Genomic DNA, 57,257 nt, shown 5'->3' on the forward strand with positions numbered 1-57,257 from the left:
GACACCAAGCTGTTACCAGACCGTAAGCTTGCATGGGCAAGTTGGAACTATATGTTAGATGGCAACAGCCAACGACCAGCTTGTGTTACCTATAACATGAACATTCTGCAAGGCATTGAAGACGAAACCACCTTCTGCGTCACCCTCAACCAGAGTGAAGCCATCAACCCGGATAAGATCATTCGTCAGTTTATTTATCATCACCCAGTACTCAACTCCAACACCGTTCAGGCACAACAGCAGCGTGAAACCATGTGCGGGCACAATCGCACTCACTTTGCTGGTGCTTATTGGTATAACGGATTCCATGAGGATGGCGTGCGCAGCGCTCTCGACGTCACCAAGCGCTTTGGATTAGGGCTATGAGTACGGCAACTCGCCATTTCGATGAAAACACAGAGCGCAGTGGTATCTACTGGGGCAATGTAAGGCACCGCCGTTTTGGTGCCATTACCCACGAGTTTAGTTATCAGCTCTATATGATGGGCCTCGATTTGGACGAGGTCGAGCAAACAACCGCGCGCAGCTTTGTATTCGGGACTCGTTGGTTCAACCCAATCCGATTTGTTGAGTCAGATTATGTGCCCGAAAAAACCTTCGACGGAGATAAGACATCAAATACTTATGAATCGCAAAACAGCGACCAAACGTTAAACCGTAGTGAACCAAAATCTCTAAAGCAGCGTATAGCACTCAAAGTGAAATTACTGGGCGGGCATTGGAGCGAATCTAACCGCGTCACTATGCTCGCACAGTGCCGTTGTTTCGGAATTTATTTCAGCCCAATCAACTGCTTCTTTTGCTTTGATGAAAACTTGGAGTGCCGTTACATGCTTGCAGAGGTTAGCAACACGCCTTGGCGCAAACGACACTACTATTTGATCGATATGCAGCAAGAATTGAAGGCAAAGAAAGATTTCCATGTGTCACCGTTTATGGATTTAGACATGACTTATCACTGGAAGATTAAGCCTCCATCTCGCCGCACTTTAGTCCATATTGAGAATCACAGGGACGAACAATACCCCGGAGACAAAAAGGTGTTTGACGCAACACTGGCATTAGAGAAACAACCGATGACTGTCAGTGGTATCCGACAAACGCTAATGCGAACTCCGGCTATGACCGTTAAGGTTGTGCTAGGCATTTATTACCAAGCTTTGAAACTGTTCATCAAAAAGGTGCCCTTTATCTCGCACCCAGACTCAGTCTCTAAGCCACCACAATACAAGAATTAACTAAGACGAGAATTTTCTCAGCGAGGTCTACATGGAACAGCTTGCCAAACAAAATCACAACATCAAGCAGCAGCCTCAAACCGCAGTGCTGAACAAAAACTGTAAGTATCGAAGCCTTGTTTTTACCATCTTAGAACGCTTACAGGGAGCTCAACTCGAAGTCATCGAAGGGGATGAGCATTCAATATTTGGTGACAGAGAAGCGACGCTTCACGCCGAAATCGTTATTCATGATTCTAGTTTCTTCAAAGACGTTGTTCTTAACGGCAGCATCGGTGCTTCAGAAGCGTATATCGATGGAAAATGGACAAGCCCACACCTAACTCGTGTTATTCAGATTATGGCTCGCAACCAGCAACAACTCGATGAACTCGACGACAAGACACAATGGCTTTCTAAAATTAAAAACTTATTCCTAAGAAAGCAGAATGCCAACACAGAGCAAGGTTCAAAGCGCAACATCTTAGCCCATTACGATATTGGTAATGAGCTGTACGAGCGCTTCCTAGATCCATCAATGCAATACTCCTCTGCTATCTACAGCGAGCAAGCGAGCCAACTGGCAGACGCTCAACAAAACAAGATGCGTACCATCTGTGAACGTTTGGAGCTTACCGAGCAAGACAGCGTGGTAGAGATAGGCACAGGATGGGGCGGACTCGCAATCTTCATGGTGCAAAACTACGGCTGTCACGTCACAACCACGACCATTTCTGATGCTCAGCACGAGCTTGCTAAGCAGCGTATTGAAGCTCTCGGTCTGAGTAACAAAATCACCCTACTCAAAGAAGATTACCGTAATCTATCCGGTCAATATGACAAGCTAGTCTCTATCGAGATGATTGAAGCCGTTGGTCATGAGTATCTGCAAACCTTCTTTACCACCTGCTCTCAACTTCTTAAACCTACTGGAAAAATGTTGATACAAGCGATCACCATCGCAGACAGCCGCTACGAGAAGTATCGCAAAGGGGTCGATTTCATCCAGAAGTACATCTTCCCAGGAGGCTGTTTACCATCTGTAGCCGTCATGACTGGGCACCTCGCTCAAAGCACTGACCTTGTTGTCCAAGAAATTGATGACATCGGCTTGCACTACGCTCGTACTCTAAATGATTGGAATGTCGCGTTTGAGCAGAGCTGGGATGACCTACAAAGCTTAGGGTACTCAGAAGAGTTCAAGCGATTATGGACCTTCTACTTCTGCTATTGCGAGGGCGCATTCCTTGAACGCGTGATCAGCACTCACCACATTGTGGCGCGTAAGCCTCGCTACTTTGGAGCAAAAGATGAAACGGTTCTGGATTATTAACCTTGTTCTGTTTCAAGCCACCTGGGTAAGCAGTGCCTTTTTTACTGAGCAAGCCGTCTTTATAGCGCCGCTGTTGGTGGCGCTCCATTTCTTTCTCTCACCCACTCGTCGCGACGACTTCCGTGTTTTACTGCTGCTGCCCATCGGCCTACTTCTTGATAGTTTGATGATCGGTCTTGGCACCTTTTCCGCCCATCCAAACATTGCGAATCAAACTTGGTTTCCAGTGTGGCTCGCTTGTTTATGGGTGATGTTCTTAATCAGTTTCAACCACAGTCTTAATTGGATAATGAAATGTCCGAAAGTGATCCTCTTTCTCCTTGGCTTCGTAGGAGGTACTAGTAGCTACTGGGGCGGCATCAAGGCTGGTGCGCTTCAGGCCACATGGCCAGATGTTTGGGTGTTATCCACCCTTGCGGTCAGTTGGGGTTTGGTGATCCCACTGCTAGTGGCCGGCTACTCGTATCTAAACAAGCCTAATATGGCGGAGACAACGAGGTGACTTATGGCTTATTCATCACAGGGTCGTGCTAAAGCTCAGCGCCACCCTCATTATTCTCAATGGAAGCGCTACGTACTGTCGGTGCTTGCAACACTGTTTGCGTTCAGCGCCCTCGTATTCCACAACACCGCTAACGCCTCGCCAGTCGGTGACTTAAATAAGCAAGGCGAAGGTGAGATGACCTATCTTTTTTGGACGCTCTACAACGCCGAGCTGTACACCACCCCCACTCGCACAGAACAAGCACTGAAAATTGAATATTATCGTGATATCGACAGCAAAGACCTCGTCGATGCCACCCAAGACCAGTGGGAAAAACTCGGCTATTCAGACAGCAAAATAAAGAGTTGGATAGCCCCACTTTACGACATGTGGCCTAACGTCAAACAAGGCAGTACTCTGACGATTCGCGTATCAGAAAATCAACAAAGCCAATTCTATTTTGATGAGCAACCGATCGGCACCATTACTGATACCCAATTCGGCCCAGCCTTTCTCTCTATTTGGTTATCGGAAAACACGTCCGAACCAGAACTCCGTCAGCAGCTCCTCGGGCTCAACAAATAAAACAGGACACGATGAATGAAAACAGGATGGTTACTTCTACTTTGCTCTCTTTTAATTGGGTGTGGCTCTGCCAACTTATCCGAACATACGGGCACCACACCTGAGCTCAAACTCGAAGAATTCTTTGACGGCGACCTTATCGCCTATGGAATGGTACTTGACCGCTCTGGCAACCTGCTGCGCCGTTTTGAAGCAGATTTAGTCGCAGAATGGCAAGGTGATCAAGGCGAAATCAAAGAGTGGTTCCGCTTTGCCGATGGTGAGCGTTCCACACGAATTTGGAAGCTGACCAAAACTGGAGACAATACCTACACTGGCACCGCGGGAGATGTGATAGGCGAAGCCTATGGTGAAACCCAAGGCTCGGCACTCTACTGGCAATACACTCTAGAGATAGAAGTGGACGGTTCGATGTATGAAGTAACGCTCGATGACTGGATGTTCTTAATGGACGACAAACGCCTGTTCAACAAGACTGAGATGTCCAAATTCGGCTTCAAGGTCGGCGAAGTCATACTGTTTATTGAAAAGCGCTAACTACAGCTAGCGCCCAGACACAAATATCAGTTAAACACGCACAGCAGCGCATCAAACAAGCCTCGACTCACTCTTTGAGTCGAGGCTTGTTGTTTTCACCACCTCAAATCGGCTGTCCTATCACTAGTTTTCCTTTCAATAGCTTTTGCCTTTCATACTTGATAGCTATCTCCTATCAGAACAATAGAAACGTCCGAATTTACCCTCTGAGCCTCTCGAGGCAATATATCTCCATCGACGCAAGGCAGCGTCAAAACAACAAATTAAAGAGAGTAAAATCATGATCAACACAGAAATAAAACCATTCAACGCAACAGCATTCAAAAACGGCGAGTTCGTAGAAATCACAGAGCAAGACGTGAAAGGTAAGTGGGCAGTATTCTTCTTCTACCCAGCAGATTTTACTTTCGTATGTCCTACTGAACTTGTAGACCTACAAGAGAAATACGCAGAGCTTCAGTCTCGNGAAATCACAGAGCAAGACGTGAAAGGTAAGTGGGCAGTATTCTTCTTCTACCCAGCAGATTTTACTTTCGTATGTCCTACTGAACTTGTAGACCTACAAGAGAAATACGCAGAGCTTCAGTCTCGCGGCGTTGAAGTTTACTCAGTATCTACAGACACACACTTCTCTCACAAAGCATGGCACGATACGTCTGACAAAATCGGTACTATCGAGTACTTCATGGTAGGCGACCAAACAGGCACTATCACAAACAACTTCAACGTAATGCGTGAAGGTCAAGGCCTAGCAGACCGTGCTACGTTCCTAATCGACCCAGAAGGTGTTATCCAAGCAATGGAAATCACTGCTGAAGGCATCGGTCGTGACGCTGAAGACCTACTACGTAAAGTGAAAGCAGCTCAGTACGTTGCAAACAACCCAGGTGAAGTTTGCCCAGCAAAATGGAAAGAAGGCGAAGAGACACTAGCACCATCTCTAGACCTAGTAGGTAAGATCTAAGCATCTGCTCACCGATTCTACAGGCGCACCTCAGCCTGCCTCCTAAAGGGCTTTGGCGCGCCGCTTTAATACTCAAAACCACATCCACACGATGTGGTTTTTTTGTTTTTATTCAAAATGTTAGAAGAAATTTTTCGAGTCGATTAGTTTCACCGATTATTGATAGGTTTTACCTACCAAACTAATAGAAACGTCCGAATTTACCAATTGTGATGGTCAAGGCAATATAGCTCCATCAGCGCAAAAGAGCGCCCCCGAACAGAAAAGAAAAGTAGGCATATCATGTTAGACCAAGCAATGAAGCAACAACTGCAAACATACTTAGAATTCCTAAAAAATGACGTTAAGCTCGTTCTTAGCCTGGATGAAAGCGAAACAGCAAGCAAACTAGAGAAGCTGGCAAATGACATCTCAGAACTATCGAGCAAAGTTGTGGTTATCCGTGACGATAGTGCAAGTGATCGCAAGCCAATCATGCAAGTTCTAAACACAGAAAAAGGCACGAGCATCGGTTTCGCTGGTCTACCTATGGGTCACGAGTTCACGTCATTGGTATTGGCACTTCTACATAGCGGTGGTCACCCAATCAAGCTTGACGATGAAGTGATTGAGCAGGTCAAAAACCTTGGTCAACCGCTGAATGTTGAAATCTTCATTTCGCTGTCTTGCCAAAACTGTCCAGAGGTTGTGCAGGCGTTCAACATGATGTCTGCAATCAACCCGCTAATCAAAACAACCATGATTGATGGTGCAGCCTTCCAAGACGAAGTGAAATCTCGCGACATCATGGCGGTACCTAGCGTATTCATTAACGGCGAACTGTTCGGTCAAGGTCGCATGTCACTGGCAGAGATCCTAAACAAAGTCGATTCAGGCGCAGCAGAGAAAAAAGCACAAGCATTAAGCAAGACTGCTCCTTTTGATGTACTCGTTGTCGGTGGTGGTCCAGCAGGTTCTTCAGCAGCAATCTACGCAGCACGTAAAGGCATCCGCACTGGTGTAGTTGCAGACCGCTTTGGTGGCCAAGTAATGGACACAATGGCAATTGAAAACTTCATCTCAGTGAAAGCAACAACAGGTCCTAAACTGGTTGCAAGCCTAGAAGAGCACGTAAAAGAATACGGTGTTGAAGTGATGACTGAGCAACGCGCAGCTAACATCATCGACGCTGAAGACACAGAAGACGGTTACATCCACGTTGAGCTAGAGAGCGGTGCAACACTTCGCGCTCGCACTGTAATCACAAGTACAGGTGCACGCTGGCGTGAAATGAATGTTCCTGGTGAGCAAGAGTACCGCAACAAAGGCGTAGCATACTGCCCACACTGTGACGGCCCACTGTTCAAAGGCAAGAAAACAGCGGTAATCGGTGGTGGTAACTCAGGCATCGAAGCCGCAATCGACCTAGCGGGTATTGTTGAACATGTAACGGTTCTTGAGTTTGCAGACACACTGCGTGCTGACCAAGTACTTATCGACAAAGCAAACGCAACACCGAACATCGAAATCATCAAGATGGCACAAACAACACAAGTGCTTGGCGATGGCAACCGAGTAACAGGCCTTGAGTACAAAGACCGCAACACTGATGAGCTAAAACAGATTGAGTTGGCAGGTATCTTTGTTCAAATCGGTCTAATGCCAAACAGCGAATGGTTGAAAGGCACTAAGGTTGAGCTATCACCACGTGGTGAAATCGAAATTGACGCACACGGTGCAACATCAATGAAGGGTGTGTTTGCTGCAGGTGACGTAACAACCGTTCCTTACAAGCAGATCATCATCGCGATGGGTGAAGGTGCAAAAGCAAGCCTAGGTGCATTTGACCACCTAATCCGCAACCCAGCACCAGTCGCTAAAAAAGTAGCAGAAATGGCTTAATCAAACCGCGCGCTAAGCCTACCAAAATAGCAAACCACCACTGAATTCAGTGGTGGTTTTTTGTTTTGCACAACAGATAGCTATGCTGATTAGGTTCAATCTTGATAAGACTGAGAAGCCAGACGAATAAAGGCGTTGGTTTCCCCGTATTTTTTATACTCGCCTACACGCTGCACCACTTCAAAGAACAAGCCATTCACTTCCTTAGTATAAAAGTGGAAAAACGCACCCGTGTCATCTTCGGTGTAAAGAATGTTGTTTTGCTGCAGCTGTTCAATCGACTCATCTTCCAAATCGAACTGTGCCTGAATATCTAGATAGTAGTTATTCGGGATCTTCAATTGATAGATAGGCGATAGGTTAGCCGCTGCTTTGAAGATGTCTCGGCACTCGATCGCAATCTGATTGATGCTCGCCCCATTAGAGTCATTTAGGAATCGCTGAGCCGAAGTGCGCTTAGCACTGGTGCTGTTAAGGGCGATCTTAATGTTCTCGTTCGGGCTTTTGATGGTGCGACTGGTTATCAGGCCGTTGATGTCTGGCAGATCGAAGCTCTCTTCCGGCACAAAACCGAAAATGGATTTGTAGAAGAACAGATTTGATAGCAAGGTTTCAGGTGGCACGACTTGACCAATATGGTCAACGCGAATCAAATTATCATTTAGCGCAGATGTTTGCTCGACGGGCTTAAAGTCAACATCGTAGAACTTGTCTGCTTGGTTCTCATCTAACAGATGAATCATTAAGTTGCTTGAACTCTTGAGCGTTGGAATATCCAGCTCATTTTCTTGGCGAGCTTGGAAAATCGCAGGGCTATTGTAGCGTTTTGCCAGTTCAACCAAACGGTCTGAATCTTTGGTTAATACGCCTAACGCACACACAGATTCACCATGACCTTCTAAGTAAGCCTGAGCGTTGCTGTTTTTCTCGTAGTTAAAGACGAAGTTAATATCACCTACTTGGTAAAGGTCGACGTTCTTGCTCTTGTGGCAATGTGTTTTGCTAAAGCCTAATGACTCAATTACATCAGTAAATGGGTTATCTTCACGCTCTTTTACCGCAAATTCAATGAAGCTCAAATCAGACACGCTCGGCATCTCGAACAAATTGTTGGTCTGATCTTCTAGCCATTTCAGTGAGCGCACGCCATCAACTGCTTTCTCTTTCGGAGAAGAGGCTCGGAACTCATCGTTAAACACTTCATGAGAGAGGTAATCATCGTAACCTTTATCTTTGAGTGTTTTCACAAAGTCGATAACTGGGAAATCGCCTTGCCCCGGGAAGCAACGGTAGTGGCGGCTGTATTGCAAAATATCCATCTGCATTTTTGGCGCATCAGCGACCTGCACTAAGGCAATCTTTTCCACTGGAATATCTTCACGCAGCGTATCCAGTGTGTTGCCACGAGCAAACATGTGGAAGGTGTCCAATACCACACCAAGATTCGGATGATCGACCATCTTCACCAAATTCCAAGCATCATCGTAGTCGGCAATATGACGACCCCATGCCAGCGCTTCGTAACCCAGTTCCATGTCTTCACGCTTGGCCAGTTCTGCCAAGGCATGCAGATCTTCAGCGCAGCGGTCAAGATTATTGGTCGAGAGTGGATTGACGTTACTGCACATCATTAGGCGTTTGGTGCCCAGTTGATGCGCCAGATCCATCTTACGCTCCATCATCTTGTATTTCTTTTGACGAAGACCATCAGGCATCCCCTCCATGTCTCGGAAAGGTTGTAAAACCAAGATCTCAAGCCCCATGCTGTCAGCGATACGTTTAACATCGGCTGCAGAACCACGGTACTGAGTTAAATCATTTTCAAAAATTTCGATTGCATGAAAACCGGCTTTTGCCGCTGCATGCATCTTCTGTTCAAGAGTGCCAGATAGACAAACGGTCGCGATTGAATACTTCATCCTAAACTCCCTTAATTAACTAGTGCAGTAACATCTTGAACCGGAACGTATTGCTCCGTTTCTGTCGCTTTGATGATGGCGTCGATCACCAACAGATTTTGCAGGCCATCGTAAATGCTGACTTTTGGTGCCTGTTCTTCGCCACGAATTAGGGCGCAGAAATGCTCAAGTTGACGCTTAAGTGGATCTTCACGCGTTACTGGCTCTTGGCGCTCTTCCATCGCATTCCACCAAGAAGGCGTCACACCCTCTTTAAACGACTTAATCTGCATTGTCGGGATCGATAGCGAGCCGTTAGTGCCAGCAACGTGGTAGCAATCTTCAGTTTCATAAGTCGCGTAGGTCTTGTTCTCTTGCGAGGTTTGTTCCCAGCTGCGCGGGCTTGCCGAGGCATCGGACAGCATGAATGAACCCAGTGTACCGTTGGCAAATCGCAGCGAGATTGCGGTTGTATCTTCCACTTCGAACTCGCGGGTAGCGCTTGAATTGAGCGCTTGGACACCAACAATGTCGCCAACCAGATGACGCAGATTGCCAATCTCATGAATCATGTTAATTAAGATCGGGCCGCCGCCTTTAACTTTGCGCCACTCGCCTTCGTTGTAGTAGTAATCCGGTTTGTAGAACATGGCGCTGCCCATGATAGATACCGTCTTACCCAATTCGCCGCTGTCGATGATCGACTTAGCTGTCTCAAGCAGTGGGCTATAAGCACGGTGGTGACCAACCAGCATTTTTGCTTCTTCACGATTTGCGTGCTTAAGAAGCTCAATAGCATCTTCTATCGAATCAGTAACAGGCTTCTCGACAATGGCAGGCACGCCAGCATTGATACACTCGTGCGCTTGAATAGCATGCAGGCGATTTGGTGTCGCCAAGATCACACCGTCTGGCTTGTCTTGAGCAAACAGCTCTTCTAAGCTGGCGTAAACCTTAACGCCATATTCTTCGCCAACCTCTTTTGCACCCGGAGAAGGATCAACAATCGACGCCAACTGACATTGCGCGTTTTCAGAAACCAGTTTGATGTGTGTTTTCCCGATCAGACCTGCCCCAGCGACAGCAATTTTAACTTGTTCCATGTTATGACCTTATTTTTCATTCACGCTCTACAGGCGTCTATTTTTATGATGATGTTGTGATAGCAATTACGACGGACAGCGAGAGTCCAGAGGCTACCGTCGTGATAATTAGAGTGTTTAAACAGAAGCGTTGTTGTTGATATAGCCCACCTAAAATGGGGTAGATGGACAACATCGGTGACGCTGCAAAGATCAACAAGACATACTTGAGATCCCCTTCTACGGGTAGCGTCATCAGCAGTGCAACGACTACCAACGGGAAAAACACCAGCTTCATAGAAGAGACAAAAGCGATTCGTCTGAACTGCTCAAATTTCAGTGACTGCCCCAGCGCCCCACCGATAGCAAACAGAGCCAATGCAACCGATGTTTTCGCAAAAATGGATACCCCTTCCGTCATAAATTCTGGCAAGCGAATCCCCGCGATATTCACGACTAAAGCAAAGCTGATCGCTAAGATAATTGGGTTGCGACTAATACGACCCGCGACAATCTTTAGCTGCTCACTGATGCTTGACGAACGACCTTGAGCAAACTCCAGTGAAATCAAACTCAATGGGATAAACACCAGATTCTCAATCAGCACACACATTAAAAATGCTTCAATGAACTGACCGTCGTACAGCGATAACACGACTGGAAAGCCGACGAATGCGCTGTTTGGCATACCGCTGCCCAGACCATTGATGAAGCTTTCCGTCCAAGTGGACTTAAGTAAGCCTTTGCTGACCAATATCGCCACGGTCATCGCGCTCAAGCCAGCAATGGCATACACCAGCATGAAGTTGACGTGGATGACCTGCCCTAATTCAATGCTGCTCAAGCTGCTGATGATCACGGCTGGCAGCGATACATACAGCACGAACTTGCTCACCTCAGCGACGAATTGTTGGCTAAAAAAGCCTTTTTTGGTCGTGAGGAACCCTACTGCCACGATAAAAATCAGTGGCAGCAACACTTCAAATACAAACATTGTTTTTCTCTAGTAGCCGAATAACTTCGGTAGGAAGAGCACGCTCTGTGGTACGAAAGTGATAAAGAACAGCACCACGACTTCCAGTAGGAATAGAGGAATAACTTGCTTCGATATCGCAGCAATCCCAACCTTGGAAATGGTATTGGAGACAAACAGACAGATGCCCATTGGTGGTGTAATCAAACCAATCATTAGGTTGAAGATAACCACAATGCCAAAGTGAACAGGGTCGATACCAAAGCTCATCGCAATCGGATGGAAGATTGGGATCAGAATCAGCATGGCTGCAATGCCTTCAAGGAACAGGCCCACCGCCAGTAGGATTAGGTTCACCATGATTAGGAACATAATCGGATCTGAGATAGTGCTAAGCACCTGTTGGCTGATGTATTGAGGTACACGCGAGAACGTCAGCAGCCAGTTTGCTACAGAGACAACAGCAATCAGAATCAATACGATAGAAGAATCGCGCATTGAACGCATAAACACTTCAGGTAAGTCGCTGAGTTTGATTGATTTGTACATGAACATGCCGACCGACAGCGCATAGAATGCAGCAAATGCGGCCGCTTCCGTCGGCGTTACAATACCCATTAGAATTGAGCCAAGGATAAAGATTGGCATCGTCAGTGGTACAAAGGCTTTAACCAAAGCTTTGCGACGACTGGTTCGCACACCGGTGTTCACAATCTTATGTTTGGTCGCATAGAAGAAAACAAACACTGACAGGGCGATTGCCGACAAGACACCCGGAACAATACCCGCTAAGAACAGAGCAGGAACCGAGACACCACTGGCGATAAGCGCGTAGATGATCACCGGAATACTCGGTGGAATCATAGGACCAATCACCGAAGAGGCAGCGGTCAGTGCTGATGAGAACTCTTTGCTGTAGCCCTCTTTTTCCATTTGAGGAATAAACACTCGGCCCAGTGCAGAAGTGTCTGCTACCGCTGAACCTGAGATCCCGGCAAACATCACCGAAGACCAGATATTTACTTGTGCTAAACCACCACGGAAATGACCAACCAAGGCGTTAGCAAAATCGATAATACGATTCGTAATACCACTCTTGTTCATCAGCTCACCAGCAAGAACAAACAGTGGAACAGCCAGAATAGAGTATGAGTCTAATCCGCTAAAAATTCGTTGTGCAACAAGGCTGATTGAGATTGGAGTGCTCGTTACGTAGAACGACATAGCCAAAATAATGGCAAACACTAACGGAACACCAAATACGAGCATACCGCCCATTAAAGCTATTGATGGCATAGTAGATCCTTATACATCGCCTTGAGTGAGAGAAGAGACTGGCGCATTGGCGCGTCGAGATAGCGTGACGTGTTGTGCTAAACGCAATAGAGCGGCAACAAACAGACAGATACCACCAACAACTAACGCAGACTGGAAGTAGTACATGCTCAAGCCAATACCTGGTGATTCAATACCACCGCGTTTCATAACAAATAGGTAGCCGGAGTAAGTCATGATGCCCGCCGATACTAGCACTGCGATATCAACCACAATCGCCAATACCTTTTGGAAAATCGCCGACTTAACTGAATCTAAAACCGAAAATTTAATGTGCAGCCCTTCTAAGTAACAGAGAGACGTACCAAACATCACACCGTAAATCATTGAGTACTTACACAGCTCTTCACCCCAAAGAATTGAGGTATTGAAGAAATAGCGTGAGATGGTAGTGACCAGCATGACTGCAAACAGTACAAACAGAGACGAACCTGCGCAGAATGCCAATAGTTTTTTATATTGTTCCATCATAATTCCCTATCTCCTTGGGAAAGCGCAGCATTGAGACCATCAATGCTGCGAACATCAGAGTTACTTCGTTGCAGTCTCAACCGCTTGGAGTGCGCCATCGATCCATTTCGAATCTACGGTGCCTTCAAGCCATTTGATTACCGCAGGCTGAGTTTTGTCGCGGAATTGCTTCTGTTGCTCTGCTGTCAATGACGTGATCTTCATGCCCTTCTTACCTAGCGTTTCTAGACCTTCTGCAGAGTTAACCTGCTGAACAGCTCGGCCAACCGTACCTGCAACTTGCGCTGCACGATCGATGATCGCGCGGTCTTCATCCGATAACCCTTGGTAAAAGTCATCATTCATTAATAAGAAATCGGTGCCATAAACATGACCATCCAGCGTGATGTACTCTTGTAGCTCGTAGAACTTATTTGCGCTGATAACGCTCACTGGGTTTTCTTGACCATCAATAACACCGGTTGTTAGAGCTGCTGGTACTTCTGGGAAGGCAATAGGCGTTGGCTCAGCGCCTAAAGATTTCAGCAACTCAACATAAAGTGGGGTTGTCATTACACGAATTTTTAGACCTTTTAGGTCGTCAGGAGATTTGATTTCACGCTTCGAGTTTGTGAAATGACGAAAACCTGTTTCACCGTACGCTAGGTTGCGCAAGCCAGTCTGTTTTAAACACTGCTCATTGAGCTGCTGGCCAAACTCACCATCTAACACTTCCCAAGCAACAGGTGCTGAAGGGAATAAATACGGGATCTCTAGAACATTGGCTTCTTTACATAGCTTAGAATAAGCACCCGACACCATTGTCATGGTCAGCATTCCCTCTTGCGCAGACTGAAGCAGTTCAGTTTCGCCACCAAGTTGGCCCGATGGGTAGATGTTGACTGCAATACGACCGCCAGACTCCGCCTCTACGATATTTTTAAATACCTGAGTCGCTGCGCCCTTCTTAGAAATCGTCCAATCCTGAGAGTCAACGTGACCAATCGTAATGTCGATATCCGCAGCTGATGTGTTTGCAGCAAATGCCAGTGATACAGCCAGTGATAGTGTTTTTATAGTTTTCATTCGATGGAACCTCCTGTTTCATTGCCGATAAAACTAACACTGGGAATTAACAAAACAAAATTCACTTACTGAAAGCATTATTCAAAAATTAGATAACCTGCGTTATAAAAGAGTTGTTCACAAATAAAAATAAACATAATAAATCAAAAACTTAAAACCAAAGAACAAGCATAATTTCCATCAATAATTGGTTAAATTTGATATTTTACAAATTCGTTAAATTTGGAGAATGAAGTCACACTTTAGAAACAATATATCATTCGCTACTTCATTGAGTGTTTGAATTCCGTTACTAATATGTCCATAGATAAGGGCGTCGAGTATTTCGAGCTACATCATACTTAGAGTTATAACTCTAAGTTTAAAAAGTGTGATTTATTTCATATTCCATGCTGTAAATACAATCAAAAGTAAGGAAGCGGTGTGTTTAATATTCCCAATTTACGTCACCTTAGGGCCATTTCTGAAGTCGTTCATACAGGAAGCATCAGTAAAGCCTCTGACACAGTTTTTCTCTCTCAACCCGCAATCACACAAGCCATTTCCAAGCTCGAGAAGAGCATGAACAGCGAACTCTTCGAACGCACTAGCGATGGCATGACACCAACCAAACAAGGTGAAGCCTTTGCTTTGCGAATTGATCGCGCTTTAGAAAGCATCAGTCAGGGCATCTCGAATGCGCTTAAAATTGCCACTAAACAACGCAAAAATAGCGTTCAACGTTACCTGTTCAATATCACAACCACACAGTTAAAAGCGCTAGTTGCTGTTGCAAATGGACAAAGCTTTACCGAGGCGAGCCGTTTGCTTGAAGTGTCTCAGTCATCGGTCTATCGCGCCTCTAAAGATCTCGAAGAAATTCTGGGCTTTACCCTTTTTGAAAAGACCAGTACAGGTATTGCACTCTCTAAGGCTGGAGCCATACTAGACAAAGCGAGCAAGCTTGCTTTTGTTGAAATAAAACAAGGACTTGATGAGGTAAACCTGCTCAGTAACCGACACAGTTCCGTGATCACCGTTGGCTGTTTGCCTCTGGCAAGAACCTGTCTACTACCAAGTACCATTAATGAGTTTTCTAAGGCCTACCCAGACTGCCAAATACACGTGATTGATGGCCCTTATAAAGACCTGCTTAACCACCTCAAATATGGCGAGATTGATATTTTAATAGGTGCTCTACGCTTTCCTGTACCCAGCACCGATATCCGTCAAGAGACGTTATTTGAATCGAAGAACACCATTTTGTCGCGAGCTGACCACCCTTTAGCGACTAAAGAGAAAGTCAGTATCAAAGAGCTTCAAGAGTCGAGTTGGGTTGTCTCCTCCAGTGCAACACCCGCACGTAAAATGTTCGAAGATATGTTTACCAAAGCATCGCTTGAGGTACCCAATCGCTTAATTGAAGCCAGCTCGCAAATGCTAGTCAAAGAGCTATTACTGGGTAGTGATCGATTAACCCTTCTTTCTCAACATCAAATCAGGCGTGATCTCGACGAGGGTCATTTAGTCGCTCTCCCTTTTGAAGGTGAAGAGCAATCCAGACCCATTGGTTTAACAGTTCGAAAAAACTGGTTTGCCACTTCTGTACAAACTCACTTCTTGCAATTATTGCGAACAAACGGGGTAAAAATGTCTTTGCAATAACCCTATTATTTTCAAAATTGAATACCCTTTGACTTAATTTGATTATCCGCACCCAATACCAAATGTTAGTGTTTGACCATAGCCAAAGATAATTAATGAAGAAAAAGGTGGTTATAGTGAAAGTCAGTAGGATCGCATTTATTGGTTTTGGCGAAGCAGCTACAACATTTATTTCTTCTTGGAAGAATAGAGCACCAGAAATAATAAACGCCTTTGATATAAAGACGAACAATATATTCACCAGAGAACGGAAACTTCTCGAATATATTGATAAAGGTGTGCAAGGGACATTTCGCCCTGAAGAAGCAGTACAAGGGGCACAACTTATTTTTTCTCTAGTCACCGCAGATCAAGCTGAAAGCGCACTGCATCAGATAGTAGATTCTCTGACTAAGAAACAAATTGTGCTCGACTTTAACTCTTGTTCACCGCAAACCAAACAACGATTAGCACAAACCGTTGAAGCACAAGGCGCAGACTACATCGACATTGCCATTATGGCACCAGTGTTGACATCACAGCCCAATATTCCGCTCTACCTGTCCGGCCAGAAAGCTGAAAAAGTCGCGGAGTACTTAACGCAACTTGGTTTCGACACAGAGGTTATCTCAGAAAATGTGGGGGATGCTTCTAGCATCAAGATGTTGCGCTCAATAATGGTCAAGGGTTTAGAAGCACTGACGACCGAGTGTATGTTGGCCGCGCGTAAATCTGGCGTTGAGCATCATGTCCTCAAATCACTAAGCAAAACCTATCCAGAGTTAGAGTTGAGCCACTTAAGCCGTTACCACATGGAGCGGATGCTCGACCATGGTGAAAGACGCCACGCAGAATTAAAAGAGGTCGCAGCGACCTTAAACGAGCTAGGCATGAGTCACTCGATGGTCGAAGGCGCAATGCACTGGCATCAGTCGCTCGGTGAACTCAACATCGAAGCGTTAGATCAGCCTCTCAGTCAACTGTCTGACCAGATCATAGAACAATTGCAGGTCGCAGATAATGAATCGACCGCAACGAAATTACAAAATATCCAATAGTTTAATCGCTTGAATACAAAAGGAATGATTATGAAAGTGTGTGTAGTAGGCGCTACGGGTGCATTCGGCCAAAAACATTTAGAGGCACTGCGTAATATCGACGACGTTACCGTTACTGCGATGGTTGCCCCTGAAGCGGACAAGCTTGATCAACTGATCACAGATTACAATCAAACGGCTCAAGGCTTCTCTTCACTTGAAGAGGCACTCAAGTCTGACAACATCGATGCTGTGATTCTAGCCACACCAACTCAAATGCATGCTGAGCAAGCTATCGCATGTATGGAAGCTGGCAAGCATGTTCTGGTCGAAATCCCAATGGCAGACAACATTGAAGACAGCTACAAAGTGGTTGAGACTCAAAAGAAAACTGGCGTTGTCGCTATGGCTGGTCACACTCGCCGATTTAATCCAAGCCACCAGTGGATCCACAACAAGATCGCAGCTGGCGAGCTAAACATTCAACAAATGGATGTTCAAACCTACTTCTTCCGTCGCACCAACACCAATGCCAAAGGTGAACCACGCACTTGGACTGATCACCTACTATGGCATCACGCTTGTCACACTGTTGACCTTTTCCAATACCAAACCGGTGAGAAGGCATCAAAGATTCAAGCACTGCAAGGCCCGATTCACCCAGAGCTCAACATCGCTATGGACATGAGCATTGGCATGAAAACGCCATCTGGCGCGCTATGTACGCTATCACTCTCTTTCAATAACGACGGTCCATTTGGCACCTTCTTCCGCTACATCTGTGACGAAGGCACCTACATCGCTCGCTACGACGATCTATTCGATGGCAAAGAGAACCCGATTTCACTGGAAGGTGTCGCGGTTTCAAACAACGGCATCGAGCTAATCGACCGTGAGTTCTTCGATGCGATTCGTACAGGCCGCGAGCCAAACTCAAGTGTCGCAAGCTGTCTGCCAGCCATGGAGACACTGCACGCATTAGAACAACTGCTAGAGCAAGAGTAAGGAGCCCGGCGATGATTACACTAGGTGAGCACTCACTCGCGCCAGTCGCCCTTGGATGTATGAACGTTTCTCACGCATACGGAACACCTCCAAGTGAAGAGCACAGCATCAAGCTACTTAATAGGGCGCTTGATCTTGGCTACAACATGCTGGATACCGCAGCTCTTTACGGGTTTGGTAACAACGAGAAACTACTCGCTAAAGCAGTAGGTCATCGCCGTAATGAATTCTTTCTTGCCAGCAAGTGCGGCATGTTTAAAGGCCCCGATGGTAAACGCGCGATTGATGGTCGCCCAGAGACAATACGCAAGACATGTGAAGAGTCACTGCAGCGTCTCAATACTGACGTGATTGACCTCTACTATCTGCACCGCTGGGACAAAAATGTGCCTATTGAAGAGAGCGTTGACGAGCTGGCTAGGTTGGTTGATGAAGGCAAAATCAAACACCTCGGCCTATCTGAGGTATCGGCAACCACGCTGGAAAAAGCACACCAGATCCACCCGATAGCAGCGGTTCAATCGGAGTATTCATTGTGGTCACGCAACGCAGAGATCGCGGTGATTGATAAATGCCAAGAGCTAGGAAGTACCTTTGTGTCTTTCAGCCCTGTGGGGCGCGGTATCCTGAGTGGCGAGCTTCAAAGCAACCAATTTGTGGATGGTGATATTCGCAATGCGATGCCGAGATTTAATGCAGAAAACTTTGAAGCTAACTTGTTGGCTGTAAATAGGTTCGCTTCTCTGCTGCCGATTTTTGCTGAAGAGAATGTATCACTACCTGCGCCAACTCTGGCTCAATTTGCCTTGGCATGGACGCTGGCTAAAGCGCCTCACTCTATTGCACTGCCAGGCACCACTAACTTTAAGCATCTAGAAGATAACTTAAACGCACAGCACTACACGGTTTCGAACGCCCTGCTAGAACTGGTTGAGCGCACTGTACCGCAAAAGGCATTTGTTGGCGGTCGCTACAACGCGCCCACTCAAGCCGAAATCGATACCGAACAATTTTAACCAAATAAAGAACATAAAAGACACGCTCATCAGACGAGCTCAAGAGTAAATAAAGGATTAATAACATGACAACAAAGAAAACAGCTTTAGTAATCAGTGCCCATTCAGCAGACTTTGTATGGCGTTGTGGCGGTGCCATCGCCCTTCACCAGAAGCTGGGCTACGAAGTGACCATTGCATGTCTTTCATACGGTGAGCGTGGCGAGTCTGCAAAGCTATGGAAACAAGAAGGCATGACACTTGAAGACGTTAAGCGTATTCGTCATGAAGAAGCGACAGCAGCAGCGGCAGCTCTTGGCGTAAGTGACATTCGTTTCTTTGACTTCGGTGATTACCCACTTGAAATCGACAAAGAAGGTAAGTACCAGATCGTTGACCTGATCCGTGAGATTCAACCAGAATTCATCATGACGCACTCTAAATGGGACCCGTACAATACAGACCACATGTACGCAACTGAGATCACTCTGCAGTGCCGCATGATCGCACAAGCTTGGGGTCATAACCCAGGTGAGAAAGTACTAGGCGCACCTCAGGTTTACCTATTCGAACCGCACCAAAGCGAGCAGATGGAATGGAAACCAAATACCTTCCTAGACATCTCTGAAGTGTGGGAAAGCAAAAAAGCCGCAATTGAGTGTATGCAAGGTCAAGAGCACCTATGGACCTTCTACGAAAACCTAGCTGAAAACCGTGGCAACCACTTTAGACGTAACTCAGGTGGCCAAGCGGGCGGCAGAAGCTGCCAACACGCTGAAGGTTTCCAAGCGATCTTCCCGCAGTGTGTTGATTCGCTGTAAAGCCTCTAAATAACCAAACCGGCCAACAAGCAAACAGATAAATAACCTAAGCCCCGCTACACCGTGGGGCTTTTTGTTATCGTTAATCATCTACCCTTCGCAGGGCGCAGCAAACATCCGAGCTAAGCCGCTACTGTTTTAATGTAATCGGTCGGCGTCAGTCCGAATTTCTCTTTAAAACGCTGGCTAAATCGCCCCTCAGACAGATAACCACACGCCAAGGCTAACTGAGCAACATTGCTGTAGCCACTCTGTATCAGATACAAAGCATGAGCTAAACGAACTTCCGTAAGCACCTCTCGAAATTGGGTACCTTCTCGCTTTAATTTACGAATCATAGTCGCTCGACTCATGGCAAATTGCTCGGCAACATCGTCTAGAGAATGCTTGTCACTGGGAGAACGAGACAAGTGGCGACTCAGCTGCTGACGAAAGCTGGTATTTATGCTTGGAAAGAGTTGATGTAGAACGCCTTTTTCTGCCAACTGCTGATATAAACCAAGCACCCAAAAACGCTGCGTCTCACCACTTATCGTTTGGGATTCAAGCGAAAACAGCGCATTCAGAGTACTTTGCAGTGCCTTGTCAGATTGAAAAAATGGCTCACTCTTTTCGCAAGCTCTATTGCTACTCAGTTCCAGCATTGCCTCTGTCGGAGAGCAGTGAAAAGTGAATACCCGAGAAAGAAATCGCCCCTTCTGTGGCAGGTTCTCAAAGCTCAATGAGGCGGAGGCTTCACATAACAACAGCTCAGTACTAGAGAGATCTTGAACCGATTCTTTCCAAAACAGCCGCTTACTTCCAGCCATGATTTGAATGAGACTCGGAGAGTGAACCCGCACATTTCTGAGCTTCTGAAGTTGTTCCGCTCGAAACAGAGTCACTTGATACTGAGCGCTCATGACGCCTCCTAAATGATCGACTAACGTGTATACGTTGCCGTTAGTGTTGCCTTATCAATAGCAATGCTATTGAGTGTAAAACCAACCACGGCCGGTGGAGTATTCTCATCAAGGCCTATAGTCGCCTTTGGTAGTGCCCACACTGTAAATTGATAGCGGTGCATACCATGGCCTTGGGGAGGACAAGCACCGCCAAACCCTGTAGTGCCATAATCGATACGAGCCTCCTTACCACCGAGCTTACCAATATCAACACCTTGCGCTAGCTCGGTTGTTTTGTTTGGAATATCAAACGCAACCCAATGCCAAAAACCACTGCCTGTTGGTGCATCTGGATCGTAAGCCGTTACAGCAAAGCTCTTGGTGCCTTCCGGTACATCCTTCCACATCAATTGTGGCGATACATTGTCGCCATCACAGCCCCACCCCTGATATTCAAATTTCTTAGCCATTGGGTGGCCTTCCTGAATGTCTTGACTAACCAGCTCAAATGCTTGAGTTGAACCTGCAGCTAAAAGACCTAGTGCGAGTAGAGATAGTGTTGGTAGTTTCATTGTTCGATTCCTTTTGTGAGTTCGGAATCAGTCTATCGTCAGTCACATCGCACAACACCTCTATAAGTATCACATTAAATTTAATTTAAGCAATTTTTGATACTTTTAGATTTTTCTGAGTTTTATATGGCGGAAAAACCAGAAAGAAATACGGCTTTATAGCCACATTATTCAGACCAAGAAAAAGCCCCAGAGCATGACACTCTGGGGCTTTATGAGTATTTATCGAGTTAATGTAATCAGCGGTTTTCTATCAGCATGGTGCCAGCACCGGTATTCGACACGGGTGCATGATAGCTGCTTTTCAGTACATTAAGCTCGCCCGTCAATGCACCACGCATACCAAGCCACATAATGAATTCCGCACCTTGCGCACCGCCCTGCTCTACTAGGTCGTAGATCGAAAGCTTAGTCAGTTCTTCTGGGTTGTCGATCAACTTCTTCATGCAGTAAAGGTCGAACTCTTTATTGATAAAGCCAGCACGCTCACCGTCCAACTGATGAGAAAGACCACCAGTGCCAAGTACGACAACCTTCAAGTCTTTATCGTAGCTTTCAACTGCCTTACCAATCGCTTTGCCTAGGTCGTAACAACGCTTAGGTGATGGCATTGGGTGCTGTTCTACGTTGATACATACCGGAATCACCTTCATGTGACCGTAACTGAAGTTTGGCCACATCAGCTGCATTGGTACAGTTAGACCGTGGTCAACTTTCATCTCTTGGCAGATGGTAATATCGAACTCGTTCTCAACCAGTTCGTTACAGATGTGCCACGACAGCTCTGGGTCACCGTTGATCTCTGGAATAGTCGGAATACCCCAGCCTTCATCGGCATTCTTATAACTTGGTGCAGCACCAATCGCGAAGGTCGGTTTCTTATCAAGGAAGAACTCTAAGCCGTGATCGTTATAAAAAACGACCGCAACATCTGGTTGAACTTCATCTAGCCAGTGGTGAATCGGTGGATACGCATCAAACAGAGGCTTCCAGTATTCAGTTTGTTGTAGATTGTTCTCAATTGCTTTACCAATTGAAGGAATGTGGGAAGTGGTAATTCCGCCAACGATCTTTGCCATAACTATTTCCCTGCCTCTACTAACATCTGTTTAAATTCTTCAACTGTCATACCCGTTTGCATCGCACCAATGTCTTGCATGTTGAGCCCCAACATACCGACGAATTTAGCAAGGTAGTAGATACTGCCACCTTCTGCGATCAACCCTAAAACATCACGCTCTTTGATTGCCGTCTTTTGAGCTTCCGTCAGTCCATATTTGTCACAGTAGGCCATTTCATCGGCTGAAAACGCATCGCGCCCCGCTTGGTCGTTAAGTGAATGACACATCTTGTTCAAGCCATAGCCTTTACGCGCCATTGCGCCATCAAACATGGTTGTGCCGGGGATCGGCTTATTATTTAGGTAAGTCATGTTACACGCTCTCCGGCCAGTAAAGTTTCATTGGGTTAGTGACGAGTAGTGCTTGCTGTTGCTCTACCGTAGTGGCAATTTGTGGAATCACATCCACTAAGTGGCCATCATCAGGAGTGTGTGACTTCATGTTTGGATGTGGCCAGTCGGTTCCCCAAAGTACGCGGTTTGGAAACAGATCAACCAAGGTTTTAGCAAACGGCACCACATCGGAGTAATCCGGTGGCGTTTGAGTCAAACGCTCTGGGCAACTCACTTTGCACCAGATGTCTGGGTTACGCTCCATCAACGAAATAAACTTGCCGAACTCTTGGCTATCGACACCTTTTGCCACATCAGGACGACCCATGTGGTCAATCACTACCGTCATATTGAGCTCTTCTAAAAACGGCGTCACATCATCAATGTCTTGCGCTTCAAAGTAGACCACAACATGCCAACCTAGTGGGCGGATCTTCTCAGCGATCGCTTTAAGCTTTTCAGTTGGTACTGTATCAACTAAGCGCTTCACAAAATTAAAGCGGACACCACGAACGCCAGCTTTGTCCATCGCTTGTAGCTCTTCGTCTGTCACTGTCTCGTCAACGAATGCAATACCACGAGCTAATTCACCAGCGGTCTCTAGCGCATCAACAAGCGCGCGGTTATCTGTACTGTGGCAAGAAGCCTGAACAATCACATTACGGCTAAAGCCTAAGTGATCGCGCAGGGCAAAAAGCTGCTCTTTTGACGCGTCGCACGGGGTGTACTTACGCGCCGGAGAGTAAGGGAATTTAGCCGCAGGACCAAAAACGTGACAGTGGCTATCCACTGCGCCTTCTGGCACCACAAACTTCGGCTTGCTTGGATTTGGGTGGAACGGTAGGTAATCAGCGTCCATGTTTCTTCCTTGTTATTTTCAGCAGGCTTACAGTCCAAATACGGTGCCATCGAACAGCTTTCTTGCTGTGCGAAGGATCGCGGCGGACTTCACTTGATTTTGTTCAACGTCTAGCACCACGCTCATCTTTCCGATTGGGTGTTCAACATCGATATGTATTTGTTTTTCTATTTCGACTTCAGCAAGTTGCTTTGCTGGGGCGTCATTCAAGATGCAGGCACTCGCGACACTCACCGCACCTAGAACGCCAATCGACGCATGGCAGCGATGAGGGATAAAAGTACGCGTTGAAATACCACCACCATATTGAGGCGCGCTCACCAGTGTCATTTTCGGCACACTTAGTTCACGAACATCGCCGAGATTCATCATTGGCCCAGCTTGCAGGCGTATCGACTCTAGGCGTTGCTTAAGTTCTGCGTTATCGTCCAATTGTTCGCGGGATTCGTCACCAGTAAGGCCAAAATCTTGCGCTCTTAGCACCACGACAGGCATACCGTTATCAATCAGAGTCACGCTCACACCATCAATAACGTCGACTTCGTTCCCCGTTGGCAGCAGAGCGCCGCAGGTAGAGCCAGCTGTATCTTCAAAGCAGACTGCTAGCGGAGCCGCGGTATTAGGGACTCCATCAATATGGCAGTCACCAGCATAGGTCACTTGCTTGTTTGGGGTTTGCACGGTAACCGTTGCTACCTGCTGTGTGTTCTCCATGAAGATGCGAACCGAGGTTTGACTCTCTTGTGCTTCTACCAGTCCACGTTCAATCGCAAACGGTGCAACACCCGCTAAAATATTGCCACAGTTTTGCTTGCCACTAATAAGCTTTTGGTCAACAAATACCTGTTGAAATAGGTAGTCAACGTCGACGCCTTCACGTTTTGACGATTCCACTATCGCAACCTTCGAAGTGAGCGGGTCTGCGCCGCCAATTCCGTCGATCTGTCTTGGGTCGGGGGTGCCCATCATCGACAGTAAAAACTGCTCACATGCTTGCTCGCTCTCTGGTAAATCCTTACGCAGGAAATAGGCTCCCTTTGATGTACCAGAGCGCATCCACATACATGGTGCACTGAAGGGATGACTAGACATATTTCAGCCCTTTCTCTTCTAGGCGGCCGCGCATTTGATAGATGTCCAGACCCAACTCGCCATTCGCTAATCGAACACGCTTTGCTTCTTCACGTTCAATACGAGCTAGTGATTCATGCAGAACCTCTTCCGCTTCCTCGCGACGCACAACCACAACGCCATCTTCATCCGCGACCATCACATCACCAGGGTAAACCAGAGCGCCGGCACAATTCATTGGCACGTTCACTGAACCCAATGTCTCCTTGATGGTACCTTCACTGAAGATCGCCTTAGACCATACTGGGAAATTCATTTCACGAAGATCACGAGTGTCACGTACGCCACCTTCGATGATAAGGCCGACAACACCGCGTGCTTGCGCCGATGTCGCTAGCAAGTCACCAAAGAAGCCGTGATTGGAAGGGGAAGTCGGTGCGAATACCAAGAAGTCACCCGCTTTTGCTTGCTCGATCGCTACGTGCATCATCCAGTTATCACCCGCTGCACCTGAGATGGTCAACGCAGAACCCGCAACCGCGTCGCCTTGGAAAATTGGGCGCATGTAGTGAGCCAATAAGCCCTTACGGCCCTGAGCTTCATGAATGGTCGCCACACCACATTGACGCAGGCCTTCAATAATCTCTTTGTCTGCGCGCTGAATATTTTGTACTACGACGTTGTTCTGCATTTGTGTTCCCTCTTAATACATTTCGGCAGGTGAATCCCTTCAAAGGTGGTTACTGCTCGCTGATGTATTCACTATAAAGAGGTGCTGACAAAGGCGATATTTCAATTATTTCGCAAGGTATAAGATTTTGAGATAGGGAGTGCAATTACACCCGTTACCGCTTAGGTGCTGCGCCCTGCGCTATCAGTAATCTTCAAAAATTGAATGGGTGTTAGGAAAAAACAATTATCGCGAGAAAGTGGGTTTTGCTAGCGTAGTGACAAATAACGATAAGGAGTGAATCATGATTCAATGTCGACTCATAGGGCAGAACATCCAACGTTCTCAATCGCCAGATTTTCACAACGCCCTTGCTGAAAAGCTTAATATTGAGCTGCACTATCAACTCGAAGAGCTGACCATCAACAGCGCAGAATCACTCCACCAGCACACTACTGACTTGTTCGACAACGAGATTGATTCTGCGAACGTTACCTACCCCTACAAAGAACAAATACTATCGGTCGCCGATGAGCTCGCGCCTTGTGCCAAGCGAGTTGGTGCGGCCAACACGCTAGTTAAACGTGACCAACAGATCATCGCTTACAACACGGACTACAGTGGCTTTATCGCTGCATTTACTCAGTTTGGTCAGCACAAGCCGGGTAAAGTAGTGGTGCTTGGTTGTGGTGGCGTCGGCAAAGCAATCTGCTTTTCACTTGCCGATCTCGGTGCGACAGAGATCGCAATCTATGACCGGGATCTAACAAAAATGAATAGCCTCGCGAAGCTGCTTGCGGCTGAGAATATAGATACCGTATGTTTGAATGAAACGACGTTAGAAACAGCGGTACAGAGAGCAGAAGGTGTCCTCAATTGCACGCCTATCGGACACTATCAAACACCTGGTTGCCCTATTGAGCCCTCTTGGTTGCAGCAGCAGGCTTGGTGTTTTGATGCCGTATACATCCCACGGGAGACAGAATTTCTGAAAGCCGCACAGCAGAAATCGATCAATACGTTGAGCGGCTTTGAGCTCTTTTTCCATCAAGCGCATGATGCGTTCACCTTATTCACCGGTGCCCAAGTTTCAACTCAACAACTCAATACTTTTAAGCAAACACAGCTTGCGAATTTACGTTAAGGACAATGACTCAATGAAAAAAATCTTAATACTCAACGGACCAAACCTAAACCTACTTGGCACACGTGAGCCTGCACAATACGGCTACGAAACACTGGCTGACGTAGAAGAAAACTGCCGCAAGGTCGCAACAGAGTACGGTTATGACGCTGAGTGTTTTCAAAGCAATACCGAAGGCAGCCTAATTGATGCTATCCACAAAGCGGGTCGCGAGTTTACTCAAGGTGAATGCGCTGGCGTTGTGTTTAACCCGGGTGCTTACACGCACACGTCGATTGCTCTTCACGATGCCATCAAAGGGGTTGAGGTACCAGTGGTTGAAGTTCATATCTCTAACGTGCATGCACGCGAAGCCTTCCGCCATCACTCGTACATCTCACCTGTAGCCGCAGGCACCATCATTGGTATGGGCACAAAAGGCTACAAGTTAGCGTTAGATTTTCTGTTAGAAAAGTAATCAAACTTGATGAGCCTAGGGGCACTTACAGTCCTTCGAACTCATCAATCGCGATGCGCGCTTCAGCCAGTGAACAGCCAGATTCACTCACTAGTTGAGCGACGGTCATAGAAGGTGTGTTTTGAAGCAGTTGTTGTAAGCAAACTGTTGGCTTAGGTAAGACCTTATCAATTGCAGTCACCATCCAAAGTAAGGGAGCATCGCTAAGTTGCTCTCTTAATCTATGTAGCTGCGCCTCTTCACCCGTTAACATCCAATTCCGAGAACGTCGAATGCGTTTTAACTGACAGCCACTTTGGGCTGCTAAGGCGAGCACCTGTGCCTTATCTGGCACACGGTGGACAAAGCTATTGAGTACAACTGAAAACATAGTGTGGCTTACGAGTCTATCTCTACCGTGATCTCGGTTTTTACGGAGTTGGCAATGAAGCAGTTACTGTGCGCCAAATGATGCAGCTTTTCGAGCTGTGTGCCCGATGGGCGCTTATCACCAACAAATTGAATTTGAGGTCTAAGCGTAACATGACTAACCCAGGCTCGCCCTGCTTTATCTTCTTCCAGAACACCGATTGCATCATCAACGTAAGACTCAATCACGTACTTACGCTTGGCTGCAATCCCCAAAAACGTCAGCATATGACAACTGGCAATCGCAGCAATAAAGGCTTCTTCGGGGTCAACATTATCCTCAACAGAGAGTGGCAATGGCACTACATGAGGTGATGACGAGGCGGGTACAATAACACCCCCATCAAACTCCCACGTATGTCCGCGGCTATATTGGTTATCGCTAAAAGCCTCATGTTCACCTTTTTTCCAGCGAACAATCGCACCATAATCCGACATACTTTCTCCTTAGCGATCCGCTGGGTGGTTCACACCGTCATTGGTCACCACATCACCAATATCAAAAGGATTCACCCCTTCTAAACAACCAATATTGAATCCATATTCATTTGGGCTGGAGCGACGTTGATGGTGAGTGTAGATACCGCAGTTTGAGCAGAAGTAATGCTTAGCGGTATTGGTATTAAATTGATACAACTTGAGATGCTCCGCACCTTTGAGGATCTTGATGCCATCCAAGGCTACTGAGCCCACTATCGCGCCTTTGCGACGACAGATCGAGCAATCACAACGGCGTGGTTTTTCGATGCCATTAGGTAGGCTGAGCTCTAACTCCACCGCACCACAATGGCAGGTCGCTTTATGAAAAGGTTTAATAACCGTATTACCAACGAGTTTCATTCTTCTCTCCAATCACATCCATGTATTGCTCGCATCATAACCAGTTCTGCGCTCACTGTCCGCAATGCTATTTGCAGTTCGAGAGTTTTGTCATACCGCGTTAATTGATTGATTTATCATTCAAACGACTGAAGTTATCGAACAGAAAATCCAAAAAGAGTCGAATACGCTTAGGCTGATATTTCTTACTGATATACACCACATTTAAGTCTGCACTCGACACATTAGTCGAGGTATTAAAGTTCTTCATGTAGCCATTGAGCAGAGTCACAAGGCGCTGGTTATTGATGTCGTCTTGCACATCCAGCACCGACTTAAGCGCAATCCCCTCGCCTTTTAATGCCCAGTAGCGAATCACTTCGCCATCATCAGAAAAGCGTTTGGGCACTACAGTAATCGACTTTTTCATGTCTTGGTCTTGGAAGTGCCATGTCTTGAGTTCTTCATTGCTGCGCAGCATTGCCAAGCAGTCATGGTCAACGAGATCTTGAGGTTTCAATGGTGTTCCGTGCTTGGCGAGATATTCTGGTGAAGCGCAAAGCACACGCCTGCTTGGTGACAAACGTCGGGAGATCAAATTACTGTCCACAAGTTCGCCATAACGAATCACAATATCCATACCAGACTCACCAATATTCGATAGCTTGTCGTTCAAATACAGATAAGGAATCACGTCAGGATACTGCTGACAAAACTCAGATAAAATGGGCAAAATATACTGTTTTCCGATGTCTTTCGGTGCCGCAATTCTCAATGGGCCTTTCACCTCTTTAACCCCATTTTGAATCAAGTTTTCCGTCTCACTCACGCTGTCTAGAATTTCAATACACGCCTTGTGGTACAGCTCCCCCGAGTCGGTCAGAGACACATGCCTCGTACTTCGGTTCAAAAGCTTCACGCCATATCTTTCTTCTAGAGCTTGTAACCGAGCTGTCATCGTCGCAGGCGACAACCCTAGTTCACGACCCGCTGCAGCTAACCCTTGATGTTTCACGATGCTGACGAACATCGCCATGTCTGAAAACTTATCCACTCGTTACCCTTCCTTACCTTTAGATTCACCATTCATAAAAACCGAATAATGAATTCACATTTTAGCCAATTATCAAAATTATTCGAATAAATATAATGACAACCATCAACAGAACAACGCAGGAATTCAGACCATGAACAACGAACTAACGGCCCCAAAAAAGAGCACCTTCGTCATCATTGGTGGCACATCAGGGATCGGCAAAGCACTAGCGATGCAATTAAGAAATGAAAACAACACTGTACACATTGCTAGCCGACACACAGGTCTTGATATCAGCAGTGAAAAGTCGATTTGTGAGTATTTCGAATCGATTGGTGTGTTTGACCACTTGGTTGTTACAGCAGGCTCATACGCTCCAGCAGGAAAAGTGACAGACGTTGCTATCGAAGATGCCAAAACAGCATTTGATACCAAATTTTGGGGCAGCTTAAACGTAGCTAAACATGCCGCGCGCTACATGACACCAAACGGCTCAATCACTCTTACCAGCGGCATGTTGTCACGCAAAGTAGTCGCGGGGACATACGTTAAAACAGCGATAAATGCTGCACTAGAGAGTGTCACCAAGGTGCTTGCGAAGGAGCTCTCGCCGATTCGCGTGAACGCCGTCAGCCCTGGCTTAACCATGACTGAAGCGTACAAAAACATGGACGAGTCTACACGTTCAAACATGTACGAGAATGCCAAACACAAATTACCCGCGGGCAAAGTAGGCGAAGCCTCAGAGGTCGCGATGGGATACCTACTCGCAATGAACAACCCATACATGACGGGTTCAATCATCGACATCGATGGCGGCGCTTTACTCGGCTAACCACCTCGCAAAGACACAAAGTACAACCGTTGGGGCGTGTATCTAAACGTCCTAACAAACAAGAATTTAGATAGGTAACTCATCATGAAACAAGAAAAAATCCCTTTCCAAGTATGGATTCTCACCCTCGCAGCATTTGCCATCGGTACCGCTGAATTTGTTATCGCAGGCCTTCTACCACAAATAGCCTCCTCACTTTCAATCACCGAAGGCCAAGCGGGCTATCTAATCAGTGCTTACGCGTTAGCTATCGTTATCGGTGGCCCGATCTTAACCATCTACCTTGCACGCTTTAACAAGAAAATGGTGCTCATCGGCTTAATGGCCTTATTCATCGTCGGCAATGTGTTTTCGGCACTAGCACCTAGTTACCCATTACTACTGGCAAGCCGTGTCATCGCAGGCTTAGTGCAGGGTCCTTTCTATGGCATAGGGGCGGTTGTTGCGACCAATTTAGTGTCTGAAAAAATGGCGGGGCGCGCTGTGGGTCAGATGTTCGCAGGTTTAACGCTCGCTAACGTTCTTGGTGTCCCTGCAGGTACATGGATCGGCTTGCAATTTGGTTGGCACACTACCTTCTTCATTGTTGCAGCACTTGGCACCATCGCAATGACCTCTATCTTTACGTCAATCAAATCAAGCGGTCACAGTGAAGCGAAAGACATCAAAACTCAACTTATGGCGTTCAAAAATCCAATGCTGTTAATCAGCTTAGCGATCACTGCTTTCGTTTGGTCTGGCTTCATGACGCTTTACGGCTACTTGGCTCCTATCGCTATGCACATCACGGGGTACGGTCAAGAGTCTGTTACATGGATCTTAGTGATTGTGGGTGCGGGTCTGATCATCGGCAACATTTTGGGTGGACGCTCTTCAGACAAAGATCTAAGCAAAGCATCAATGTTTTGGGCTGCTGCACTTATCGTTTCACTGGTTGCCGTTGGTCTGGTGGTTGATAACAAAATCTTGTTCGTTGCAGCTGCATTTGTCTTTGGCATCGCATCATTTGCGAACGTTCCCCCTATGCAACTTCGAGTGATGAATCACGGTGGTGAAGGGCAAGAGTTAGCAGCAACCGCCAATATCTCTGCATTCAATCTGGCTAATGCCTTCGGTGGATTCCTTGGCGGCATGGTACTCGACAGCCAACTAGGCGCAGGCATGATTCCGTTCGCAGCCATTGTTGTTCCTGTGATTGGCTTGCTACTTATCGCCAAAGCCAACCGAGCAAACAAACCACAAAGCAACTCTATTTTCAGCCCTGCGGAAAGTAAGTAACTCGACCCATAACCTGAATACAAAACTAAAAAGCACTCAATTAAAGAGCACAGAATTAAAACGAGGTAGATACCATGAACAAACTATTCGAAACATCAGAACTTAAAGGCCTAGCACTGCAAAACCGTGTGGTTATGGCACCTATGACTCGCGCTCGTACTAGTCAACCGGGCAATGTACCAAACGACATGATGGCGACTTATTACCGACAACGCGCAAGTGCCGGGCTTATCATCACTGAAGCGACGCAAATCTCAGACGACTCTCAAGGTTACTCATTTACACCCGGTGTTTATACCGATGCGCAAATCGAAGGTTGGAGAGGCGTAACAACCGCAGTGAAAGCACAAGGTGCAGCGATATTCTGTCAGCTATGGCATGTAGGCCGAGTATCCCACCCTACCTTTCAAAAGGGCGAACTGCCGATTGCCCCGTCAGCTTTGGCTCCAATAGAAACTCAGGTGTGGATTGCTGATGAGAATGGCAACGGCAACATGGTCGATTGCATCCAACCAAGAGAGATGACCCAATCAGACATCGACCGCGTGGTTCAAGATTTTGCGAACTCTGCAAAAAAGGCGATCGAAGCAGGCTTTAATGGTGTCGAGATCCACGGCGGTAATGGCTACCTAATCGATCAGTTCCTTAGAACCAACTCAAATAAACGTACCGATAACTACGGCGGTAACCGTGAGAATCGAATTCGCTTTCTGATTGAAGTGGTTGATACTGTGATTGCAGAGATAGGTGCCGAGAAAGTCGGCGTGCGTTTGGCGCCATTCATCACCTTCAAAGATATGAACTGCCCAGACATCGTGCCAACAATTTTGGAAGCTGCAAAAGAACTGCAAGCTCGTGATATCGCTTATCTGCACCTGTCAGAAGCCGACTGGGATGATGCTCCCGTGATCCCTGAAAACTTCCGAATTGAGCTAAGGGAGTTATTCTCTAACACCATTATTGTTGCGGGCAGCTACACACCACAACGCGCCAAAGAAGTACTAAGCAAAGGCTACGCCGATCTCGTCGCATTCGGTCGCCCATTCGTAGCAAACCCAGACCTGGTATCACGCCTGCAAAACGGCAGTGAACTAGCAGAACTCGATGGCACGACCTTGTTCGGAGGCAACGAAAAGGGTTACATCGATTATCCAGCTTTGTAGTGGTAAAGCATTAAACAAACACCAGGCCTGCATGCTCCCCGCAGGCTTGTCTCTTTAAAAACGTGACCAATCCGATACCTTTTCACACCCAAGAGTCAACTTGCACACTTTCACTTAAACCACTGTTATATTTGAACTTTACACGAAATTTAAATTATAAAAACATCAATAATAATTAGAATTTAAACCAATAAAAGAGAGGTCATCATTGTTCAACGTAGGACAGGTTTATAATCGACGCACAGATATACACGGTCGTTACAAAGGTCAGCAATATGGTGGCATAGCTACGCCTGCAGCCCATCCATATGTATTTATATTCACTAGCGATGCTGGTGAAGAATTTGGATACTCTGATGGCTTTAGTGCAGACGGCACTTTCCGATATACAGGAGAAGGGCAAGAAGGTGATATGCAGATGGTTAAAGGAAACTTAGCCATCTTTGAACACCAAAACAACCTCAAAGAGATTCTCTTATTTGAATCTGTCTCAACTGGTTTGGTTAGATTCGTCGGTGTTTGCAACTACATCTGTCATCACATAGAGCAACGCCCCGACAAAAACGACCAACTTCGCGATGCAATAATTTTCCATTTAGATATCATCCCGCAAAGTATTGGAGATACAATTCAAACTCCAAAAATGTCATACCTTACCAAGCCAACTAAAAGTAAATCATTGAAGCAATTACGAGACATCGCTTTAGCTTCAACGCCACTTCAAGCTGAACCTAAAGAACAACTCACGCACATAAAGTATCGTAGTGAGGCCATCAAGCTTTACGCAAAAAAGAGGGCAAATGGTCTCTGTGAAGGCTGTGAAATACCATCGCCCTTTAAAGCAAAGTCAGGTCCCTATCTAGAAGTACATCACCTCACTCGATTGGCAGATGGTGGCGCTGATTGTCCTGAAAACGTGATTGCTCTCTGCCCTAATTGCCACCGAAAAGCGCATTACTCTGTAGATGCAGCAGAGTTCAACGCAGAACTCATAGAGAAAGCGCTAAAGATTGAAGAGAACTTGTTGTAAACATTTTCGACAGGCAAAAGAAAGGCTCGCGTGACTAGTGCGAGCCTAATGCTGTTTAGGGGGTAAACTGCATAGATTAAATGGAGATTATTTTGTTTAAGTTTGCCGCAATACGGCAAGTCTCCGCTTGTAAGTCTCAGTTTTAAATGATTAACGAGAATTAATCAACTTTTATAAGTTAGAGTCAGGTCAATTAAAAACCTTAATTTTTACAATGACTTATTAATACAGTGTTCGCTTAATCACGCCAAACCACGCATCTGCCAATACCCTTCACCGTGGGTAGCGAGATCTCGATGCAAAAATTCCAGTACATCTGCGACCTTTCCAGCAAGGCCTTGCGGCGGATTAAACAGCAGCAGTCCACTACCAATGAGGCGATCATCCCCTTTCGGGTCGCGCAGTCTCAGCTCTGCCTTAATCGGGTTTGGTAACTCTTCAGCTTGCATCGCATCGAAACAGTGACTAAGGATCAGCGAGCTCTTATCTTCGGTGTACAACGGATACCAAATGAGCGCCGAGACTTTATCTGATTTCTGGTATGCCTTCGCCAACGCATCAATCACCGCAAGGTATTCATCGTCGCTTTCATAGGGCGGGTCAATCACCACCAGCTGATGTCTGTCACTTTTAGCGACCACATCTGGTAGTGCTTTCAGCCCATCGCCCGCACTAACATGTAGCGTGCTAGAGACGCCACGCTGTTGCTGGATCTCTTCAATGTTGGCACGTAACAAATCGGCCTCAGATTGCTGAATATCGGAGAAATAGAAGTTATCTTGGCTGCGTCCATGCTGATAAGCGATCGCAGCAGACCCCGGATAATCGGTAATCAGTTGATTAGGATTGTAGTATTCCAAAATCGAGATAAATGATGAGAAAGCACTCGGTAAGTAACCTTTGTTGCGCCACAGATACCCAACACCTTCAGCAAACTCACCTGCGTGGTTGCTCGGTGCTGTGGTCAAGTCGTATCGTGCTGTCCCTGAGTGTGTGTCAATCACAGTTAAGCTCGAATGTTGCTGCATAAGCATTTGAACAAACTCACTCAATACTGGATGTTTAAGTGCATCTCCGTGATCGCCCACATGACATTGATGTCGATATTCCATTGCTTTGCCTCGTTTCCAACAAACATCTTATAAACATAAGTCATATTGGGTGGAGACGCTGCGCCAATGTGCAGATTTTTGAAATAGAGTCACTTTATCTAACCTATTGACCTCACTAAAAATAAAGCCCTAAGATTGAGATCAACCTTAGGGCTTTTTATTTATTGAGCACTCATGGCTCAGGCCTAACCATGCATGTGAAGCACATTAGGCTATGGGCGACTCTCTTCCAATTCGTCAACGGGTTTTACTTGATAGTGACAAGGCAGCAATCCTAGTAATTTCGGAAGAGTGATACCGACCGAAATTGAAGACCAAGTACCACTCGCAATACCCACGACCAATGCAATCGCAAACCCTTGCAACGCTGCACCACCCAGTAACCAAAGCGCCGAGACCGTCAACAATGTCGTACCTGACGTCACCATGGTGCGTGAGAAGGTCGCTTTCACCGATTCGTTGAGCAGGTTATCTGTATCACCGTTTGGATTACCACGCAGCATTTCACGAACACGGTCGGCGATAATGATCGAGTCATTGAGTGAGTAGCCGAGAATCGCTAACACCGCAGCCAATACCGTTAGGTTGAACTCAAACTGAGTAAAGGCGAATAAGCCGAAGATAATGGTTACGTCGTAGATGATGGCCGCCAGAGCCCCTAGAGCTAAACGCCATTCAAATCGAACACTTAGATAAAGCATGATCATTAAGAAACACACCAGTACCGCTAGACCACCTTGGTCAACCATGTCTTGACCAACTTGAGGACCAACGACACTGCTGTTGAGCACTTTCACTTGATCGCTCACTGAAGCTAGAGCATCCACCAAATTAGTCTGTGTTGCATCCGTCAGCTGGCTGTAACGTATCGTCCAACGGTCTTGCTCTGCCATACCAACCACTTGAACATCTTGTTGGAATGCCGTATCAAGCTTTGCTTTTAGCGCGTCTTTGGTTACTTGATCAGAGAGCTGAACCTCGGCAACGACACCACCAGTGAAGTCTAAGCCCCAGTTAAACCCTTTTACTGCCACGAGCATCACAGAGCTCATGAACAGCACAATAGAAATCACCGACATCACCTTACGCAGGAGAGTCATATTACTGTCTGAAAAATAGCGGTCTGAAATCGTCATTTTTGTTGAAGTACTCATGCTTAAATCCTTACATCGCGGCGTTGATCACGCCCCCAAACCAAGTTGATGATCGCTCGTGAAGCAAAAATGCCCGTAAACATACTGGTTAGAAGACCTAAGCCCAGTGTCAAAGCAAAGCCCTGTATCGGTCCATTACCAATGGTGTAGAGCGCAACAGCAACAATCATGGTGGTGAAGTTTGCATCGAAGATTGACGAGAACGCGCTATCAAAGCCACGATCGATAGAGCTAGCAAAGCTGCGCCCCTCTTTCATTTTGTCTCGGATACGTTCAAAGATAAGCACATTGGTATCTACCGCCATGCCGACAGTGAGCACCAAACCCGCGATACCTGGTAACGTCAATACAGCACCCGGCAGTAACGCAATCAAGCCAAATAGGGTCACCATGTTTAAGATAAGCGCGCCGTTCGCAACCCAACCAAGGCGACGGTACCAAAGCGCCATAAACGTAAGAGTAAGACCTAAACCAAGTGCCAGAGCCGCAAAGCCGTTGGTGACGTTTTCGGCACCCAAAGATGGGCCAATGGTACGCTCTTCAATGATGGTAACAGGCGCTGTTAATGAACCGGCGCGAAGCAATAAAGCCAACTCTTGCGCTTCAGCCATGGTGCCTGCACCTGTGATTCTGAAGCGACTACCCAATTGAGACTGGATATTCGCTACACTGATCACTTCACTGGTTTTCTCACTGTTACCAGCTCTGTCGCGGCTATACTCGCTGTATACCGTCGCCATTGGTTTGCCGATGTTATGACGAGAAAACTCAGACATTTTCTTACCACCCGCAGAATCAAGCGTGATGTTAACTTCTGCGCTGCCCATCTCACCAATGCCACTGCGTGCATCGATAATATGTTCGCCACTCAAGACGGCTTTGCGTGCAATAACGACACGGTTACCATCGGTATCTTTTAACGTTTGTGTGTTGCGCGTTGGGTTATCGTACACAGAGTAGAACGCCAATGAAGCCGTCGCACCAATTACGTCTTTCGCCGCAGCTGGGTCTTGTACACCTGGCAATTCGATACGGATACGACTCTCACCTTGGCGTTGAATTGAAGCTTCCGTGATACCCAGCTCTTCAATACGGCTGCGCATGATTTGCAGGTTTTGTTGAACCGTTAGGTTGCGTAGCGTTCTTTGTTCATCTTCAGACTGCGTCAGGGTGAGCTGTTTGTCTGAGCTATCACGTAGCCATTGCGGGAACTCTTCACGAATCAGCTTTTGCGCCTTTTCAAAATCCGCTTCCGTACGGAAGTCAAACTGGACTTGATTGTTCACAACCTTGCCACGCGCATAGCGCACTTGGCTGGTTACCTCGTCAACCATCGCTTGAGCTTGGGCGTGATAAACCGGAGCCATATCCACTTCGAGTAAAAACTGCACACCACCGCGTAGATCAAGGCCGAGCTGAATCGGTGCAAAGCCCATATCAGTCAGCCATTTTGGAGCCGCGGGTTCCATTGCCAAAGCCACCGTCGCGTTGTCTAGAAGGCGTTCATTAAGCACCTCCTTGGCTTTCGCTTGTTGTTCAGCATCTTCTAGAATCACGACTAATCGATTGTCTTTCTGATAAGCCGATTTGGCTTGAATACCTTCACTTTCGAGGTATTGAGTGACCTGAGTCGCGTCGATTGTCTGTTGAGAACGGTTGTTGATTTGAACAGAGGCATCTTCGCCATACCAAGAAGGTAGAGCGCTGAGAATCATGATAATAATGGTGGTGATCAGCACCACGTATTTCCACTTTGCATAGTGGTTAATTTGTTGTCTTGGTTTCTGCTTTTTCACAGGCAAGATCTCTTCATTTAAAGCTAATAGTGCATCAACGTGCCGCACGCTTCGCTCTCCCTCATCATGAGGAAGACAAAGTACAGATGTGCACGGTGACTGATTGATAATGAGCAACGTCGATTGTTAAAAACAACCGCTTCTCAGAGTGAAACAATCAGCTAATTAGCTCTCTAAAATGAGAGTATTGGATATTGCCCTCTTTCCACCCAGCAAGCCGAGAGGGTGGTGAAGCAACAATGCTAGTCCAATGCTGTGTGGCGTCCATTAAAGGATCGTTAAGTAGCAGAGAAGTGAGCAGAGAGGGAGGAGAAAAGTCAATCAGCAGATGATAAACCGGCTCAATATCGGCCGAGCCATCTTGCTCATTACTGAGTATTCGACGAAACGTGCTAGCTTGCAGACTCGATTCGGAGTCGTGATAGTGCGAGCTGTCTTCCTTGGGTGGAATCAACTTGGTTTGCTCACACGTCTGTCTTGTTTCTGAGGATAACTTTTGAGAGGAATCAGTAAATTGCTGACACAACTGACTGGTTGAAGTTGCTGTTTGGAAAGGCTTGGCAGGAAACAAGTAGCCATGACTGTTCACTAAGCCAAAACTCAGTACAAACAGTATCAACACTAAACGCGCGCCCAACTTCAACAATTCAAAACAATCCTAAATGGTAGAAACGACGACAATATATAACAGCAATGAAAGATACAATTGATTTAAAAGCTGCCAAATTCATATTTGACACAACGCTGACAATCTTGAGGCAATAAAAAAGCCAAGCAACATTGGCTTGGCTTTGGATCTATGGTTAACGTGCGAGGCTATCGCAGGCCTTAAATTTCAGGTCGAAGAATATTCTTATAGTGGCGGCTATTCTCACCAAACAGACGCTCGGCAAGCACATCCATATCTTGGCTAGAAATAGAATCCACTGTGCCTTCTACATCGAACAGAGCCTCAACGCCAAAGTCATAAATAGTATAACGAGAAACAAACCACGCTTGATCCACAGGCGCCGATTCTAATGGTGAGAAGTCGTTCACGAGTTGCTTACCCGCAGCTTTAAGCTCATCGTCAGAGATGCCTTTAAGCAGATCCGCCACGACCTTATCAATGGCCACCTCTACTTTCTGTGCGTTATTTGGCGAGATTAACGCCCCAATAAACCAGTCATAACTGCGCTCGCCATCTTGTGAGATCCAATAGGTATAAGGGGAGTAGTCCAAACTCAGTTCTTCACGAATGTAAGCATCTAAGCGTGTCGTCAAGATACGCTGCATCAAATCGGTCATGAACACTTCCTTCGCAGACACGCCCACCCCTGTCGGAGGGTTTGACAGATCAGCAGCCGGCACCTTAGAGATCACTCGCAGAATGTATTCTGAGCTCTGCTCCGTATTCGCAGCTATATCAACACGCTCTTTATTGGGCAATTTATAAGGCACTAAAAAATCAGGAATCGACGCTTCTTGCAAAGGAATCGAAGCCACATATTGACTGACCAAGGGTTTCAAGATACTTGGGTCGATGTCCCCCACAACAACTAACTGGTTGTTGCGATTTTGCAGAAACAAAGTTTGCTGAACAGCGAGAACTTGTTCAACCGACACATTCTCAACCGCACTGCCATCAGTCAAATAATGGCTGCTATTTACTTGGTAGGTATTGTGGTTCATAGCCTGCTCGAATTGCCCCATCGGACCTTCTAAGTAGGCGGTTCTGCCCTGTATAAACTCCTGCTTTACCGCTTCCAATTGCTTCGGAGAAACATTCGGTGACATTGCGATTGCGTTAAGAGCAGCAAAGGCTTGGTTGAGGCCATCTTGATAGAATTTAAATTCAATACCGTGACGGGTTGATTCGATAAAGGAGTACAACTCGATACCTTCTCTATCTAAATGCGCCTCCAGTTCAGAACCAGTAAAGCTACCCAAACCGCTGCGAGCTATGGTTGGAATCGCCACATCTGCTGCTGGGTATAGACTCGGATCAAGCGCCATTCTCCCGCCAAGGCTGGTGTAGTACATCCCAACTTCATCGTTGGCATAAGTATCTCGCAGATACCACATCTCAACGCCATTACTTAACGTCCATTTTTGAATGTTAGGATCAGCATACGCCTGCTCGACCAACACCACTTCACCGGATGTTGTTGGTACGGTAAAGCCATGGTCATGAGCAGCCTGAGCTGTTTTTACACCACGCTCAGCATAAGCCGCTTTCAGGCTCACCATTGTCTGCTCAATCGCACTTTTATCTTCACTACTGTCTACTCCTAGAACCCAGAAGTGATCACTAGAGAGTAGACTACGAATATTCGCGTTAATGGTGTTTACATCGAGGCTCTCGACAAAGGCCTCCAAACTGGCTTTCTCATCCTTTGCCGATTGCATCGGTGCTTCAGACACCAGACTACCAACCTTATAGTTAGCAAAATCAGGCCCTTCCATAGCATCCCATTCACGCTCGACATTCTGTAGCCAATCTATGTAGTACTGTTTCTCACTCACGATTTCATCTTGTGACACACCATAATCACGAAGTGAGGTCAGTGCAGAGATAAATTGCTGCTGGGAAACCTCTCGGGCACCGACAGGAAATGCGACACTGGTTAAGGAGTAGCGTTGATATTCCATTGAGTAGCGTTCAGAGATGATCCATTGGGTTGGCAAGGCTGCATCATTAAACACGGTGCCTAAGCGCTGTTGGATAATGCGTTGAGATAGGTCATCTAGCCAGCGTTGATGTTGCTGTTCATGGGTATAGACAACTTCTGATCCTCGATTGAACATCAAGGTAATGCTTGGTGATTCGCCACCTTTTACATACTCAACGAAGTCATCTTCATTGAACGAGGTGATTCTCTGTTTTTCCGGTCTAACAGTTTGGCCACGGTTCCAGTCGGCAAACTTCTCTTTGATGAGTGCAACCGCATCGTCTTTGTTGATATCACCAGCGACAACAACCTCGACTAATTGAGGCTGATACCAAGTTTCATAAAAGCTTCTTAGACCTTGTTGATCGGCTTCCAGAACAGATGCTTTGGTGCCAAGCGCATCATTAGACTGATACTGGCCGCCCTCGATGAAATAGTCGTAAAATTTATCGGCTAGTTGCTTATCTTCAAGTCTTGAGTAACGAAACTCTCCAAGAATCACGCCTTTCTCTTTTTCTACTTCAACGTCAGCAATATCAAGACCATCACCGATGTCGCGCATCCAAGTCAAAGCTTGAGTTAATTGAGTGTTGTCTGGCAGGTCGAGTTGGTAGACCGTCTCTTGGTAGGAGGTGTAGGCATTTAAATCAGCACCAAAGCTAACACCTGCGTGTTCAAATAAGCTAATGACATCGTTTTGAGAAAAGTTGTCGCTACCATTAAACGCCATATGCTCAACAAAGTGGGCGTAGCCCTTTTGCTGCTCTGTTTCTTGGAAAGAGCCAGCATGCACGACAAGTCGTACCGATACCGGAGCTTCATGATCGCGATAAACGTGGTAAGTCAGGCCATTTTCTAACTGGCCCGATGCCCAATCAGGGTCGGATTGAACTCGGTCACCGTTTGATGTGGAACTACAACCGATCAAGGTCACGCTTAGCGCAACCATTAAACAATAATTTTTCATAACAACCTCTTATATGTCATGCGTGACAATATATGGTTCAAATGAATAATTCTTGTTTAATACTAAATCAAATGAATATCTTTGTGATCAAGATCGACATTTTATAAAATCCACTGCGTTATCTGATCTATCAAATCACAATTACAGTCGTGTTGTTTGACTCACAGCAGACACTGGTTCTCAATCACATTCCTTTAAAAAGCCCTTGTGAAGAACGACTTACCGGTAATTTCACCCCTGAAACAAACGCCGACATCTGCCCTGAGAAGCTCTTGCTGACCTTATCAATCGCCGCGACTCTCACTACTACTGAGCGATGGATTTGCCAAAAGACGTCTGGTTCTAATTGACCAAGCAACTCTTTGAGAGACGTACGCAAAATGAACTCTTCTACTTTGCTCCCCTCCCCCAACTTAAACACGGATACATACTTATCTTCCGCTTTGAAATAGAGCACATCCTCTACCGAGATAAGGTGAATATCATCTCCGGAGTGCGCCTTAAGCCAGGTAAGATATTGCGGTGTCGCCACGGTTTGAGAAAGCTTCTGGATGTGCTCCATTAACGAACCCATGTCGACAGGATGTGAACTGGACGGGTTCACCTGTAGGCGCTCTTTGAGCTTTTGACAGCACGAGAATAGCCTTTCTTCGTTGATCGGTTTGAGTAGGTAATCTGTGGCATTACGCTCGAAGGCTTGCACCGCATACTCATCATAAGCTGTGATAAAAACCACCAACGGCGGGTTCGATTGCTTTTGCAACTGCTTCGCCAGCGCCATACCATCGAGCTCAGGCATACGGATATCAAGAAAGACTACATCCGGTTGGTGCGCCTCTATCAATTGCTTAGCCTCTAAACCATTGTGCGCCAACCCAACAATGTCGAGTTCTGGCCAGACATCAGCCAAGCTCTTATCAAGATGATGGCGAAGTAGAGGCTCGTCATCAGCAATGATCGCAGTGAAGCCGTTGTTAGTTGCCATGTTCGCCATTATTCTTCCTTAAAATTCACACTGTAAATCGCCATTTTTACTGGCCTGAGAGCGGTAGTCTTAACTGAGCCGACACTCCACCGGTCGCTTGCTCTTTAATTGATAGCGTTGCTTGCTCATCAAAAAGCATCGCAATACGTTGTCGAATGTTACTCAGCCCGACACCATGTCCACCGCTTGACGATGTGCTCGACAAGCCCAAGCCATTATCAACCACATCAATGACTAACCGCTCTGATTCCACGCTAAATCGAATCGAAATATTCCCCCCAGCAGCCTTGGGCTCTATGCCATGAGTTAGAGCATTCTCAACCAAAGGCTGGATCAAGAATGGAGGGATTACTTGGGATGAATCAACTTGGCTATTGTCTATATTGAAAGATAAACGCTCACCGAGGCGAATTTTCTGAATATTAAGGTACGCATCGAGCAGATCGCTTTCCTGAGCAATCGTTGATTGTTCACTTCGGCTATTACGTAGTGTCACACGCAAAAGCTCCGTGAGTTTATCCAACATCAGTTTCGCCTTGTCACCATCAGTCTCAATCAGCGCGCTGATGGTTGCTAGTGTGTTGAACAAAAAATGCGGTTCAATTTGGCTTTGCAGCTGCTTAAGCTGACTTAGTACTACCACTTTCTCTTGGTCTGCTTGGCGGCGTTTCGCGATTTCTAACTCATTGTCTGCACGCAACTTTTGCTCACGAGTATAGAAGTAGTAATAACTGACGGAGCAGAAAATAACACCTAAGAATATCACTGATTTAAGCTCAGAAATCCCCTCACCAAAAAAGCCATTCAACCAGTAATGGGCATTGAGTGTCCCGACCGTCAATGCAAACACCATAGAAATGGCGATCTCCAGCAGACGCGAAGTGTCAGGAAATAACTTGATCAGAACAAAAGAAGATAAAACCGCGCTGTAGCCAAAACCAAAACTGATCATGGCATTCGTGAATAATGAGCCTCCCCAAATACTTTGAGTGGTCACGCTAATGGCGATACAAAACAAGGTAGTAACTAACCAACTCTTGAACCAAGAGTACTGTTTACATCCAGATTCACTCATTAAAATCTTCCTTTAATATTTAATAGAATCATATGACTATCGGGCAAATTAGCGTAAGCAGAATCCTTATTTCCGCCTAAAAAGCGTGCAGCAAGTTCCAGTTCAACCGATGAGTTGCCACTGTCGATTGCTTGATAGTTGATCCATTGCGTTGCAATAATTCCGCCATCTTGCGGAGCGACCATAACATCTAAGGTGGGTGTGACATCATCAAGCCACGACCATACTGAAGCGCTGTCCGCAAACCAATGCCGCCAACCGCTTGAGTCCAATGACCAATGAAACAGCAGGTTATGCTCGACAATATTGGCATGTTGATATCCCTGCGCGTACGCACTTGCCAAAGGTTGCGTCGCAGGCACTTGAGACAAGTCTTGAGCTCGCTCTAGTGCTGTTTGCCACTCCGACTTGCTCCAAGCGCGGCTGTCATACCAATATTCAAGTACAATGCTATGCCCCGTATCATTGGCCCATGTCAGCCCTGCTAATGCTTGGAAAGCTTCACCCTGTTCTTGCAGTTGAACGGGTTGGTATTGATCGCTCGGTAAGCCATAACCAAGGCTGTGGCGTTGATAGACCATTGAGCCATGAAATTCCCAAGCTAGGTTGAGAACCGACACCAAGCTCGCCCCTAACAGGCCATGTCGTACATCATCGTAATAAGCCAACCATTGATACTCATGGTCACCGATCATGTTGTAGCGTTTTAGTCCAAAGCCTTGTTGTTCACTTGCGGCTTCAAGCTGATTGACCTCTTGTGAACTCCAAGAGGAATCACTGTAAAGCAGTGTCCATTCACCGCTGTGGTCAAACATGGATAAAGATGCCACGCCAGCCCCCTCCTCAGCCACTATCCCGACGGGGTTTTGGCGATAAGGTTTGATCACATCGAGTGGTCGGTAGCCATAGCCTACCCCCCAGTCCAAGCGCGTCTTGCCAAGTGTAATATCAACATACTGTTCCCCCGTGATCGAGGTGGAAAAGCTGGCACTGTGTTGCCAAAACAGCTCTCGCACAATCAACTGCGTATCACTGTGACTATCGGGCACTTGTTGCTGGCTTTGCGCATGATAGAGGTCATCCCCTTTGATTGAGAACAAACCAAGCCATTCGGCATAATTAACCTCAAGGTCGAGTAAGGCATTCACCGATTGACGATGATATTCCGGTGCCGTAAACCATGGTGTTTCGCGGGCTTGCACAGTTTCAGCGCTCACTTGCCAATCCCAAGCCAAGCTCAACGTCTCATCAGCAACAGCGTGGCCGCTCATCAATAAAGCTCCCGTCAAGCCTATTGTTTCTGGGCGTGCAAAGGATAAAAGGTTCATAGTATCCAACCTACAGCCCTGACACGCTGTTACGCGACAAATACGCAGGGTTATAGTACTTGTCTGCCAATGACTGCTCGCTGATCTCCTGATACTCAATCAAAGTGCGCTTATTGGGTTGAATCTTATCGAGCAAGCTCATCGCCACAACACTTGGCAAACCGTTGCGCTCTCCTTCATTAAACCACGCCTGCTTAGCAAGCTTTCCCGATCGTAAATAGAGATCCGCTTTGATAGGGAAAGATCGGTCTGTGGTCAGCCACAAGTCAATCGCTTGATAGCTCGCACCTTTGGTCTTTGCAGTGAGACGCAGTTGATGAGTCTCAACTTGTTGGCCGCCTTCCAAGTTCAGTGGCACTTGCTGTACCCACTCACCTTGATAATCTTCGCTCCATGTTAAGGTCGAGATATCGCCAACAGAGGCTTCACCCAGCAGTTTTTGCATCGGTGTAATTCGAATTGGTCGGCGTGATTTAGGCATCAATAACCAGTAGTTATCTTCGATCATCAGCATCTTTTGTCCCGCTTCCACAGCCGATTTGAAGATCACCAGTGACTCACGATTTGGACGCGTGTAGACGTTGTACTGACGCGTTTTATCCAACTGGTCATTTTCAAAAAGATGCACCACAGACACCACCTTGGAGGCTTGCTCGCTGTTGAGTCGGTAGCGATCGGCTTTCGCAATCATCTCGGTCACTTGTTCGGCATCAACTGCCCAACTCGAACCACTGAATGCAGTGAACAACATCAACACCAACATCGTGGCTCTATGAGCCCAAATGGTCTGATTTGAGCGTCGATTCGAAACAAAATTTGGGAGATTAAACATAAGTCAGCGCCTCCGTAATGGGCTTGTTCACACCCTTGCGAGCAGCAAAGTAAGCAGCGATTAAGCAGATAGCCGTAACACCGACCATGGCGTAAGCCACCAGCTCAAATGAGAAATAGATATTCAATGGATAGCCGTCAGTACGACCTGGAGGCGGCGGCATTTGCACATCCACAACCAGTAGTAGAACGGTCACGACCGCGCTGGCGAAGGCGCCAAGTAAACCACCGAGTACCGCCAACAAGCCCGCCTCTTTCAAAAATCCTGCAATAATTTCAGATGGATAGCTGCCCAATGCCGATAGCGTTCCCATCTCGCGGGTGCGCTCAGTGACCGACATCGTCATGGTATTAAATAGAGAAACAAACACCACCAACGCCATCACTGCCCCCATGATGCCGAAGATCCGATCATAGAGATCTTTCACTTTGACGTAGAAAAATGCGCGATCTTGCCACGGAGTGATCTCGATCTGCGAGCTATCTGTGTTATCACCACCGCTCTGTATCAGCTTCTGTTGTAAGCGTTGATCAACTTGAGCGGTCTTTTCGGTCTCAAACAAAAATACCGATAGTGTGCTCACACGATCAGTGGCAAGCAGTTCTTGAGCTTGGCTGATGTGAACATACAACTGGCGTTTATCTAACTCAGGAACGCCTGTTGAATAGATACCCTGCACCTTGAAATCAAAGGCATTTAGCGCACCGTCACTGGTGGTCGCAAGCAGCGTGACCCAATCACCGACACTCACTTTCAGGTTACGGGCTAAATCTTTGCCCAGCATCACTTGCGGCTCGGTATCGTCGTATCTTGGTGAATCGATACTGGTTAGGGTTTGGCCCTGTCGAACATCCAAAAACGGCCCTTTCATGTCGAACTCACGCTCATTGACGCCGGTTCCCATAAAGATGGTGGATTTAGAACCATTAGAAACCAATCCACTGAAGTAGACTCGGGGCTGAACGCCGCGCACATCGCTATCGCCAATAATCAACTTGGTCAGCTCACCTGCGTTGTCTAATCCATTACTTAGTGGCGTATCTTCATCTTGTTCAAAATAACCCGGCGTACTCAGTGTTAAGTGCCCGGTATCGCGCGCGGTCGACTCTCGAAGTGATTCGTAGGTGTAGAGCCCATAACCGCCCGCCGAAGTGAGCGCAAACACGGCAATCGCCACGATCAAAACCGATAGCAAGCTGCGACGCCCATTGCGCAGGAGATTAAGCCACGCCAAACGCAGCGAAAGTAGAAAACCGAATCGCATTAACTTGCCCATGAGATCGCCTCCTGATTCAACGTTGAAGTAACAAGCTTGCCGTCCACCAGCTCAATCACTCTGTCGCAGCGGCTGGCCATCCTTGGGTCATGGGTAGCAACGATGAACGTAGTACCGAACTCGTGGCCCAGTTCGCGCATAATGTCGATCACTTTATTGGCTGTTTGGCTATCCAGGCTTGCTGTTGGTTCATCGGCGATCACTAACTTAGGCTTATGAACCAAAGCTCGAGCAATTGCGACACGTTGTTGTTGGCCACCAGAGAGGTTATCTGGTCGGTGATGTAGGTATTGCGCCAAGCCAACGCGAACCAACATCTGCTCCGCTTGTTTATGTTGATCTTCTAGGCTCAACCCATTGAGCATCAAAGGGTAGGCAACATTTTCGAGTGCCGTCATCACTGGCACCAAGTTGAACTTTTGGAATACGAACCCTAATCCGTGGCGACGAAAACGCGCAGCGGGGATAGCTTGTTCTGGGTATGCTTGTCCTTCTATCGAAATCGCCCCTTGGTAATCTCGATCCAGCATTCCCAATATATTCAGTAAGGTACTTTTGCCTGAGCCCGATGGGCCACACAGCGCGACCATTTCACCTCGCTCGATACAACCAGAAACCCCATTAAGGGCATGCACACTCTGTTCACCCGTTTGGTAGCGCTTTTTAATCGCTTCGAACACTATCATCTTGTTATCTCCCTTCTTCGAACGGCTGTTATTGAGCCTGACCAACGAGTGCTTTTGCCGTCATGGTTTCAATATTGCTGCTGTCTTTCTCTTCCATCACCGCCAGCCAAGATTGTGCTTGTGTCAGGTCTTCTGCTCGAATCGAAGCGGTAATCGCGTAACGATAAATCCAAGCCGTTGCTGCGAAGTGTTGCTGCTTAAATCCCTCTTCAGCGAGTAGGTCTAGGTAAAGGTCATAACCGCGATCAAAATGGTTAAACATATCTGGCAGCGAGGTATAGGTGGTTGCAGCCATCGCCCTTGTTAAAAAGTCTTCTGGCAGTCCTTGCACTCTATCTTGCTCATGAATCGGAACCTCTACACTGTTCAATAGGGTCAAGGACTTATCGATGGTCGATAAGCCCTTCTCGACATACTTCATCTTGTTCCAAGGCAGAAAAGCATCGCGCCCTTGAAGGGTTTCAGTGCTGCCCAAGTAGACCAAAGTTAGTGGTGTTGCACCTTCTTTATCGAGGATCGCTTGCAGCGCATCATGAGCGGCTTCAACCATCTCCTCATCACCTTGAGCAGCTTGGTTATACATGGAGAGGACCTCTGGCGTTGGGTTCGCCAATACAGGCGCGCTGACCGCTAAACCAAAAGCGAGTGCTGATACAAAAAGAGAGGTTTTAATCGACTGCAGTGTGTTCACTGCATTGAATGGTGTGTGGCTTGCTTTCATCTTGATATTCCCTTTCCTGTTTTGATGATGAAAGGTTAAACCGAGCGATGAAAAGTGTTTTATGAATGCGATAAACGGTCAATCAGCGGCGTGAATGGTAAAAATCATGAGTGAATGGTTAGCGATTTAAGCAAATAACAGTAACTACGATTCTAAGCAAAAAAATAGCCGCAGGGTTGCGGCTATTGGATTTAACTTTGAATAGGGGTTACTTCTTGGATTCGACGATTTAAATCAGCCGACTTTCTTAATCATCGTCACTGGGTTGTAGCCTTTCTCTCCTTTGCTGACAGGCTCACTTGGGTTGTAATGGCGCATCAGCACATTAAATTTGCCCGTAGTATTACCTTCCATCGTTGGAATATTGTTTGGCTGGCCCTCACATCCAAAACGGAGAGTGTAAGTGCCGTCGCTGTTCATCACGGGTTCCATTTCACTCGAAATGTTGGCTTTATCATTAAACATTCGTCCATCAGCATTGTATACGGTCGCAGACCAGAATGCCCCTGCCTTCGGATCTTTAAAAGTCGTCTCGTAACATGCATTCGCATCGAAATACTGACTGGTTTGATAGATGTTGTCTTCGACCATCGCACCACCCCAACCGCCAGCAGCACCAACGTAATTCATATAATCAGTTTGGCCGCTTTCTTTGTTACCAAACGCCTTTGATTGGTCATATCCGTCGCTGAAATCGATGTTGCCAGCTTTATCCGTGGCCTTAAACGACGCCATATCCCACTCTTTTACGACAAACGGCTTATCACTGCTGGTTTCTATCTTCAGGTTACGACGTGCATCATCTTCAAGAGCACGGACAATAACAAATGCGTGATCGGTTTTTGCACTGACTTTATGACGACCCGAACCGTAGATCATTGGCTGAGTCTCGTGGTTTTCATCGACAACTTGCAGCGACACATATTGGTCAGTTTCCGGAACAGTCACATAGACATCATCATTCGACATATCGATAACAGAAACGGAATAAAATGTGTCACGATTCATTCGAACAACGAACTGCTCTTCTGGAACGCTGCTCGGTAACGGCATCTCAAAGAATGTATTGATACCACCCGCTTTCTCCACCACCGCGCCGAGACGCATATTTGTGTATGCCTGAGCAAAATTATCTTCCGTGACAATAGTTGGCGCTGCAACAACGCTGGTTGAGAATAAAGCGACAGCAGTAAGAGGAATTAGTGTTTTCATAGTAGCGACCTTTATATTTCAAAGTGAATGTCATTTGGAAGAGTATTATTTGCTCCGCCGACAGTGATCACTTTATACTTCCAATGTGGAAAGTGAGGAAAATAGGACTTGCCCAAATGGAAAGTGTAGACTTGAACTTGCTGCGTACTTTTGTACTGCTGTGTCAATCGAATAGCCTTAAAAGAGTTGGGATGAAGCTGGGGATCTCAGAGAGCGCAGTCAGCAAGCAAATGACCAAGCTAAGAGAACAATTGGGGCACCCGCTATTCGAACGCACCACGGAAGGATTAAGACCAACGCATTACAGCAAATCTATTTTGCCCAAGATTGAACAAGCTCTTTCGTTAATGCACTCCGCTACCTCACCCGCAACATTCGATCCAGCTACTTATGAGGGGCCAATTACCCTTGCTTTCTTCGCCTCCACACTCGAATTTTCAGGTGTTCATTTGTTTAGGGAACTCTCGCAAACATTCCCCAAAGCACAAATAGAGCTGAAAACTTGGGCATCGGATACAGAGCAAAAATTAGAAGAGGGTGATATCACCTTAGGTGTGCACTTTCTAAATGAAGACCGTAGTTCCAATATATTCCAGAAACGTATCATGGCTGACCAACTGGTGATCGCCGTATCAAAGTCATTGGGGCAACTAACATGGGAAGAGGCATTACAGTTGCCTTTTATCAAGATCCGAAGCCAAGGTTGGAATGAAGAACGTTACCGATATTTAGAAATGTTGAGAAACAGTGGTATTGACCCCCATATCAGTATCACGGTGGACAACTTTTCAGTTGCGAGGCAAATTCTAGATCAAGGTGACCACGCCTGCGTGTTAAGTAATAGTTGGAAGGACGCTTCGCTCAACACCATAGAGCCTCCCAAAGCGCTTAGGATTGATCTAAATCTTGTATCCTGCATGCGCCTTGTCGATCGTCAAAGCCCACTAAACCTTGCCGTTCATGAAGTGATTAAAAAAGTTATGCTTCAGTCTGAATAGGTTTCAATCTAGATAGTTAATGCCCTGAGACGAGCGAGAATGGCCGTTATCATTTTGCACAAACAAAAATAGCCGCAGGGTTGCGGCTATTGGATTCAGTTCTATAAAGACCGTTATTTCTTAGATTCTTCAACCACGGCTTTCATCAATACTGAAGTATCCATGCGGCCTTCGCCCTGTGCAGATAGCGCTTTGTAAGCGTTATTGGTCTTTTCCGTTAGAGGAAGTTTCACGCCTTGACGCTCAGCTTCATCCAAGCAGAAGCCTAGATCTTTAATCATCCAGTCGATAGCAAAGCCAAAGTCGAACTTGTTTTCCGACATAGTGACAGCACGGTTCTCCATCTGCCATGAACCTGCAGCGCCATTTTTAAGACAATCAACCAAAGTTTGGATATCTAAACCTGATTTTTCAGCAAGCACTAAACCCTCAGATAAGCCATTTAATACACCCGCGATGCAGATCTGGTTAACCATTTTAGCGCGTTGGCCTTGGCCGACCTTACCCATGAGAACCGATGATTTACCGTAAGCTTCAAATACTGGTTGCAGGTCATTGAATAGATCTTGCTCACCACCACACATGATGGTTAACACGCCATTTTCTGCGCCCGCTTGACCGCCTGAAACGGGAGCATCCATGAAGCGAACACCCGCTTTATTTGCAGCAGCTTCAAGCTCTTCAGCGAGGATCGCAGAGGTTGTAGTGTGATCAACAAGAATCGCGTTTGGCTTCATTGCAGCCAATGCGCCTGCTTCGCTGGTTGTCATGCTGCGTACGTCATCATCGTTACCAACACAAACAAGAACAACATCCGCTTCTGCCACACACTCAGCTACACTCTCAGCGGCCTTCCCTTGGTATTTATCAGCCCAATCTAATGCTTTGCTGTGAGTTCGGTTAAATACCGTTACTTCAAAACCCGCTTTAACTAGGTGGCCTGCCATTGGGAAACCCATCACACCCAGTCCGATAAAACTTACTTTCATTTCTTTCTCCTTTTAAGAGGCGGGCGCTTGATTGTGGAAGGATCGAATACTTTCAATCAATGCATTAATCAACAGCGTCAACGCCTTAGGCTGATATTTTCTCTCTTTGTACACTAAATATGCCTGTCGGTCACCTCGATGGTACTCAGGTAACAGTTGAATGAGATCCATATTGGGCGAGATATGACGAAATGGCAGTGAGGCCACACCTAAGCCGTTTTCTATTGCTTCCGCCACTCGGTGAATATCATTGACCACAAACTTTGGTTGAATGCTGATATTGCGGTCTAACTTATCCCCTTTGTAGAGTGGAATATTCGTCACATGATCCACGCTGACCCAATCTTGCTCGGCTAGCTGTTCTGGTGTGGTAATAGCGCCTCTACGTTGCACGTATTTCTCACTGGTAAAGAAACCATGCTTGGCTTTAAACAGAGGGCGCGCAATCATCCCTTCCAGATTGGATACATTGAAAGTGACTAATAAGTCGCGATCCGTTTCAGGAACTAAGTGTTGCTGACTCAATACCAAATCCAGTTGCACCTTTGGGTATTGAATTAGAAAGTTCTCAATGGTTTTGCTCAGAAAGCTGCCATAAAAGTTATGTGGTACGGTCAGCTTGATCTTGCCTTGAATGACATCCTTACCCTTGATCAGGTCGACAAAGCCCGCCTGCAGCGACTCCATACCGCTGCTGAGCGATTGAAATGCCGCTTCGCCATCTTCGGTCGCGACCAACTCACGCCCCTTCTTCTCAAGTAAGCGAATCCCGAGCCGCTCTTCAAGAGCCGTTAGGCGACGAGACATGGTTGAAACAGGCAGCTGTAGTGAGCGCGAAGCCGATAGTAAAGAGCCCTTCTCCACTACAGCACAAAATAAAAACAGATCGTCAATGTTTCCATATATGGAATTCATAGTTCTTTATATGCCTATTTTTCTCATTTGTGGATAAGAGTAACCTTAACTCAACGAACAAGAAAAATCATTAGGAGCAGAGATGAACAACAAGCTTCATTATGTCACTGCGACACTATCATCATTGGTCATGGCACTGCTGATGTCGGGCATTATTTCAGGTACCAAGATGGGATTTAGTCACGAATGGCCGCCAGTTTGGTTCAACAGTTTTTTGATGGCGTGGCCATGTGCTCTGATATTGAGCTTAACGCTGCTACCCAAGGTGAGAAAGCTTGCGGAGTGGATTTGTAAGCCAAGAGAGTCGCAAAAAACGGCTGTCGAGTTATGCGATGAGTAATTTCAATCAGTTCCGTTTTTTTCATCGTTCCGGCGGAACAATGATCAAGGAAAAATCGCAGACATAAAAAAACCGAGCACTAAGGCTCGGTTTTTCCATTTGGCTTTTACTCAGTGAGTAACACGCGACTGAATTAAAGCTCAGCGTTGTGGTAAACCTGTTGTACGTCATCACAGTCGTCTAGAAGGTCTAGGAACTTCTGGAATTTCACTGCATCGTCACCCGCTACTGGCGTGTGAGTTTGAGGTACGAACGTGATCTCTTCAACGTCTAGCGTTAGATCTGGGAAAGCAGCGGTTAGTGCTGTCTTAGTCTTGAAGAACTCAGTCGTTGGAGCGAATACAGTGATCACACCGTCTTCTAGTTCAACATCAGTTACGTCTACGTCGTCCATCATTAGCGTTTCTAGGATGATCTCGTCATCTTCGCCTTTGAATTGGAATACAGCTTGGTGAGCGAACATGTGAGAAACAGAACCTTCAACACCGATTTTCGCACCAGTCTTAACGAAACATTGGCGAACGTCTTGGAAAGTACGGTTACCGTTGTCTGTTAGACAGTCAACGATTACGCTTGTGCCGCCTGGGCCGAAACCTTCGTAACGAGCTGGTACGTAGTCTTCACCACCGCCGCCGTTTGCTTTATCGATCGCTTTGTCGATAACGTGTGCAGGTACTTGGTCTTTTTTCGCTTTAGCAATCAGGTGCTTAAGCGATAGGTTCATGTCTGGATCTGAACCGCCATTCTTCGCACACATGTAAATTTCTTTACCGTACTTGGAATAAACTTTAATTTTTGCGCCAGCTGTTTTCGCCATAGAGGCTTTACGCACTTCAAAACTTCTTCCCATCGGGATCTTCTCTCTGATTCAATTAACGGGGCAAATTCTAGCAAAATACCGCATCATTTCAATTCTGCGGCACTGCTGGGTAAGCGTGGTCTGCAATTATGCGACACCCATTACCTGTTTGTATTTCTCTACAGACTGCTCAAACCAAGCTTTCTCTTGTGGGTCAGTGAGCTTCATTGCTTCTTCAACAATGGCTTCAGGGCCACATTTAGCTTGCTTCAATTGCCATACGAAAAATGAAGCCTGCTTATCCAGCTCGATCTTGTTTTTCTCATCGGGTGGAAGGAGTGAAAGGTTGATAGACATTTTCAGCCTTAGTCTGTAGTAAACTTGGCCGAGAAATATAGCATATAGGGGTCTAGTAAAACCAATATTATGAATAAAATTCCGCTACAAAGCGCTCAGTTATGCGCCCTAACATCAACTCATAGGGCGAAGTATCCACTCTTATCACAAATTGCTCACAAATCCCCTATATGCTCGATTCAACTCTTCAACAACAGAGATGGAGCTAGACGTCCTCGTTGAATTGATCGCATTTTGATGCGCAGATGAAATCGTTGCTATGCAGCCCCTTGATAGAGTGGCTCCACCACGTCACCGTCACCTTCCCCCACTCCAATAAAATCGAAGGGTGATGAAACTCCTCTTCCGCCAACGCGGCTACTTTGTCGCTGAATGCCCATGCCAGTTTAAAATTCTTAAAGCGATAGGTTTTCTCCAACTGCGGTATGCCCTCTCTAACAACAATTTCCCAGTTTTGTAACTCTTGAAGCAAGCTCTGCTGCTCGGATTCGTTCAATGCCTTGGCATCACTGGTACAGGCTTCGCATTTTAGTTCATTCAGCATGTGTCGCTTCCTTTGGTTCAAATAGTGGTGGTAATAGACCCGACTGACAGGCCAAATCAGCTTGAGCAATAAGGTTCTGTTGGCTTAACTCAAATAGCTGCGTTAAACCATCAATGACGAAATACTTGGGTTGCATGATATCAATACGATAGGGAGTTCTAAGAACAGTCTGCAGATCGAACGTTTCTCGAATGACGTTTGACTCTTCCAAGGCGTACAAGGTTTCTGCTGGCGATGAGAGGATTCCACCACCATAGATTTTGGTTTGTCCCTGCTCTTTCACTAAACCGAACTCAACGGTAAACCAGTACAAACGAGCTAGGTAAGCACGCTGCTTTGGGGTAGCCGCTTGTCCTAAACGACCATAGTGCTCGGTGAAAGAAGCAAAGCTTGGGTTGGTTAGCATGGCGCAGTGACCGAAGATTTCATGGAAAAAGTCCGGCTCTTGCAGGTAATCGAACTCCTCACGAGTTCTTAGAAATGTCGCGACCGGAAAACGCTTGCTGCCAAGTAGTGCAAAGAACCGATCAAAATCAATTAAAGCGGGCACAGGCTCTACCTGCCACCCTGTGGTGGAGGCGAGTACTCGATTAATTTCAGGCAGTTGCGGCACCTTGTCCAAAGGTAAATCCAATAGACGTAAGCCCTGCAAATACGCATCACAGGCTCGATCTTGAATCACGTGCAGTTGCCTGCTCACCAAGTCATGCCATATCGCATCTTCTTGGCTGTTCCAATCAACCCATCCATCTTGGCTGACTGGTTTAGAATGATAATGTGTCACTGCATCCCTCCAATTGGTTGCCTACTTTAAGCGTATCGTCCCTCCCTTTAACCGCCAGTTTGCAGCGATGGATTGCAAACACAGGATCTGTAACAATTATTTTACATCACAATCAAATTACTGATTTTATTAACTTTAAAATGCTCAGATTCAGCGATAAAACCACCAGTCCTACTTGATAGCTATACAGTTCGCACGTGCATATGATCATGGCTGTTGTTTGACTTTGGATATCGTCGGTACAAGACTGAATCTATTAATTTTTTATCAAAGAGGCACTCATGGATAAGAGTGAACCAATCTGGCAGCCAAGTACGGAGCGTATTGCTCAAGCAAACATCACCCGGTTCATGGAACGACTAAACCAAGATGGTTTAAATCTCGATAGTTACTCCGCTCTGCATCAATGGTCTATCAAACATCCGCAGCGTTTTTGGCATCAAACTTGGGCGTTTTGTGGCGTTGTGGGCTCGCAAGGAAGTGAGATCAGTATTTTGGGTGATCCGCGCTGGCAGCAATCACAACCAAATCGAGACACACAATGGTTCCCTGACGCCAAACTCAACTACGCTGAGAATCTGCTTAAGCATGCCCACCAGCAACCGGACGCACTGGCCATATGGTTTGAAAACGAGCAAGGCGCTCAAGCGCAATACACATGGCAGACGCTGTATGACGAAGTGTCTCGTGTTCAACAATGGCTTATGGCGTGTGGTGTAACAAAAGGCGATACCGTCGCGGCGTATACCCCGTATTTGCCAGAGGTAGTGATCGCCATGCTCGCCGCGACTAGTTTAGGTGCAACTTGGACATCAACCTCTCCAGACTTTGGCGTTGAAAGCGTGCTAGAACGTTTTGGGCAAGTCCAACCTAAGGTCCTGTTTACCTGCGACGGCTACTCATTTAATGGCAAACATTTTGACATGTCAGAGAAGAATCGAGCTCTTTCCCAACAGATACAAGGACTAAAAGAGGTTTGCCAGATAAGCTACATCGGCACAGACAGCGCACCGACATTTTCCTCTCATCACAACTGGCAGGAGGTTGTCTCCTCTTATCAAGCGCACCCGATCGAGTTTGCTCAAGTGAGCTTCAATGATCCGCTGTTCGTCCTCTACTCTTCAGGCACTACAGGTAAGCCCAAGTGTATAGTGCACAGTGTCGGCGGGACGCTGCTCAACCATCTAAAAGAGCATCAACTTCATTGTGATATCAAACCAAACGAGCGCGTTTTTTATTACACCACCTGTGGCTGGATGATGTGGAATTGGCATGTATCTTCGCTTGCGAGTGGCGCTTGTTTAGTGATCTTTGATGGCAGCCCAATGTGTCCGAACCCCAATGTTTTGTGGGATCTCGCTCAGCGAGCCAATGTGAATCTATTTGGAACATCAGCCAAGTATCTAGAAGCGCTGGAAAAGGCATCATTCAAACCCGCAGAGCACGGTTCGCTACCTGACTTAAAAACTCTGTGCTCGACAGGTTCAGTGCTCTACCCTGAACAGTTCGATTTTGTCTATCAGTCGATAAAATCAGACCTGCACTTAGCGTCTATCTCCGGTGGTACCGATATCTGTGGATGCTTTGTATTGGGTAATCCTATCTCTCCAGTTTTTCGTGGGGAGTGTCAAGCGGCCGCTCTAGCGGTGGATGTGCAGGTATTCAATAGTCAAGGAGAAGCCATCACTGAGCAGCGAGGCGAGCTAGTCTGTTGCAACTCAATTCCAAACTTCCCTCACGGTTTTTGGAACGACAATGGCGAACGCTATCACGATACCTATTGGAGTCGCTTTGAAGATACTTGGCACCATGGTGATGATGTCAAACAGAGCACTAATGGCGGTTATGTGTTTTACGGGCGCCGTGATGCCACACTCAACCCTGGTGGCGTACGTATCGGTACAGCCGAGATCTACCAACAAGTGAACCATATACAGGGTATCGTTGATTCTATCGCGGTCGGTAAAGAAACGGAGCGTAATGAGCAGATCTGGCTATTTGTGCAGCTCGAATCGCAGCATGAGCTTACCGAATCGCTAAGAACAACGATCAAGAGCCAGCTAAAAGCTGCGTGTTCTCCAAGACATGTACCTAGCCAGATATTTGCAATTAGTGACATTCCCAAAACCCGCTCTGGCAAGTTGGTGGAGCTGGCCGTGAAACAGGTCGTGAATGGTAAGAGTGTAGAAAACCTCGGTGCTATTGCGAATGCCGAGGTTTTGGAAGAAATAAAGCGAGTTGTTTTGCGTTAACGTTTCAGTAAAAGCCCCCATCAATATCAGGGGCTTACTTTTCTATCTTTCTACTCGTTTGACTAGACGCACGTCATCAACATAGCCAACCAGTCCATCTGCTGGTTCGCCAGGGTAACGTATGGAGAACTCGTCAATGCGAATCTCTAGCTCATCATCAATAAATTGGTCATGTGCTAAAATTTGCTCCGAAGTGAAATTGATAGTATCGATCTCCATAAGAGCGAATATCTCCAGTAAATCATAGCCTTGCGTATTAAAATCAAGAGTCACCTGTCGGAAACAATCCTTGATACTACCTTGGGGAGCGTCGTCTAGATCTTTCACGTGGGCCCTTGCTTCAGCAACAATAGTCCCGCTGTTAGGCAGGCGTAAGCCGTAATGTAAGGTGCTTAGTGAGTCTTCCCCTTTTTTGTCGCAATAGTACATGGCAAATGTCATGTCTGTCCCTGTAGGCAACTCATCGACAACTTGACTTATCCCAGGCTTAGAATCAAAG

The 57,257-nt window shown here is 46.6% G+C and carries 59 protein-coding genes (2 of these 59 cut by a window edge); 22 read left to right on the forward strand and 37 right to left on the reverse strand.

Annotated features, from left to right (window positions below):
- From L1D60_RS01070 to ahpF, 8 genes are all read left to right on the forward strand, one after another.
- Window positions 1-366, forward strand: the 3' portion of a protein-coding gene (locus L1D60_RS01070) for an FAD-dependent oxidoreductase (RefSeq protein WP_239839333.1). It extends 888 nt beyond the left edge of the window; only the last 366 of its 1,254 coding nucleotides appear in the window; the start codon falls outside the window, past its left edge; it ends in the stop codon at window positions 364-366.
- Window positions 363-1,238 (forward strand): DUF1365 domain-containing protein, encoded by an 876-nt coding sequence (locus L1D60_RS01075; protein ID WP_239839334.1) that lies wholly within the window; start codon window positions 363-365, stop codon window positions 1,236-1,238. Before L1D60_RS01070 ends, L1D60_RS01075 begins: the two co-directional genes overlap by 4 nt.
- Before the next feature lie 31 nt (window positions 1,239-1,269).
- Window positions 1,270-2,550 (forward strand): cyclopropane-fatty-acyl-phospholipid synthase family protein, encoded by a 1,281-nt coding sequence (locus L1D60_RS01080; protein ID WP_239839335.1) that lies wholly within the window; start codon window positions 1,270-1,272, stop codon window positions 2,548-2,550.
- Complete coding sequence (locus L1D60_RS01085; RefSeq protein WP_239839336.1) at window positions 2,528-3,052, forward strand: DUF2878 domain-containing protein; 525 nt, start codon at window positions 2,528-2,530, stop codon at window positions 3,050-3,052. Before L1D60_RS01080 ends, L1D60_RS01085 begins: the two co-directional genes overlap by 23 nt.
- A gap of 3 nt (window positions 3,053-3,055) precedes the next feature.
- Entirely contained in the window at window positions 3,056-3,619 is a 564-nt protein-coding gene (locus L1D60_RS01090; RefSeq protein ID WP_345772850.1) for a chalcone isomerase family protein, read from the forward strand.
- 15 nt (window positions 3,620-3,634) lie between these two features.
- Window positions 3,635-4,156: a DUF3833 domain-containing protein gene (locus L1D60_RS01095; RefSeq protein WP_239839337.1), complete on the forward strand. Its 522-nt coding sequence runs from the start codon at window positions 3,635-3,637 to the stop codon at window positions 4,154-4,156.
- Between the two features lie 280 nt (window positions 4,157-4,436).
- The gene (gene ahpC / locus L1D60_RS01100) at window positions 4,437-5,120 is read left to right on the forward strand and encodes an alkyl hydroperoxide reductase subunit C (RefSeq protein WP_239839338.1); all 684 of its coding nucleotides are present in this window, start codon (window positions 4,437-4,439) and stop codon (window positions 5,118-5,120) included.
- A gap of 282 nt (window positions 5,121-5,402) precedes the next feature.
- On the forward strand, window positions 5,403-7,001 hold the full coding sequence (ahpF, locus tag L1D60_RS01105) for an alkyl hydroperoxide reductase subunit F (protein ID WP_239839339.1): 1,599 nt from the start codon (window positions 5,403-5,405) through the stop codon (window positions 6,999-7,001).
- Between the two features lie 95 nt (window positions 7,002-7,096).
- Here ahpF and L1D60_RS01110 read toward each other — a convergent pair whose 3' ends face one another.
- The 6 genes from L1D60_RS01110 to L1D60_RS01135 form a co-directional block, all read right to left on the reverse strand.
- Window positions 7,097-8,920, reverse strand: coding sequence for a sugar phosphate isomerase/epimerase and 4-hydroxyphenylpyruvate domain-containing protein (locus L1D60_RS01110; RefSeq protein WP_239839340.1), 1,824 nt, complete (start codon window positions 8,918-8,920; stop codon window positions 7,097-7,099).
- Window positions 8,921-8,931: 11 nt separating this feature from the next.
- Entirely contained in the window at window positions 8,932-10,002 is a 1,071-nt protein-coding gene (locus tag L1D60_RS01115; protein ID WP_239839341.1) for a Gfo/Idh/MocA family oxidoreductase, read from the reverse strand.
- Between the two features lie 43 nt (window positions 10,003-10,045).
- Entirely contained in the window at window positions 10,046-10,975 is a 930-nt protein-coding gene (locus L1D60_RS01120; protein ID WP_239839342.1) for an AEC family transporter, read from the reverse strand.
- Window positions 10,976-10,984: 9 nt separating this feature from the next.
- Complete coding sequence (locus tag L1D60_RS01125; protein ID WP_150896982.1) at window positions 10,985-12,250, reverse strand: TRAP transporter large permease; 1,266 nt, start codon at window positions 12,248-12,250, stop codon at window positions 10,985-10,987.
- A gap of 9 nt (window positions 12,251-12,259) precedes the next feature.
- On the reverse strand, window positions 12,260-12,757 hold the full coding sequence (locus L1D60_RS01130; RefSeq protein WP_239839343.1) for a TRAP transporter small permease: 498 nt from the start codon (window positions 12,755-12,757) through the stop codon (window positions 12,260-12,262).
- A gap of 63 nt (window positions 12,758-12,820) precedes the next feature.
- Window positions 12,821-13,825: a DctP family TRAP transporter solute-binding subunit gene (locus tag L1D60_RS01135; RefSeq protein WP_239839344.1), complete on the reverse strand. Its 1,005-nt coding sequence runs from the start codon at window positions 13,823-13,825 to the stop codon at window positions 12,821-12,823.
- A 423-nt stretch (window positions 13,826-14,248) separates the two neighbouring features.
- Here L1D60_RS01135 and L1D60_RS01140 point away from each other — a divergent pair, with 423 nt between their 5' ends.
- From L1D60_RS01140 to L1D60_RS01160, 5 genes are all read left to right on the forward strand, one after another.
- Window positions 14,249-15,469 (forward strand): LysR family transcriptional regulator, encoded by a 1,221-nt coding sequence (locus L1D60_RS01140; protein WP_239839345.1) that lies wholly within the window; start codon window positions 14,249-14,251, stop codon window positions 15,467-15,469.
- Between the two features lie 95 nt (window positions 15,470-15,564).
- Window positions 15,565-16,506 carry a DUF1932 domain-containing protein gene (locus L1D60_RS01145; RefSeq protein WP_239839346.1) on the forward strand — a complete coding sequence of 314 codons (942 nt, stop codon included), beginning with the start codon at window positions 15,565-15,567 and terminating at the stop codon, window positions 16,504-16,506.
- A 30-nt stretch (window positions 16,507-16,536) separates the two neighbouring features.
- Window positions 16,537-17,490 carry a Gfo/Idh/MocA family oxidoreductase gene (locus L1D60_RS01150; RefSeq protein WP_239839347.1) on the forward strand — a complete coding sequence of 318 codons (954 nt, stop codon included), beginning with the start codon at window positions 16,537-16,539 and terminating at the stop codon, window positions 17,488-17,490.
- A gap of 11 nt (window positions 17,491-17,501) precedes the next feature.
- Entirely contained in the window at window positions 17,502-18,506 is a 1,005-nt protein-coding gene (locus tag L1D60_RS01155; RefSeq protein WP_239839348.1) for an aldo/keto reductase, read from the forward strand.
- A 65-nt stretch (window positions 18,507-18,571) separates the two neighbouring features.
- A complete protein-coding gene (locus tag L1D60_RS01160; RefSeq protein ID WP_032553670.1) occupies window positions 18,572-19,306 on the forward strand; it encodes a PIG-L deacetylase family protein in 735 nt (244 codons plus the stop codon).
- 122 nt (window positions 19,307-19,428) lie between these two features.
- On the opposite strand, the gene L1D60_RS01165 is transcribed toward L1D60_RS01160, so the two are convergent.
- The 7 genes from L1D60_RS01165 to L1D60_RS01195 form a co-directional block, all read right to left on the reverse strand.
- The gene (locus L1D60_RS01165; protein WP_239839349.1) at window positions 19,429-20,208 is read right to left on the reverse strand and encodes a helix-turn-helix transcriptional regulator; all 780 of its coding nucleotides are present in this window, start codon (window positions 20,206-20,208) and stop codon (window positions 19,429-19,431) included.
- Between the two features lie 20 nt (window positions 20,209-20,228).
- The gene (locus tag L1D60_RS01170; protein WP_239839350.1) at window positions 20,229-20,762 is read right to left on the reverse strand and encodes a YbhB/YbcL family Raf kinase inhibitor-like protein; all 534 of its coding nucleotides are present in this window, start codon (window positions 20,760-20,762) and stop codon (window positions 20,229-20,231) included.
- A 239-nt stretch (window positions 20,763-21,001) separates the two neighbouring features.
- Complete coding sequence (locus tag L1D60_RS01175) at window positions 21,002-21,841, reverse strand: class III extradiol dioxygenase family protein (RefSeq protein ID WP_032553675.1); 840 nt, start codon at window positions 21,839-21,841, stop codon at window positions 21,002-21,004.
- Window positions 21,842-21,843: 2 nt separating this feature from the next.
- Window positions 21,844-22,194 carry a protocatechuate 4,5-dioxygenase subunit alpha gene (locus tag L1D60_RS01180; RefSeq protein WP_239839351.1) on the reverse strand — a complete coding sequence of 117 codons (351 nt, stop codon included), beginning with the start codon at window positions 22,192-22,194 and terminating at the stop codon, window positions 21,844-21,846.
- Window position 22,195: 1 nt separating this feature from the next.
- Window positions 22,196-23,074: an amidohydrolase family protein gene (locus tag L1D60_RS01185; protein ID WP_150868289.1), complete on the reverse strand. Its 879-nt coding sequence runs from the start codon at window positions 23,072-23,074 to the stop codon at window positions 22,196-22,198.
- A 27-nt stretch (window positions 23,075-23,101) separates the two neighbouring features.
- Entirely contained in the window at window positions 23,102-24,166 is a 1,065-nt protein-coding gene (locus L1D60_RS01190; RefSeq protein WP_239839352.1) for a 4-oxalomesaconate tautomerase, read from the reverse strand.
- Window positions 24,159-24,836, reverse strand: coding sequence for a 4-carboxy-4-hydroxy-2-oxoadipate aldolase/oxaloacetate decarboxylase (locus L1D60_RS01195; RefSeq protein WP_239839353.1), 678 nt, complete (start codon window positions 24,834-24,836; stop codon window positions 24,159-24,161). Before L1D60_RS01195 ends, L1D60_RS01190 begins: the two co-directional genes overlap by 8 nt.
- A 283-nt stretch (window positions 24,837-25,119) precedes the next feature.
- Here L1D60_RS01195 and L1D60_RS01200 point away from each other — a divergent pair, with 283 nt between their 5' ends.
- Entirely contained in the window at window positions 25,120-25,959 is an 840-nt protein-coding gene (locus L1D60_RS01200) for a ThiF family adenylyltransferase (RefSeq protein ID WP_239839354.1), read from the forward strand.
- Window positions 25,960-25,972: 13 nt separating this feature from the next.
- Window positions 25,973-26,416, forward strand: a complete 444-nt coding sequence (aroQ, locus tag L1D60_RS01205; protein WP_239839355.1) for a type II 3-dehydroquinate dehydratase — start codon at window positions 25,973-25,975, stop codon at window positions 26,414-26,416.
- A gap of 25 nt (window positions 26,417-26,441) precedes the next feature.
- Here the strand turns inward: aroQ and L1D60_RS01210 are convergent, their stop codons facing one another.
- The 4 genes from L1D60_RS01210 to L1D60_RS01225 form a co-directional block, all read right to left on the reverse strand.
- A complete protein-coding gene (locus L1D60_RS01210) occupies window positions 26,442-26,786 on the reverse strand; it encodes a ribosome recycling factor family protein (protein WP_239839356.1) in 345 nt (114 codons plus the stop codon).
- A gap of 8 nt (window positions 26,787-26,794) precedes the next feature.
- On the reverse strand, window positions 26,795-27,262 hold the full coding sequence (locus L1D60_RS01215) for an OsmC family protein (RefSeq protein WP_239839357.1): 468 nt from the start codon (window positions 27,260-27,262) through the stop codon (window positions 26,795-26,797).
- A 9-nt stretch (window positions 27,263-27,271) separates the two neighbouring features.
- Entirely contained in the window at window positions 27,272-27,664 is a 393-nt protein-coding gene (locus L1D60_RS01220; RefSeq protein WP_239839358.1) for a GFA family protein, read from the reverse strand.
- Window positions 27,665-27,764: 100 nt separating this feature from the next.
- Complete coding sequence (locus L1D60_RS01225) at window positions 27,765-28,697, reverse strand: LysR family transcriptional regulator (RefSeq protein ID WP_239839359.1); 933 nt, start codon at window positions 28,695-28,697, stop codon at window positions 27,765-27,767.
- A gap of 133 nt (window positions 28,698-28,830) precedes the next feature.
- On the opposite strand from L1D60_RS01225, the gene L1D60_RS01230 reads away from it, so the two are divergent.
- From L1D60_RS01230 to L1D60_RS01245, 4 genes are all read left to right on the forward strand, one after another.
- Window positions 28,831-29,514 carry an SDR family oxidoreductase gene (locus L1D60_RS01230; RefSeq protein WP_239839360.1) on the forward strand — a complete coding sequence of 228 codons (684 nt, stop codon included), beginning with the start codon at window positions 28,831-28,833 and terminating at the stop codon, window positions 29,512-29,514.
- Between the two features lie 84 nt (window positions 29,515-29,598).
- Entirely contained in the window at window positions 29,599-30,792 is a 1,194-nt protein-coding gene (locus L1D60_RS01235) for an MFS transporter (RefSeq protein WP_239839361.1), read from the forward strand.
- A 74-nt stretch (window positions 30,793-30,866) separates the two neighbouring features.
- Entirely contained in the window at window positions 30,867-31,955 is a 1,089-nt protein-coding gene (locus tag L1D60_RS01240) for an alkene reductase (protein ID WP_239839362.1), read from the forward strand.
- Between the two features lie 208 nt (window positions 31,956-32,163).
- Window positions 32,164-32,985 carry an HNH endonuclease signature motif containing protein gene (locus L1D60_RS01245; RefSeq protein WP_239839363.1) on the forward strand — a complete coding sequence of 274 codons (822 nt, stop codon included), beginning with the start codon at window positions 32,164-32,166 and terminating at the stop codon, window positions 32,983-32,985.
- A gap of 242 nt (window positions 32,986-33,227) precedes the next feature.
- Here the strand turns inward: L1D60_RS01245 and rlmJ are convergent, their stop codons facing one another.
- The 13 genes from rlmJ to L1D60_RS01310 all read right to left on the reverse strand — a co-directional run bounded on the left by rlmJ (window position 33,228) and on the right by L1D60_RS01310 (window position 48,780).
- On the reverse strand, window positions 33,228-34,097 hold the full coding sequence (rlmJ, locus tag L1D60_RS01250; RefSeq protein ID WP_239839364.1) for a 23S rRNA (adenine(2030)-N(6))-methyltransferase RlmJ: 870 nt from the start codon (window positions 34,095-34,097) through the stop codon (window positions 33,228-33,230).
- A gap of 212 nt (window positions 34,098-34,309) precedes the next feature.
- Window positions 34,310-35,251: a protein translocase subunit SecF gene (gene secF, locus L1D60_RS01255; RefSeq protein WP_239839365.1), complete on the reverse strand. Its 942-nt coding sequence runs from the start codon at window positions 35,249-35,251 to the stop codon at window positions 34,310-34,312.
- A 2-nt stretch (window positions 35,252-35,253) separates the two neighbouring features.
- Window positions 35,254-37,053 carry a protein translocase subunit SecD gene (gene secD, locus L1D60_RS01260; protein ID WP_239840423.1) on the reverse strand — a complete coding sequence of 600 codons (1,800 nt, stop codon included), beginning with the start codon at window positions 37,051-37,053 and terminating at the stop codon, window positions 35,254-35,256.
- Between the two features lie 151 nt (window positions 37,054-37,204).
- A complete protein-coding gene (locus L1D60_RS01265) occupies window positions 37,205-37,663 on the reverse strand; it encodes a hypothetical protein (protein ID WP_239840424.1) in 459 nt (152 codons plus the stop codon).
- Between the two features lie 212 nt (window positions 37,664-37,875).
- A complete protein-coding gene (locus tag L1D60_RS01270) occupies window positions 37,876-40,665 on the reverse strand; it encodes a M16 family metallopeptidase (RefSeq protein ID WP_239839366.1) in 2,790 nt (929 codons plus the stop codon).
- Between the two features lie 184 nt (window positions 40,666-40,849).
- A complete protein-coding gene (locus L1D60_RS01275; protein WP_239839367.1) occupies window positions 40,850-41,659 on the reverse strand; it encodes a LytTR family DNA-binding domain-containing protein in 810 nt (269 codons plus the stop codon).
- 37 nt (window positions 41,660-41,696) lie between these two features.
- The gene (locus L1D60_RS01280) at window positions 41,697-42,725 is read right to left on the reverse strand and encodes a histidine kinase (protein ID WP_239839368.1); all 1,029 of its coding nucleotides are present in this window, start codon (window positions 42,723-42,725) and stop codon (window positions 41,697-41,699) included.
- A complete protein-coding gene (locus L1D60_RS01285; RefSeq protein WP_345772859.1) occupies window positions 42,725-43,996 on the reverse strand; it encodes a hypothetical protein in 1,272 nt (423 codons plus the stop codon). Before L1D60_RS01285 ends, L1D60_RS01280 begins: the two co-directional genes overlap by 1 nt.
- Window positions 43,997-44,063: 67 nt before the next feature.
- On the reverse strand, window positions 44,064-44,804 hold the full coding sequence (locus L1D60_RS01290; RefSeq protein WP_239840425.1) for an outer membrane lipoprotein-sorting protein: 741 nt from the start codon (window positions 44,802-44,804) through the stop codon (window positions 44,064-44,066).
- Between the two features lie 73 nt (window positions 44,805-44,877).
- Window positions 44,878-46,161: an FtsX-like permease family protein gene (locus L1D60_RS01295; protein WP_239839369.1), complete on the reverse strand. Its 1,284-nt coding sequence runs from the start codon at window positions 46,159-46,161 to the stop codon at window positions 44,878-44,880.
- Window positions 46,149-46,847 carry an ABC transporter ATP-binding protein gene (locus L1D60_RS01300; RefSeq protein ID WP_239839370.1) on the reverse strand — a complete coding sequence of 233 codons (699 nt, stop codon included), beginning with the start codon at window positions 46,845-46,847 and terminating at the stop codon, window positions 46,149-46,151. Before L1D60_RS01300 ends, L1D60_RS01295 begins: the two co-directional genes overlap by 13 nt.
- 28 nt (window positions 46,848-46,875) lie before the next feature.
- Window positions 46,876-47,568 (reverse strand): hypothetical protein, encoded by a 693-nt coding sequence (locus L1D60_RS01305; protein WP_239839371.1) that lies wholly within the window; start codon window positions 47,566-47,568, stop codon window positions 46,876-46,878.
- A gap of 234 nt (window positions 47,569-47,802) precedes the next feature.
- Window positions 47,803-48,780 carry a DUF1254 domain-containing protein gene (locus L1D60_RS01310; RefSeq protein ID WP_239839372.1) on the reverse strand — a complete coding sequence of 326 codons (978 nt, stop codon included), beginning with the start codon at window positions 48,778-48,780 and terminating at the stop codon, window positions 47,803-47,805.
- 116 nt (window positions 48,781-48,896) lie between these two features.
- Between L1D60_RS01310 and L1D60_RS01315 the strand changes: the two genes are divergently transcribed.
- Window positions 48,897-49,778 (forward strand): LysR family transcriptional regulator, encoded by an 882-nt coding sequence (locus L1D60_RS01315; protein ID WP_239839373.1) that lies wholly within the window; start codon window positions 48,897-48,899, stop codon window positions 49,776-49,778.
- Window positions 49,779-49,891: 113 nt separating this feature from the next.
- On the opposite strand, the gene L1D60_RS01320 is transcribed toward L1D60_RS01315, so the two are convergent.
- Complete coding sequence (locus L1D60_RS01320) at window positions 49,892-50,767, reverse strand: NAD(P)-dependent oxidoreductase (protein WP_239839374.1); 876 nt, start codon at window positions 50,765-50,767, stop codon at window positions 49,892-49,894.
- A 12-nt stretch (window positions 50,768-50,779) separates the two neighbouring features.
- The gene (locus L1D60_RS01325; RefSeq protein WP_239839375.1) at window positions 50,780-51,682 is read right to left on the reverse strand and encodes a LysR family transcriptional regulator; all 903 of its coding nucleotides are present in this window, start codon (window positions 51,680-51,682) and stop codon (window positions 50,780-50,782) included.
- 82 nt (window positions 51,683-51,764) lie between these two features.
- Here L1D60_RS01325 and L1D60_RS01330 point away from each other — a divergent pair, with 82 nt between their 5' ends.
- Window positions 51,765-52,022: a DUF2798 domain-containing protein gene (locus tag L1D60_RS01330; protein WP_239839376.1), complete on the forward strand. Its 258-nt coding sequence runs from the start codon at window positions 51,765-51,767 to the stop codon at window positions 52,020-52,022.
- 133 nt (window positions 52,023-52,155) lie between these two features.
- On the opposite strand, the gene L1D60_RS01335 is transcribed toward L1D60_RS01330, so the two are convergent.
- The 4 genes from L1D60_RS01335 to phhA all read right to left on the reverse strand — a co-directional run bounded on the left by L1D60_RS01335 (window position 52,156) and on the right by phhA (window position 54,506).
- The gene (locus tag L1D60_RS01335) at window positions 52,156-52,872 is read right to left on the reverse strand and encodes a YebC/PmpR family DNA-binding transcriptional regulator (RefSeq protein WP_239839377.1); all 717 of its coding nucleotides are present in this window, start codon (window positions 52,870-52,872) and stop codon (window positions 52,156-52,158) included.
- 96 nt (window positions 52,873-52,968) lie between these two features.
- Complete coding sequence (locus L1D60_RS01340) at window positions 52,969-53,178, reverse strand: DUF3283 family protein (RefSeq protein WP_239839378.1); 210 nt, start codon at window positions 53,176-53,178, stop codon at window positions 52,969-52,971.
- Between the two features lie 205 nt (window positions 53,179-53,383).
- A complete protein-coding gene (locus tag L1D60_RS01345) occupies window positions 53,384-53,722 on the reverse strand; it encodes a 4a-hydroxytetrahydrobiopterin dehydratase (protein ID WP_239839379.1) in 339 nt (112 codons plus the stop codon).
- Complete coding sequence (gene phhA, locus L1D60_RS01350) at window positions 53,712-54,506, reverse strand: phenylalanine 4-monooxygenase (RefSeq protein ID WP_239839380.1); 795 nt, start codon at window positions 54,504-54,506, stop codon at window positions 53,712-53,714. The genes L1D60_RS01345 and phhA overlap by 11 nt, the downstream gene beginning before the upstream one ends.
- Before the next feature lie 281 nt (window positions 54,507-54,787).
- On the opposite strand from phhA, the gene L1D60_RS01355 reads away from it, so the two are divergent.
- A complete protein-coding gene (locus L1D60_RS01355) occupies window positions 54,788-56,758 on the forward strand; it encodes an acetoacetate--CoA ligase (RefSeq protein WP_239839381.1) in 1,971 nt (656 codons plus the stop codon).
- 42 nt (window positions 56,759-56,800) lie between these two features.
- Here L1D60_RS01355 and L1D60_RS01360 read toward each other — a convergent pair whose 3' ends face one another.
- A protein-coding gene (locus tag L1D60_RS01360) for a polysaccharide lyase 6 family protein (RefSeq protein WP_239839382.1) crosses the window boundary here: on the reverse strand, window positions 56,801-57,257 show its end. 2,216 nt of this gene lie beyond the right edge of the window; only the last 457 of its 2,673 coding nucleotides appear in the window; its start codon lies off the right edge, out of view; the stop codon is at window positions 56,801-56,803.

The organism is Vibrio sp. Isolate30, assembly GCF_022397975.1.
GTDB lineage: Bacteria > Pseudomonadota > Gammaproteobacteria > Enterobacterales > Vibrionaceae > Vibrio > Vibrio fortis.

What these genes read in the sequence shown, in the direction of transcription:
- L1D60_RS01135 (WP_239839344.1), bottom strand. Translation starts at nt 13,825, where the DNA reads ATGAAAACTATAAAAACACTATCACTGGCTGTATCACTGGCATTTGCT.
- L1D60_RS01160 (WP_032553670.1), top strand. Translation starts at nt 18,572, where the DNA reads ATGACAACAAAGAAAACAGCTTTAGTAATCAGTGCCCATTCAGCAGAC.
- L1D60_RS01220 (WP_239839358.1), bottom strand. Translation starts at nt 27,664, where the DNA reads ATGAAACTCGTTGGTAATACGGTTATTAAACCTTTTCATAAAGCGACC.
- L1D60_RS01130 (WP_239839343.1), bottom strand. Translation starts at nt 12,757, where the DNA reads ATGGAACAATATAAAAAACTATTGGCATTCTGCGCAGGTTCGTCTCTG.
- L1D60_RS01200 (WP_239839354.1), top strand. Translation starts at nt 25,120, where the DNA reads ATGATTCAATGTCGACTCATAGGGCAGAACATCCAACGTTCTCAATCG.
- L1D60_RS01215 (WP_239839357.1), bottom strand. Translation starts at nt 27,262, where the DNA reads ATGTCGGATTATGGTGCGATTGTTCGCTGGAAAAAAGGTGAACATGAG.
- L1D60_RS01115 (WP_239839341.1), bottom strand. Translation starts at nt 10,002, where the DNA reads ATGGAACAAGTTAAAATTGCTGTCGCTGGGGCAGGTCTGATCGGGAAA.
- L1D60_RS01075 (WP_239839334.1), top strand. Translation starts at nt 363, where the DNA reads ATGAGTACGGCAACTCGCCATTTCGATGAAAACACAGAGCGCAGTGGT.
- L1D60_RS01095 (WP_239839337.1), top strand. Translation starts at nt 3,635, where the DNA reads ATGAAAACAGGATGGTTACTTCTACTTTGCTCTCTTTTAATTGGGTGT.
- L1D60_RS01155 (WP_239839348.1), top strand. Translation starts at nt 17,502, where the DNA reads ATGATTACACTAGGTGAGCACTCACTCGCGCCAGTCGCCCTTGGATGT.
- L1D60_RS01210 (WP_239839356.1), bottom strand. Translation starts at nt 26,786, where the DNA reads ATGTTTTCAGTTGTACTCAATAGCTTTGTCCACCGTGTGCCAGATAAG.
- L1D60_RS01280 (WP_239839368.1), bottom strand. Translation starts at nt 42,725, where the DNA reads ATGAGTGAATCTGGATGTAAACAGTACTCTTGGTTCAAGAGTTGGTTA.
- L1D60_RS01270 (WP_239839366.1), bottom strand. Translation starts at nt 40,665, where the DNA reads ATGAAAAATTATTGTTTAATGGTTGCGCTAAGCGTGACCTTGATCGGT.
- L1D60_RS01325 (WP_239839375.1), bottom strand. Translation starts at nt 51,682, where the DNA reads ATGAATTCCATATATGGAAACATTGACGATCTGTTTTTATTTTGTGCT.
- L1D60_RS01310 (WP_239839372.1), bottom strand. Translation starts at nt 48,780, where the DNA reads ATGAAAACACTAATTCCTCTTACTGCTGTCGCTTTATTCTCAACCAGC.
- L1D60_RS01345 (WP_239839379.1), bottom strand. Translation starts at nt 53,722, where the DNA reads ATGCTGAATGAACTAAAATGCGAAGCCTGTACCAGTGATGCCAAGGCA.
- secF (WP_239839365.1), bottom strand. Translation starts at nt 35,251, where the DNA reads ATGAGTACTTCAACAAAAATGACGATTTCAGACCGCTATTTTTCAGAC.
- L1D60_RS01340 (WP_239839378.1), bottom strand. Translation starts at nt 53,178, where the DNA reads ATGTCTATCAACCTTTCACTCCTTCCACCCGATGAGAAAAACAAGATC.
- L1D60_RS01230 (WP_239839360.1), top strand. Translation starts at nt 28,831, where the DNA reads ATGAACAACGAACTAACGGCCCCAAAAAAGAGCACCTTCGTCATCATT.
- L1D60_RS01295 (WP_239839369.1), bottom strand. Translation starts at nt 46,161, where the DNA reads ATGGGCAAGTTAATGCGATTCGGTTTTCTACTTTCGCTGCGTTTGGCG.
- L1D60_RS01235 (WP_239839361.1), top strand. Translation starts at nt 29,599, where the DNA reads ATGAAACAAGAAAAAATCCCTTTCCAAGTATGGATTCTCACCCTCGCA.
- L1D60_RS01290 (WP_239840425.1), bottom strand. Translation starts at nt 44,804, where the DNA reads ATGTTGTTCACTGCATTCAGTGGTTCGAGTTGGGCAGTTGATGCCGAA.
- L1D60_RS01195 (WP_239839353.1), bottom strand. Translation starts at nt 24,836, where the DNA reads ATGCAGAACAACGTCGTAGTACAAAATATTCAGCGCGCAGACAAAGAG.
- L1D60_RS01355 (WP_239839381.1), top strand. Translation starts at nt 54,788, where the DNA reads ATGGATAAGAGTGAACCAATCTGGCAGCCAAGTACGGAGCGTATTGCT.
- L1D60_RS01315 (WP_239839373.1), top strand. Translation starts at nt 48,897, where the DNA reads ATGGAAAGTGTAGACTTGAACTTGCTGCGTACTTTTGTACTGCTGTGT.
- L1D60_RS01275 (WP_239839367.1), bottom strand. Translation starts at nt 41,659, where the DNA reads ATGGCGAACATGGCAACTAACAACGGCTTCACTGCGATCATTGCTGAT.
- L1D60_RS01240 (WP_239839362.1), top strand. Translation starts at nt 30,867, where the DNA reads ATGAACAAACTATTCGAAACATCAGAACTTAAAGGCCTAGCACTGCAA.
- L1D60_RS01185 (WP_150868289.1), bottom strand. Translation starts at nt 23,074, where the DNA reads ATGGACGCTGATTACCTACCGTTCCACCCAAATCCAAGCAAGCCGAAG.
- L1D60_RS01150 (WP_239839347.1), top strand. Translation starts at nt 16,537, where the DNA reads ATGAAAGTGTGTGTAGTAGGCGCTACGGGTGCATTCGGCCAAAAACAT.
- L1D60_RS01305 (WP_239839371.1), bottom strand. Translation starts at nt 47,568, where the DNA reads ATGAAAGCAAGCCACACACCATTCAATGCAGTGAACACACTGCAGTCG.
- L1D60_RS01165 (WP_239839349.1), bottom strand. Translation starts at nt 20,208, where the DNA reads ATGAGCGCTCAGTATCAAGTGACTCTGTTTCGAGCGGAACAACTTCAG.
- L1D60_RS01170 (WP_239839350.1), bottom strand. Translation starts at nt 20,762, where the DNA reads ATGAAACTACCAACACTATCTCTACTCGCACTAGGTCTTTTAGCTGCA.
- L1D60_RS01285 (WP_345772859.1), bottom strand. Translation starts at nt 43,996, where the DNA reads ATGAGCGGCCACGCTGTTGCTGATGAGACGTTGAGCTTGGCTTGGGAT.
- L1D60_RS01335 (WP_239839377.1), bottom strand. Translation starts at nt 52,872, where the DNA reads ATGGGAAGAAGTTTTGAAGTGCGTAAAGCCTCTATGGCGAAAACAGCT.
- aroQ (WP_239839355.1), top strand. Translation starts at nt 25,973, where the DNA reads ATGAAAAAAATCTTAATACTCAACGGACCAAACCTAAACCTACTTGGC.
- L1D60_RS01085 (WP_239839336.1), top strand. Translation starts at nt 2,528, where the DNA reads ATGAAACGGTTCTGGATTATTAACCTTGTTCTGTTTCAAGCCACCTGG.
- L1D60_RS01110 (WP_239839340.1), bottom strand. Translation starts at nt 8,920, where the DNA reads ATGAAGTATTCAATCGCGACCGTTTGTCTATCTGGCACTCTTGAACAG.
- ahpF (WP_239839339.1), top strand. Translation starts at nt 5,403, where the DNA reads ATGTTAGACCAAGCAATGAAGCAACAACTGCAAACATACTTAGAATTC.
- L1D60_RS01080 (WP_239839335.1), top strand. Translation starts at nt 1,270, where the DNA reads ATGGAACAGCTTGCCAAACAAAATCACAACATCAAGCAGCAGCCTCAA.
- L1D60_RS01300 (WP_239839370.1), bottom strand. Translation starts at nt 46,847, where the DNA reads ATGATAGTGTTCGAAGCGATTAAAAAGCGCTACCAAACGGGTGAACAG.
- L1D60_RS01090 (WP_345772850.1), top strand. Translation starts at nt 3,056, where the DNA reads ATGGCTTATTCATCACAGGGTCGTGCTAAAGCTCAGCGCCACCCTCAT.
- rlmJ (WP_239839364.1), bottom strand. Translation starts at nt 34,097, where the DNA reads ATGGAATATCGACATCAATGTCATGTGGGCGATCACGGAGATGCACTT.
- L1D60_RS01190 (WP_239839352.1), bottom strand. Translation starts at nt 24,166, where the DNA reads ATGTCTAGTCATCCCTTCAGTGCACCATGTATGTGGATGCGCTCTGGT.
- L1D60_RS01320 (WP_239839374.1), bottom strand. Translation starts at nt 50,767, where the DNA reads ATGAAAGTAAGTTTTATCGGACTGGGTGTGATGGGTTTCCCAATGGCA.
- L1D60_RS01120 (WP_239839342.1), bottom strand. Translation starts at nt 10,975, where the DNA reads ATGTTTGTATTTGAAGTGTTGCTGCCACTGATTTTTATCGTGGCAGTA.
- L1D60_RS01175 (WP_032553675.1), bottom strand. Translation starts at nt 21,841, where the DNA reads ATGGCAAAGATCGTTGGCGGAATTACCACTTCCCACATTCCTTCAATT.
- L1D60_RS01125 (WP_150896982.1), bottom strand. Translation starts at nt 12,250, where the DNA reads ATGCCATCAATAGCTTTAATGGGCGGTATGCTCGTATTTGGTGTTCCG.
- L1D60_RS01145 (WP_239839346.1), top strand. Translation starts at nt 15,565, where the DNA reads ATGAAGAAAAAGGTGGTTATAGTGAAAGTCAGTAGGATCGCATTTATT.
- L1D60_RS01330 (WP_239839376.1), top strand. Translation starts at nt 51,765, where the DNA reads ATGAACAACAAGCTTCATTATGTCACTGCGACACTATCATCATTGGTC.
- L1D60_RS01180 (WP_239839351.1), bottom strand. Translation starts at nt 22,194, where the DNA reads ATGACTTACCTAAATAATAAGCCGATCCCCGGCACAACCATGTTTGAT.